This window comes from Mycobacterium paraterrae, from assembly GCF_022430545.2.
In the GTDB taxonomy this organism is placed as follows: domain Bacteria; phylum Actinomycetota; class Actinomycetes; order Mycobacteriales; family Mycobacteriaceae; genus Mycobacterium; species Mycobacterium paraterrae.
In genome coordinates this window covers 571,683-627,646 of record NZ_CP092488.2, presented here as the reverse complement: position 1 = coordinate 627,646, position 55,964 = coordinate 571,683, and the positions used below count along the sequence as shown (strand labels likewise).

Below are 55,964 nucleotides of genomic sequence, written 5' to 3'. Positions count from 1 at the left end.
TGAGCCAGGTGCCCCTCGGTCGACTCACCCGAATACGCCTGCCAGTTGGTGTTGGTCACGAAGCTGACCGCGGTATTCCACGCCAGTGCGGGCGTCATCGGAGTCGCCGGGTTGTGCAGGTGCAGCGGCAGTTTGTCTTGCAGCAACTCGAAGAAGAACAGGAACAGCACGCTGACGGTCGAGAACGCCAACAGGCTACGTCCGTAGGCGTACCAGGGCTGCTGGGCCTTGGGGTTGGCGCCGATCAGGCGATAGATCAGTTTCTCGACCCGCCAGTCTCGCTCCGAGGTGTAGACGTGGAACATGTAATCGCCTAGCGGCACATGGACTGCGATCACGGCCGCGACGAATAATGCGAGGAATCCGATCCCCGCGCCGGTGCTGCTCACCTAGAACCTTTCCGGGAGGTACAGAGCCGCGACTAGATAGATCGCGATCACCGCCGCAAGCGCGAGACCGATGATGTTGTCGATACTCACAGCTTCTCGACCAGCTTCTGCAGGTAGCCGAGGACGGCGAACACGGCCACCGTCAGCACGACGTAGGCAACCACTGCCATCGTTTCTCCGTTCGTGATAAGCCGGTCGGGTCGATCGGCAATCAGGTCTTGGTCCCCGCAAGCAATTTAGTCTTGACCATGAGGCCTGAAAAGAAGCTAGGCGTGTTAGCTGTGAACAGCACCATCGCTAACGATTTCTTTACAATGACCGGCCGGATTGACGTTTGCTAGATATAGCCGTTTTGCCGCTGACGAGCGTCATCCTGGTGAAGGGTGACTTGCTGGTGCCGCTGTGATGCGTACTACGCTGCCAGCGGCAGGCGCACCCGGAAAATTGTTCGGCCTGCGTCGGATTCGGCCGTCACCGAACCATTGTGCGCTTTTACGATCGAATCGACGATCGCCAGCCCGAGTCCGTTGCCCCCGCCCTCGTGTGGAGCGTCTTTTCCGCGCACGAATCGGTCGAAGAGGTGGGGGAGCAGGGTGGGATCGATATCGGGTCCGTCGTCGGCCACCACCAACTCGGCATAGGGCCCGTCGGACACTTGGCGATAGCAGGTGATCGACGTCGTCACGGTGGTGCCTGCGGGGGTGTGGACCCACCCGTTGGTCAACAGGTTGCTGACCAATTGGTGCAGGCGGTCGGAGTCGCCCCGCACCCAGACGGGGTCGTCGGGCAGGTCTTTGACCCATCGGTGGCCGGGCGCCGCCACGGTGGCGTCGTTGAACGCGTTGAGCACGACGTCGGCGAGGTCGACGTCCTCGGTGCGCAGGTCGTCGCCCTCACCCAACCGGGACAGCAGCAGGAGTTCGTCGACGAGCGAGGCCATCCGGGCCGCCTCGGACTCGATACGGGCCAGCGCGTACTCCGTCGTCGGTGGCAGCGCGGCGCTGTCTTGCCGGGTGAGCTCTGAGTAGCCCTGCAGCGCTGCCAGTGGCGTCCGTAGCTCATGACTCGCGTCGGTGATGAATTGCCGCATGCGCCGGTCGGATTCGGCCCGGTGGGCCAACGCGCTGTCGACGTTGTCCAGTAGCCGGTTGAAGGTGTGGCCGACGATTCCTACTTCGTTGTTGGGGTCGGTGTCGTCGAGGCGGACCCTCGCGGTGATGCGGTGATCATCGCCGGTGAGCGGGGTGCCGGCGACCTCGGCGGCGGTGACGGCGACGCGGCGCAGGGGTCGCAGCGCGTACCCGACCACCAGCGCGGTCAGCCCCGACGTCACCAGCAGCGCGGCCACCGAAAGGACTGTCGCACTGACGATTCGGCGGCTGATTGTCTTGTTCACCAGGTTCAGCGAGAGCCCGACCACCAATCGGTCACCGGCACTGGTGGTTTGGCTGCTGACCCGGTAAGGCCCCAGTGATCCGAGTTTCACCGTGCGGATCTCGCCGTCGTGCCACGTCTGGCCCTTGATGGCGGCGACGACGTCTGGCGAACCGGTCCGCGGGTCGTCCTCGTAGAAGACCGCGGTACCGATGACGTCGTCGTGATGGATTACGGCGATGACGTTTCCGGCGTTCTGCTCGGTGAAGCCCAGCAGCGCGGGTCCGATCGGAAGGTGTTGACCGGATTCGCCGGCCAGGTACCTGGAGTACGAATGGTCCAGCGAGTCAAGCGCTGTCGCGACGTCGGCATCGGTCATTGCATAGACGTAGGTCCGCAGGCTCAGCACCGAAATGATGCCGACGACTACGAACACGATCGTCACCACCGCCGAGACGCCAAGGACCAGTTGCTGACGAAGGGTGCGCGGCCGCCACCACCGAGTGGTCGGCGCCTCGGTCATGTCACTGCCACCTCGGTGTTACGCCGGTGGGCGGAGCATGTACCCGACGCCACGCACGGTGTGGATCATCGGCTCTCGGCCGGCATCGATCTTCTTTCGCAAGTACGAAATGTACAGATCGACGATGCTGGTGCGTCCGGCGAAGTCGTAGTTCCACACCCTGTCCAGGATCTCGGTGCGGGTCAGCGCGCGGCGTGGGTTGCGCATCAGGAAGCGCAGCAGCTCGAATTCGGTCGAGGACAACGAGATCAGCGAGCCCGCTCGGTGCACTTCATGGCTCGCGCCGTCAAGGGTGAGATCGCCGATCGTCAGGCTTTCTTCGGCGGGGGGCGCCAGGTGATTGGAGCGCCGCAGCAGACCCCGCAGCCGCGCGACAAGCTCTTCGAGACTGAACGGCTTGGTCATGTAGTCGTCGGCGCCAGCGGTCAGGCCGGTCACTCGATCCATCACCGAGTCCCTCGCCGTCAAGAACAGGGTGGGGGTGTAGGGCCCCTGTTGGCGGACCCTGTGCAGGATTTCCAGACCATCGATATCGGGGAGCATGATGTCGAGAACGAGCACGTCGGGTTCGACCTGGTCGAATTTGCTCACGGCCTCTCGTCCGTTGTGGGCGACCTCGACCGTCCAGCCTTCGTAATGCAGGGCCATCTTGACCAGATTGGTCAGGGCGGGTTCGTCGTCGACGAGCAATACCCGGATCGGTGATCCGTCATCCCGGCTGATCCTGGGGAGCTGACCGAGGATGGCTTGACGCGGCCGCTGCTCGCGCGTGGATCCCGACATGACTGCCATGCTTCCCGATTCTTCCTCCCCCACAGGGCATTGTCACGAAGCTCATACCGATCTCAAATGTATGCGCTATCTGGCTGACCTGCGGCGACGGGCCGGGCGACCCGTCGTTTGCACCGATTATTTGACACCCGTTGTATTGCAAACGCCGTCCGGCGAACAGTGTGGTCATCGGGTAGCGTTCGGAGACAATTGGGGTCTTCAGGAGGGCGTATGTCGGTCGTCGAGCCGATCATTGTCGTCCTCGGTCCATGGTGCGGCGGCACGTCGGCGGTCGCCAAGGTTCTCCATCATCTCGGTGTGCTGATGGGCACACGGTTCGACGTAGCTGTGCGTGAACTCGAGGACACCTGGGAGGACTCGGATTTGAGCATGTTGTGCCGCCGAGCTTTCAGCACGCCCGGTGCGCAGCTGCAAATGGACGCTGCCGTTTTCGAAGCGATGCTGCAGGGCTGGGCCGACAACCATCGCCGTGCAGCCGCCATGGCGGGCCGGCGGCCAGGCGCCAAGCACCCCGTGCTCTGCGTCGGTATCGACCATCTTCGGGCCGGCTGGGGCCCGATTGTGCCGGTTGTCGTGGAACGGCCCGCCGAGAAGGTCGTGGCCTCGCTGAATCGACTGGGGTGGTGGAAGGACGAGCAAGAACGCGTGGAGTCAACGCAGCGCCTGATTGCCGCCCGCGACCAAGCGCTCGTCGATTCACCAACGGTGCGAGTCGATTTCGAAGAGCTTCGCGCCACGCCGGCGGTCGCGATCCGGCGACTCGCCGACGAGCTGAACCTCGACATCACCGAGGAGCAGTTTCAGGATGCGGTCAACAGTGTGGTGGGAAAGCAGAATATGCCGCAGGATGTCGATCCCCACCAGCAATTGATCGATCAGTACCTGCCGCAGGTCCAGAACGATCCCGACAACCCGCTGCCGGTGCATCTGCTGGCTCAGACCTACTTCCTCAAGAAAGATTTCGCCAACGCGCGCAAGTACTCCGAGCGTCTCATCGAGATCGGCGTGGAGGAAGAAGACGAATTCATCGCGAGGCTTCGTATTGCTCAGTCGATGGAGAACCTCGACGTGCCGTGGCTCGAGGTTCAGGACGCCTACCTCAGAGCGTGGGAGTTTCGCCCGCATCGCGCCGAGCCTTTTTTCCGCATCGCTCGAAACCTTCGGGCCCAAGGCCGTCACCGGCTCGCTTATTTGTTTGCGAAGCTGGCCGCCGAGGTGCCGCTGCCGGCCGGCGACATGATCATCAACGATCCGGCCCTCTACGCCTGGCGCGCTCTCGACGAGCAGGCGGTCTGCGCGTCCCAGCTGGGCCAGCACGCTGAGTCGTTCGCGTTGTGCCGGCGGCTGTTAGAGCAAGACGGCATCCCTGACGAACATCGCAACAGGATTGCCGCCAACCGCGACGTGGCCGTCCCCGCCATGCTCGAAGCGTCGAAGCAGTATCCGGAAGCCTTGGTGCGCAGTCTGACCGGGATGCAGCGCGACTTTGTCGAGGTGACAATCAGTACGGTGGCCGGACGGACGCCGGCTGAGACGGAAGCGACGTTGAACTCGGTGCTGAACTGCTGCCGCGACGTAGCCTATGTGGGCCGATTCCTGGTGTTCGACCACGGTGACTCGCCGGACCGCACAGTCCTGCGACATCGATTTCCGTTCCTCGACTTCGTCGAATGTCCGCCCGGTGTCGACCTCCGCGAACACATTCAGGGGCGTTACTGGCTGCACGTGGACCCGGGCTGGCTCTTCTTCGCCCCCGACAACTACATCACTCGGCTCGCGTCCGTTTTCAGCGCGGAGCCCTATGTGTTCCAGGTAGGTGTCAACTTCGCGGACGCGACAACACTCACCGGCGCAAGCGCTTTCGAAAAGGATGTGCGGCGCGCCCAGAACACCGGCCGCTACGTGATGACTGACGTAATGACAGACGGCCCCGCGATGTTCGACACCGAACGGCTCGATCGCGCCGATGAAAACTCGACGATCGCCACGCTCGACGAGGTGCTCTGTCTCTATTCCGCCGATTGAGATTCAGCCGCAACGGTTTTCGCCGTAAACATGACTGTGGCCCGCACACCAGAGTGTGCGGGCCACAGTGCGTGGTACGGGTGTCAGGCCCAGCTGGATCCGACGGCGGAGTCGGTCGACGACATGTTGTTGCCTGCCGTCTGGACCTTCTGGCCGTGGGAGTTGGCTTGTTCGTAGATGACCTGGAAGTTGCGGCCCAACTGGGTGATGAACTCCTGGCAGGCCACCGAACCCGAGCCACCCCAGAAGTCACCGGCGGCCAGCACATCGCGAACGATGCTCTGGTGCTCGGCCTCCAGGGAAGCGGCCTGGGCGCGGATCAGGGCGCCGTGGGCATCCACGTCACCGAACTGGTAGCTGATCGACATGAGTGTTCTCCTAAGTAGTTTCGGTGTCGGTGGATTAGCTGGACAGGATCTGCTGCGAGGCCTGCTCTTGGGTCTCGTAGTTGTTCGCGTCGCGGATCAGGCCGTCGCGCACACCGTGCAGCATGTTCACGATGTTGCGGAACGCGGTGTTCATCTGGCCCATGGTGTCGTAGCTGGTGGCCTGAGCATTACCGCTCCAGCCGGCGCCGGCGATGTTCTGGCTCGACGCCCACATCTTGCGGGCCTCGTCCTCCACGGTCTGCGCGTGGACGTCGAAACGTCCCGCCATCGCCCGCATTTCGTGCGGGTCAGTCATAAAACGAGTAGGCATAACTTCTTCTCCTTATTTGTGGTGGTGGTGGTGGTTGTGTCCGATGAAGGCGACATCGCCTCCGGCGAATGTCTCTAGATGAGCACCTTCGGCATGACCTTGGGCTTGGTGCCGTAGCGAGGCCCGCTCAGGCCCAGACCCGACTTCCCGCCGGCCGAGGCCATTCCGGGCATGATGCCCGGCGCTCCGCCGGTGCCGGTGGCGGCCTCGTCGACGGCGGCAGTCCAGCCGCTGCCGGACAGCACGCTCTCGTTGGCGGCGAGGGTTGCGGGAGTGCTGGGTGCCCAGCTCGCCGGCACCGACATCCCACCGACGGAACCCGCCTCGCCCATCCCGGCCAGCGTTGCGCCGCCGACTCCGGACGTCGAACCCGCCAGCGTCGTGCCGAAGCCCAGGCCGGCGCCCAGCGGCGTTGCATCGCCGATCGTGACACCGAAGGGAGCACCCGCGATGAAGTGGTTCAAGGTTCCCAGCGCGGACGCCATCATCATGATGCACCAGGAGAGCGTCACGTCAGCGGAGTTGAATCCGTTGGAGATCAGCGGAACTCCCCAGAAGTTCTGGATCGCCTGGTACAGGTTGCCCAGCTCGCTGGTCACGTCGGCCGGCTGAGCCGCCGCGCTCGACGCGCCCTGCAGGCTGCTGAGCAGCCCGTTCGCGCCGCTGTTCGCCCCGTTGGTCGCCGCAGAGCTGCCGACGGCAGCGGACTGCGCTGCCGACCCGCCCGGGTTGGTGGACTGGGTCGGCTCGGTCAACGGCGTCACCTGAGCGGTGGTGGCCGCGCTGGCTGCGTAGGTGCTCATCGCCGTGGCGTCCTGCGCCCAGAACTCGGCGTACATCGCCTCGTTGGCGGCGATCGCCGGCGTGTTCTGGCCGAGGATGTTGGTCGCGACCAGAATCGCCAGCTGAGCCCGGTTGGCGTAGACCACCGGAGGCGGAATGGAGGCAGAGAACGCCGCCTCGTAGGCCGCCGCGGAGGCGGTCGCCTTCGAAGCCGCTTCGGCAAGCTGAGCCGACGTGGTTTGCAGCCATTCAACGTTCTGCTGCGCCGACGCGGCCATCGCGGTGGACGACGGGCCCGTCCACACCGAACTCAGCTCGCTGATCACCGATTCGTATGCGGCCGCGTTCGTGCTGAGCTCCGAGCTCAGCGAGCCGAACGTGGCCGCCGCGGCCATCAGCGGTCCCGCGCCGGCGCCCGAGTAGATAAGGGTGGAGTTGACCTCTGGGGGTCGAGCTGCAAAGTCAAAAGCCATTTCTTCGATCCTGTCTATCGAGGGTTATGGGAGTGAATGGGGTTGTGGGCGTGCGACTTCGGGGCCGAGAGCGGCTACGCCATCGTCGGCTTCGGCACCAGCGGCATGACCTTCGGCTTGACGCCGTAGCGCGGGGCACCGAAGCTCGAGCCGCCGCGACCGCCGTTGGCGACCGCCGGCATGCCGGCAACCCCGTTCATGCCACCCGCGGCGGGCGTAGCAGCGCTGAACGTCTGCGACGCGAGCGTGACGGGAGCGCCACCGGCCGCTGGGAGACCGGCGCCGCCGGCCCAGCTCGGCGGCACCGACAGAGAGCCGATCGACGACCCGGCGCCGGCCGAGGCCAGAATGGGAGCGGCGCCCGCCGCCCCTGCGCCGCCCATGCCGACCGGAGTGACATCGGTAGCCAGGGCCGACCCGAGGCCGCCGATGTCGGCACCAGCCGTCGCGGGCCCGGCCAGCGCGGTGAGAAGACCACCACCGCCGAGGCCGATGAGGTCCGAACCGGCCGACGCCCAGTTACCGATGTTGATGTTGACGAGGTTGCCGATGTTGCTGCTCAGCTGGCCGACGAGACCGCTCGTCAGGAACCCGGTGATGCCGGAGATGAGTCCGGTCAGGCTGCTGATGGCGTCCGCGGGCTGCGCGGCAGCCGACGACGCAGACTGTGCGCTGTTCGCCAGCTGGTTCGCCGCGGCGCCCGCCTGGTTGTTGGCCTCTGTCTCCTGGTAGGAGCTCGAGCTCTGGCCTAGCAGCTGGTTGAACTGCTGCTGGATGGCCTCTGCCTGGGCGCTGACCGTCTGGTACATCTGCCCGTAGGTCGTGAACACCCCTGCCTGCAGGATTGATACTTCGTCCGAAGCGGCGGGCACGATATCCGTCGTGGAGGCGGCTGCGCCGGTACTTGCCGCGGTGAAGGAGTTGGTAAGCCCCTCAAGCTGCTGCGCGGCAGCCGCGATCGCCGCAGGCTGGGTATTCACGAAGGCCATGTAAGTCTCCTGGTGTAAAAAGACCGACCCTGACGAGGTCGGCCACGATGATCAATGCGTGGGTTTTGGTCGGGCTTCACTGGCGTCCACGCGACTACCTTCGCGGAGATTTGGGCCCCTTGCCCAGCGGGTTAATGGCTTCTTAACAAGGACGCTTAATTTTTAACAAGACCCAGATGGCGTCCTGCGGCAACGGGCCTAGGGCGGAATCTGGCGTTAACACGCTAAATTCGGCGCTGGCCCCCATAGCCCAATTGGCAGAGGCAGCGGACTTAAAATCCGCCCAGTGTCGGTTCGAGTCCGACTGGGGGCACGGTCGCGCAACCGGCAGCCACTCCCTGCGTCGCGCGGCTCATGTCGTGTTCTGATGTGAGGCTGGAATTCTCACATAATCGGGGCTGGCCTGAGCACGGCGTGCCGATAATCTTGACGATCTCTTAACGCTGCCCGCGTGCCGATCTGTGCCGCACCGCAGATCTGGCGGCTGACCACGGGCCGTCACCGTAAGTCATATAGTTTGCCGATGCTTGACGAAATTCCGGGCTCAGGTCCCGTCGCGGAGCAGAGCCAGGGTTCAAGTACGACCGGTCCGACCGTCTTCATCGCCACGCCCATGTACGGCGGGATGGCGACCGGAACCTACACGTGGTCCCTGGCGCAGACACCGGTGATCTTCATGCGCAGTGGGGTAGGCCTGCTGTACCAATACCGCACCAGCGACGCGTTGGTGGCGAACTCCAGGAACCACCTGGCCAAGCAGTTTCTCGAGACGTCGGCCACGCATTTGATGTGGATCGACGCCGACATCGGTTTCAACGGTTTGGACATCGTCAGCATGCTGGTCGCGGACGAGGACATCGTGTGCGGGCTATATCCGAAAAAAGCCATTGACTGGAACCGCGTCGCACGCGCTGTGAACGACGGCGTGCCACCCCACGAACTGCACCGCCACGTCGGTACTTTCGTCATCAACGTCCTCGAGGGCGACGACGCCGACGTAGACGCCAGCTCGGGTGATGTCGTGGAGATCACCGCTGGGGGAACCGGTTTCATGCTCGTCAAGCGCAGAGTCTTCGAGGCCTTGCAGGACCAGGTGCCGTCCTACGTGGTGGGCGGCCAAACCATCAAGGAGTTCTACAAGGTCGATATCGAGGCTGGTACGAATCGGCTGGTGTCCGAGGACTATTACTTCTGTTTCCTTGCGCGCAGTTGCGGTTTCAAGGTCTTCGCGGCCCCCTGGGTGCATCTGACGCACACCGGTCCGTACGAATACGACAGCGAGCTACAACCGAATTGGCTGGTAAATCCAAGCCTTTGAGCTGACGCCTATTGTGCGCTGCCGTGTCCGAAGATGTACGTGCCCGTGTGGTTTAGCCGCACCCACGAAGCGGCGTAGATCGCGAACCCGCGGTCACGAGCCAGTTTGCAGAAGTGGTAGTCCTCGGAAAGCAGGCTGTTGCCGGAGTCGCGATCGATGCTGACGGCGTAGAACTCTTTGATCTCGATGCCCGGTGTGGAGCCGTCCACGTAGGACGGTGCGTCCGGAGCGAGGACTTCGAACACATTTCGCTTGATCAGCATGAATCCGGTTCCGGCATTGGCGATTTCGATGAGCCCGTCGGCCGTCACCCGATCTTGGGAGTTGTCGACGAGGTTTACGACCAGGGAACGTTCGTGCTCAGGCAGGCGTTCGGGCGGTACGCCGGCGCTCGCTGCGCGCGCCACCGCGTTCCAGTTGATCTCCTTCTTCGGGTAGATCCCGCACACGATGTCTTTATCGGCCTGCACCATCTTGATGATGTCGGTCGGATCGAAGCCGATGTCCGCGTCGATCCACATCAGATGTGTAGCAGTCGAATTGAGGAACTGGTGGGTCAAATAATTCCGGGCACGGGTCACGAGGCTGTCGTTGACGGCGCAGCTGAAGTTCAGCCCGACGCCCGATCGGAAGAATATGCCGGGGGCGTGAGCTAGTGACATCGCATAGGCGGCCGAAGCCATGCCGCCGTACATCGGAGTGGCGATGAAGACGCGAGGCCCGGCGCTGACCGGCCCCATGTCGAGAGTCTGTCCTGCAGACGGTTCGTCAGGTGGCACGTCAGTTCTCCCGCCCCTCGCGGTTGAGCGCCATCGCGACGAAGTCGACCCGCCACAGCGTTTGGAACAGCTGACGTACGAACGACTCCACTTCGGCTGTGGCGTTGCCCGATTCGCCATGTTGAACGAGGGCCGAGCGGATGATCTCGCGGATCGATCGGCGGCCATCGACCAATTGGACGAAGGGAAGCTGTGCTGCGTTCAGGCCGATACGCGAACCCGGCCAATAGATCTCGTTTCCCTCGATGCCGCAGCGATAGCGGAATACCGGGATGTAGTCGAGTGCCGCAGGATCTGAAAAGTCGATGCGATAGCTGTCTGCGGGCCGCTCCGGGTGGCACGCCATGAAGAAATGGCAGCCGTTCATCGTCTGCAGTCGCTCCATCACCGACCAGATCCTGGTTTCGGGCAGACCGTTGACGGCGGGATAGTAAGTGGCGGGCTGCCCGGCCAGATCCTGCGGGTAGTACGGCGTCTTGTGATACCAACCCTGGAACACCAACGCCGCCGATTCGACGAACTCGATGCATTCGTCGACCGTGTAGCTGCGCGCCCGACCGTGCAAGAACGTGTCCACCAGGGCCGCATCATCCTGCAGGTCACCGGCCCGCCGCAGATAGCTGTTGACGGGGTGGTCTTCCGGCAACGTGGCGATGGTGTCTTTGACAATCTGCAGCGAGGCCTCGTCCTGGCCGAGGCCCATGTCGCGGAAGACCGACTCCAGCAGCTCGACCCCGATTCGACCGTGCTTGCCGTACAGCATCAGAGCCATGACCCCGTCCGGCCGCAGGCACCCGGTCAGGGCCTTCAGGCCGACCAGCGGATCGGCCATGTGATGCAAGACGCCGGTCGACACGACGAGGTCGAACTGACGCCCGAGGGTCGAGAGCTCCTCGATCGGAAGCAGGTGTAATCCGAGATTGTGCAGTGCGTGCTTGTCTTTGAGGTAATGCTGGTGATCGAGCGAGGCCTGGCTGATGTCGACCCCGACCACCTGCGCCTCGGGATTGCCGAACGCCAAGACCGCGGCCTGGTTGGTGCCGCAACCGGCGACCAAGATATCAAGATCTGCGCGGTAGTCGCGGTCGGGCCAGAAGATCCGGTGCGCGTGAGCGGGGTCGAACCAATCCCAGTTGCCGACGCTCCAGGCGTCGAGATCGGTTATGGGAGGCGGATACCTCCACCGCTCGTACTGGCGGCTGACCACGTCGTCGCGCGCGTCACCCATCGGGGGATTATCAAACACAGTCGGTAGCCCGGCAAAGTGGCAGCCGACAGCGTGTCGTCGCCTGTGATGTTCGACTCTTCTGCAAGAAACTCTAAGAATGCCGGAATCCGGTGATTTTGTACCGAGTCAAATCGAGCTTTAGTTAAGAGCGGGCACGCTGGCGAAACCGGCGGTTGAATCGTCGTTCCGAAACCGCTTGTGGGACTGGATAAATATTGGTTAAGGATGGGCTGAGTTGCAGGAGTGACGCGGGCGACAGCGGGTGAAAACGCGCTCATTTGCGCTGATTTCAGCCGCTAGACTCGGTCGGCAGCCGCGCTCATCGCGCGAGTGAGTACGGGTCTGAGCAGTGGTCCGCGGAAGCATCGGACTGATCGAGGTGTTGTCAGCTCAGACGCCGAATGTCCGTGGACCGCGGACCAACATGTAGAGGCTGGTGCCATTGTGGGCAAATCAGTTCACGGGCTGAACGAAGCACGACTTTTCACCATCACCGACGAGATCGCGACCGGGCGAGGCGCCGTTACAGGCATCGCTGTCAGCCCAGACGGTCGCGTCGTGTCGGTGACCCACCACGGGGACGGCAGCGTCTCGCTGATCGACACCGCCGCCGGGTTGCCCCGGCTGACGGTGACCGACGTCGACGAGCCGCTTGCGGTGGCGATGTCCGGCCGGCGCGCCTACGTCAGCAGCGTGTCGGACGCATACGACGAGATCCTCGCGTTCGATACCGACTCCGAAACCATCGTCGCGACTTATCCGGTGGCCTTCAGTGTCACCGACCTAGCGGTCAGCGCGGACGGGCGATTTGGCTACGTCGGCCGGACCGGTGCGGACGGCGCAGACGTCGCGATCCTCGACACCGCGACCGGAAACAAGAAAACGGTCACGATCCCGGCGGCGACGGTCGGCCGCGTGCGGGTGAGCCGCGACGGCCGCCGGCTCTTTGTTGCGGCCAACGACACAACGACGGCGCGACTGGTCGTCATCGACACCGGCCGCGCCCGGATCGTCGACACCATCGAAATCGGTTCGCCGATCCGCGATATCGCGTTGAGCCCGGACGGTGCGATCGCCTACGTCGTGAGCTGTGGCCCCGACTTCGGCATCGCGCTGGACGTGATCGAGACCCGGAACGCGGCGATTCACGCCACCTACAAGATCGGCGAGGACGCGTGCACGGTCGCGCAACTGACGCTGAGCCGCGATGGTGAGCGCGCCTATCTGGTCGGCGATCAGCACGTAACCGTGCTGTCCACGGCCACCAAGGACGTGCTCGCCACCATCGTCGTCGGCAACGCGCCCTCCTGCGCGGTCGAGAGCCCAGACGGCGAGCGGCTCTACGTCGCCGACTACGCCGGCACGGTCACCGTCCTGGACGTCGCCGCCGCGGGGTTGCCCGACGGCGCGCTGACGTTGGACGACGAGCTGAGCGCGCCGGGCGCCTGGGGCTACTCCGAGTTGCTGCTGGCAGAGCCGACGCTGGCGGGCACTTCACGCTAGGGGCCGCATCGCCCACATGGTGAGCGGCGGAGCGTGCAATGATCGCCACGAGGGCGGGCCGAATGGCGGGCCGGCCCGGGTCAGAACCTTAGGCGGTCCATCGATGTACAGCACCATGCACAGCTTCCCCTTGACGATCACCGCCATCCTGCGGCACGCCACCCGCGTCCACGGTGCGCGCAAGGTCTACACGGCGACCGGTGACGGCTATCGCGAGTCGACCTATGCCGAACTCGGCCGCCGCGCAGCGCAGTTGGCGAATGCGTTGCGCCGCATCGGTGTCGACGGCGACCAGCGGGTCGCCACCTTCATGTGGAACAACAGCGAGCACCTCACCGCTTACACGGCGGTGCCCGCGATGGGCGCGGTGCTGCACACGCTCAATATCCGGTTGTTCCCCGAGCAGATCGTCTACGTCGCCACCGAGGCCGAAGACCAGGTGGTATTGGTCGACCTGTCGCTGGCCAAGCTGCTGGCACCCATCCTCGGCGAGTTGAAGACCGTGCACACGGTGATCGCCGTGGGCGAGGGCGACCTGTCTGCCCTCGAAGAGTCCGGCAAGACGGTGCTGCGCTTCGACGACATCGTCGCAGCAGAACCGGCGGAATTCGAGTGGCCCGATGTCGACGAAAACTCGGCGGCCGCAATGTGTTACACGAGCGGAACGACCGGCAATCCGAAGGGTGTCGTCTACAGCCACCGCTCCACCTACCTGCACACGATGGCGATCTGCACCAGCAACGGCATCGGCATCGGCTCGTCCGACTCGGTGTTGCCCATCGTCCCGATGTTCCACGCCAACGCGTGGGGTCTGCCGTACGGCGCGCTGATGGCCGGCGCCGATCTCGTGCTGCCGGACTGCCACTTGGACGCCAAATCGCTGGTCGACATGATCGAGACGTTGCGTCCGACCATCGCCGGGGCCGTGCCGACGATCTGGAACGACGTCATGCATTACCTCGAGAAGAATCCCGGCCACGACGTGTCCTCCTTGCGGTTGGTGCCGTGCGGCGGGTCGGCGGTGCCGGTGTCGCTGATGCGTAGCTTCGAGGATCGGCACGGTGTCCAGATTCGCCAGTTGTGGGGCATGACGGAAACGTCCCCGACCGCCAGCATGGCCTGGCCGCCGCCGGGCACCCCCGACGACCAGCACTGGACGTTTCGCGCCACGCAGGGCCAGCCGTTGTGCGGGGTGGAGGTTCGGATCGTCGACGACGAGGGCGCGGTGCTGCCCAACGACAACGAGGCCGTCGGCGAAGTGGAAGTGCGGGGCCCGTGGATCACCAGCTCCTACTACCAGGGCCATGACGAGTCGAAATTCGACCACGGCTGGCTGCGCACGGGCGATGTCGGCCGCCTCGACGAGCACAGCTTCATCACGCTGACCGACCGAGCCAAGGACGTGATCAAGTCTGGTGGCGAATGGATTTCGTCAGTCGACCTGGAGAACGCACTGGTCGGGCACCCGGATGTGATCGAGGCCGCCGTGGTCGCGGTTCCCGACGAACGCTGGCAAGAGCGGCCGCTGGCCGTCGTCGTTCCGCGCGAAGATTCCGGCGTCAATGCCGCCGACCTTCGAAAGTTTCTCAGCGACAAGGTGGTTCGCTGGTGGCTGCCGGAACGCTGGACATTCGTCGACGAGATCCCACGCACGAGTGTCGGCAAGTACGACAAGAAGACGATACGGTCCCGCTACGCCGACGATGTCTACGAGGTCAGCGAAGCACGAGACTGAGGGCAGCGGTAGCGTTCCGGCATGGCACGAACTTTGGCTGTCCAGCAATCGCGGGTCATTCCGGTCTCGGTCGACGAAGCCTTCGCCGGAACGCTGCCGATCCCGTTGACCACGATTTTCAGCCGGTGGTACGGACCCATCCCGCCCGTCGCCGAAGTGCGCGGACAGCAGGGAGCCTGGGGTACCGCGGGCCAGACGCGCGAGATCGTCTTCAGAGGCGTCGGCGGCATGCACGAGGAGTTGACCGGCGTTGACGCCCCGCACTCATTCGGTTACCGGATCGCCGGAATCACCGGTCCACTGGGCGTACTCGTCGACAGCGCCGAGGGCGAATGGACGTTCGCGCCGAGCGGCGCCGGGTCGATGTCGACCACGGTGACCTGGGCCTGGAATATCCACGCCGCGTCGGCACTCACGGCCAGGCTGCTGCCAGTGGTCGGTCTGCTGTGGCGTGGCTACGCACGCCAGTCGCTGGCGACGCTGTCGGACGAGCTGACGCGCTGATGTGCCGGCTCTTCGGTCTGCACGCCGGGACAGATGTTGTGACCGCGACGTTTTGGTTGCTTGAGGCACCGGACAACCTGTCGGAGCAGAGTCGGCGAAACCCGGATGGGACTGGGCTCGGCGTCTTCGACGCCGAGGGCGAGCCGCAGGTGCACAAGCAGCCGATCGCTGCGTGGCAAGACGCCGCGTTCGCCACCGAGGCCCATGATCTGACCGGCACCACCTTCATCGCCCATGTCCGCTATGCGACCACCGGCTCACACCAGGCCGTCAATACCCACCCGTTCCTGCAGGACGGTCGCATCTTCGCGCACAACGGGATTCTGGAAGGCCTCGACGTTCTCGATCAGCGGCTGAGTGAGCTGGGCACCGCCGACTTGGTTGCGGGACAGACGGATTCCGAGCGAGTGTTCGCGTTGATCACCGCATCGATCCGGATCCGCGGCGGCGACGTCACCGGGGGTCTGGTCGACGCGATGACGTGGCTGGCCGACAACGTCCCGATCTATGCGGTCAACATCCTGCTCAGCACGGCCACGGATGTGTGGGCACTGCGCTACCCGGAGTCACACGAGCTGTATGTCTCGGATCGGCGCAGGCCGCCCGCTCAACCTCGATTTCGTCTGCACAGCAATCGCATTCGCGCCGAGTCAGCTACCCTGCACCAGCAACCCTCGGTGGTGTTCGCCACCGAACCCATGGACGACCCGTCCCGCTGGCGACTCCTCGAGCCGGGTGAGCTGGTGCACGTCGACGCCGGCCTGCACGTCAGCCGCAACCTCGTGCTGCCCGATCCGCCCCGACACCTGTTGCGCGAATCGGAACTGAGCCCGCAGGCCCGGGGGTCGCTGCACCCGACCGCGCGATGACCACCCGCGCACTCGTACTCGGCGGCGGTGGTGTCGCCGGAATCGCCTGGGAGACCGGGATTCTCGCGGGCATTGCCGACGAGAATCCAGCCGCCGCGGACGCCTTGCGGAACTCCGACGTGCTGCTCGGCACGTCGGCCGGTTCGACCGTCGCCGCGCAACTCGGCAGCGACTCGAGCCTGGCGGAGCTGTTCGAGCGGCAGGTCAGCCAGGAATCGGCCGAGATCGACCCGGATGTCGAGATCGATGCCATCGCCGAGCTTTTCCTGGCCGCGCTGTCCGATCCGGACGCCACGCTGACCCAGCGTCGCCAGCGCATCGGGGGTGTTGCACTGGCCGCCAACACCGTCACCGAGCCGGTCCGGCGAGCGGTGATCGCGCACCGTTTGCCGTCCCACGCGTGGCCCGACCGGGCGCTGCGCATCACCGCTATCGACGCATGCACCGGCGAACTGGTCGTCTTCGACCGTGACTCCGGTGTGGAGTTGGTGGACGCGGTGGCCGCCAGTTGCGCGGTACCGGGCGCCTGGCCGCCGGTGACGATCGCCAATCGGCATTACATCGACGGTGGTGTCGGTAGCCTGATCAACTTAGATCTCGTCGAAAGCACCGCCGCGGCAGTCGTTTTGGTGCCGTCCGGAAAAGACACCCCGTCGGCGTTCGGCGCGGGAGCGGCAGCCGAAATCGACGGCTTCGGGGGAGCGGCGTTCGCGATCTTCGCCGACGACGAGTCCCTGGCCGCGTTCGGGCCGAACCCGCTGGACCCGCGCTGCCGCGCGCCGAGCGCACGGGCGGGACGGGCGCAGGGGCGCCGGGTCGCTGCCACGGTCGCCCAATTCCTCGAGGGGTAAGTTCCTGGGTCTCAGGTGACCGGGCGCGACAGGTCGGCGGTGTCCAGCGCCGACGATGCCAGCGCGCGACCGACTTCGATCACTTCAGCGGCCCGATGGAATTCCAGGCTCCGACAGGCCGAGCGTGGAACCTCGATCAGCAGATCCGGCGGGTAGGCGGCCAGCGTGTGGCGGGCCAGCGCCGCCTGGGCGATGTCGATCGTCCGGTTCATCACTTCGAAGCTGCCCAACTTCGGCACCTCGGGCGCGTCGGCGGAGTAGTCGGAGGCCGGTTCGTCGGCCGCGTCGCCGTCGTCGGGACTCGAGGCGCCGAATCGGCTCAGCACCGACCTCGCGGTCGGCGAGTCGAATAGGGCCGAGGTGCTGGTCAGCACCCGGTTCAGCCATTCGCCCGAGGACCGCGGCTCGGGCTCGGGCTCATCGCCGGACTCGCTACCCGACAGGCTCACCGCAATGGTCAGGTCGGCGTTCACGGCGGCGATCGGCGCCATCGGCAACGGATCGAGGATCCCGCCGTCGGCCAGCAGCCGCCCGTCGAGGGCATGCGGCGAGATGACCCCTGGAATGGCGATCGAAGCCCGGATCGCCTCGTCGACCGGTCCGCGCTGCAACCACACCGACTTACCGGCCAGCAGGTCCGTGGCTACCGCGGTGTAGGGGATCGGCAGTTCTTCGATGCAGACGTCGCCGAGGATGTCTCGCACCGCGTCCAGGATCTTCTCGGCGCGCAGGACGCCGGCCGCGGTCAGCGTCGGATCCAGCAGCCGCAGGATGGCACGCTGGGTCAACGAGCTCGCCCATTCGGCAAACTCGTCGAGTCGGTCGGCCGCCTGCAAGCCGCCGACCAGTGCGCCCATCGACGAGCCGGCCACTCCGACGATTTGGTAGCCGCGGTCGTGCAGTTCGTCGATCACCCCGATGTGGGCGTAGCCGCGAGCACCGCCGCTACCGAGTGCCAACGCGACGCGGGGCCTTGGCGCGTCGAGAAGTCCAGGTCCCGGCTCGGGCGTGATGTCTGAGTCGGTCATAGCCCTATTGTTCCCGCGCGGCCGCCGGTCGACGGCGGGGGCCGGGTCGATCAGGCTTTGTGTGCGCTGACCAGGAACGACGGCAGTTGCGCGCGACCATCCGATCCGATGGTGACGTTGCGGTACTCGAAACCGTCGGGAAGGGCGGCGGGCACGTTGACCCACGCGCGCGCGGGCCTTACTTCATCGACGACCAGGTGTCTGCCGACGATCTCGCGCAGCTGCGCCTCGCTGAACGGACGGGGTCCGAAGTCGGCGTTCGGCGGGAACGCGTCTGCGGAGAACACCAACGCGAAGAACCTTCCGCCGGATCGCAACGCGCGTGCACACGATGCGACATAGCCGTCCCGTAAGTTCTCTGGCAAGCAGTGAAATACCAGCCCGTCGACAACGGTGTGGAAATGGTCGTCGTACCCGGTAGTCGTGGCTAGGTCTGCGGTGGTGAAGGTGACGTCGAGATTTCGCTCGGCAGCCGCCTTGATGGCTTGTTCGATGGCGCTGCCGGAAATGTCGAGGCCAACCGCCTCGTATCCCTTTTCGGCCAGGGCCAAGGTCGTGGCTCCCACACCGCAGCCGCTGTCGAGGATGGGACTGCGAAAACGTCCCTGACGCTCCAAAGCGGCAAGTTCAGGCTGTAGTTGGCCGATGTTCCAGCCGGGATTCCCGGGCGCGTAGGAGGCGGTCCCGTTGTAGAGCTCATCCCAGTCGACGGTATTGACGTTGAAAGTTGGCATGCCTCGAAGTTAATTGCCGAACTCGTCGGATGTAAATCTCCCAAAGTCATTTTTACGAGTTCCATATGGCTGCGTAATTGTCGTCACAAATGACGCGCAGAATTGTGCGCCTCAATTATGGAAAAAGGCTGCGAATCGGCCGTGATAATGCCGAAACTGAGTCATTTGTCGCCTGAGCATAGGGGCCGTGAAAGAAAATGATGAATACGTGCTGAGTGACGCCGGGACTATGCGAGCGTCCGGTCGCAGAATGCCGTGAATGTCGGAGTCTTTTTAACCAACGTGATTCGATCGGCACCCGTCAGCCGCACTCGTCGGAACTGGCGGCCCGGGCCGCGACGATAACCGCCGCCTGCCGGGCGGCGCTCAGCCGGGACCACTCGACGTTCCAAGTCCCCGGCCCCGCGAACCCGGGAACCTGCAACGCCCCCAGATAACGCTCGACACGGGTCGCAGGATCACCCGATTGATCCTGCATCCACGTTTTCGCAGCGTGACAGGCCTGGAAGTACTCTTCCTCCGTCGACTGGGCCGGCGCGTCGACGCGGGTGGTGACTCCGCTGGACGAGACCCCGGGGCGGTTGGCCGGCGCCGGTCGGGAGGTGGAGTGCGCTGATGTTCCCGGCGCTGGTGTCGGGCCGCCCGTCGAACATCCGGAAATCATCCACGCGGCGGTCAGAACGGCGATCGTGCCGCGCGTCGCGGGAGTGGTTGCTCGACACCCCATCCGGTCAATCTATGCAACACTGGCGGCCGTGACGCAGCGAATCCCCGTTCTGGGGTGTGGTAGGCGCGAGTGTTGTCGGCCCTAACCGGCCGCCCTCTTCCCGCATACGCCCGTCCGCTCTGGAGTTGCTCCACATGGTTTCTGCACATCTCACCGCTGCCCCTGTCCTGACCCGTCCGGCCCGCCCGCGGGCCGTTCCCGGCCCGACCCGGTTGCGGCTGGCCGACCTGCTGCACATCACCGACCGGACCGCCGACGACGTACTCAGCGGCAGCTACGACCACATCGTCCCGCCGGGCGGAGTGCCGACCGACGACCGTTGGTTCGTCCGATTGCACGGCGACGACGAAGTCGATGTCTGGCTGATCAGCTGGGTGCCGGGGCATCGCACCGAGCTGCACGACCACGGCGGATCGCTCGGTGCCGTGACATTGCTATCCGGATCCCTGGACGAATTACGTTGGGACGGCGAGCAATTGCGTTGCCGTCGGCTCTCGGCGGGGGATCAGGCCGCCTTCCCGCTAGGTTGGGTGCACGATGTGGTGTGGGCGCCGACCCGCTCGCCCGTGTCCGCGTCGTCGCTGTCCGTCCCGCCTGAACCGGCGCTGAGCGTGCACGCGTACTCGCCGCCGCTGACGGTGATGTCGTACTACGAGGTGACCGATCAGCATCGGTTGCGCCGCAAGCGAACTGAATTGACCGATCAGCCGGAGAAGTAATGAGCCGAATCGACCGTGTCCTGGAGTCGGCGCGTAAACGCTTGCGCCGCATAGCCCCAGACGAGGTGCCGGCCGCGTTGAATCGCGGCGCGTTGCTCGTCGACATCCGGCCGCAGGCTCAGCGGAAACACGAGGGCGAGGTTCCTGACAGCCTGAATGCGCTGGTCATCGAGCGCAATGTCCTGGAGTGGCGTTGCGATCCGACCAGCGACGCCCGTCTGCCGCAAGCGATCAGCGACGACGTCGAATGGGTGGTGTTGTGCTCGGAGGGTTACACGTCGAGCCTCGCCGCGGCAGCCCTGCAGGACCTCGGCCTGCATCGCGCGACAGACGTCGTCGGCGGCTACCACGCATTGGTGGCCGCCGGGGTGTTCAGTTCGGTTTAACCGCCGCCACCGCCGCCGCCACCGTCGGCGCCGCTGTTGTACCAGTTGTTCCAGTCGTTGTAGTCGTTCGTGCTGTAGTACTCGCCATGGTGGCTCGGCACGTTCGGCGGCGCCGGGTCGGGTGCCGGATCGGCCGGCAGCGGCGCGGGTAGCACGATCGGTGCGTTGCCGGGATTCTCAGCGGCGTAAGCCGGAACGCCTGCCGTGGCGAAAGGCAGTGCAGTAAGTGCTCCGGCCGCCGCGATCTTGGCGAATGTCCAGGCCATGGACCTCTCCCTCCAGGGGGATACGCGAATACTGCGAATAGTGCCACTTGATTGCTGGGCGTACTAGCAGGGCGGCAAACTTACAGCTTCCGTTCACCTGGAGTTAGCTGTCGCTGGCATGTAGCAGCGGGCGCAGCCGGGCGGTCTTCTCCGCTGTCCACCCCGGCGGCTGCAGCACCGCGGCCCAACCGTTAGCAGCGTCGGCGACGTAGACGTGGCCGTGCCCCTGCGGTACGTCGGTGGCGACCGCCATGTCGGCCGAGACCTGAAGGAACGTCACCACCGGGATCCACGTCGTCTCGGGAAGGACGTCGTAACCGCGCTTCTCGCTCAACCAGGCCGGCTTGCTGAATAGCAGTCCGGGATGCCACCAGGCAATGGGATCGGAGGCGTGCTGCAGATACACGACTCGCGGCGTCTTCCATTGCGAGGCAGGGCGATTGAGATCACTCGGCCGGGCCACGAAGCGGACGAAATCGCCGTGGTCGTAGATCGGCAGCCACTCCGGCGAGCCGCGGTCGCGGGTCGCGGTCAGGGCTGTCCAGATGGTGTTCTGAAACGTCGGTCCCGAGAACAGCGCACCGTCGGACCGGGCCAGCACGTTGTTCAGGCTCAGGAACGGCGCTTCGCCGCCGAACGAGCCCAGGCTTTCTCCGAACACCACCAGCTTGGGGCGCTGGCCCTCCGGCAGGGCGCGAACCAGTCGGTCGACGGCCTCGAACAACGCCTGACCCGCGTGGCGCGCGTTTTCCTTGTCCACCAGGAACGACAACCAGCTGGGCAGAAACGAGTACTGCATGCTCACCACTGCGGTGTTGCCGTTGTACATGTATTCCAGCGCGTCGGCTTCGGCCTCGTTGATCCAGCCGGTGCCCGTCGTGGTCCCGACGGCGATGACGGCACGCTGTAATCCGCCCGCGCGCTGCAGGTCTCGTGCGGCCAGTTCGGCGGCCGCGGTGATGCCGTCGGCGGAATCCAGGCCGGCGTAGGCACGAATCGGTTCGACCGCGGGGGCGCCGTTGAATGCGCTGAGCTGCGTGACGCTGGGTCCGCCCCGGACGAAGATGCGCCCTTGGTGTCCCAACGACTGCCACTTGACCAGCGACTGCGGCCCACCGGATCGCAACGGCGTGCGGGGCGCCGCGCTGTCGGGGTCCTCTTTCTCGTTGACCGCCGCGAAGGTGCTGTTCATGGTGCGCATCGCGAACTTCACCACCACGCCGTTGAGCACCGCGGTGGTCAGCACCAGCAGCAGCGTCACCACGATCACGGCCGAAACCCGCGGCGGCGCAAAGCGATCCAGCCGTAAGTCGAGAAAATGCACTAGCCCACGGATCAGCTGCCCGGTTTCCACCACGCCGAACAGCACGATCAACGACAGCGCGGCCGTCAACGGATAGTCCAGCCACGTCAGGTGCTTGACGCCCATCAGGTTGCGCACCCGGTCCTGCCAGACGTGGAACCACACGATCATTCCGATCATGCCGACCGCACCGAGGCCGATCAACAGCAGCCAGGCGGCCCGCGGCGCGGGCGGACTGGAGTCCTCGGATCGCATGAACCGGACCAGCCATACCGCGAAAACCCCAATGCCGTAACCGGACGCGCCGGCGATACCGCTCACCAGACCCTGGAACAGCGGACCGCGCGGCAACAGCGATGGCGTCATCGAAAACCAGACGAACACCAAGCCGGCAGCGGTGCCGGTGAACGTGTAGTGCCGAACCCACCAGGCTTTCCTGCGCGGCGGCGCCGACGCGGTCACCACGACCCTCAGCGGTGGCTGAAGTTCGGCGGTCGCTTCTCGACGAACGCGGCCATGCCCTCGGACTGGTCTTCGGTCGCGAAAGCCGAGTGGAACAGCCGGCGCTCGTAGAGCAGTCCTTCGGCCAGCGTCGATTCGAAGGCGCGGTTGACGGCTTCCTTGGCCATGCGGGACGCCGACCGCGACATCTGCGAAATGGTGGTGGCGACGGCCTTGGCCTCGGTCAGCAAATCCGCGGCGGGAACCACCCGCGACACCAAGCCGCTGCGCTCGGCCTCGTCGGCGTTCATGTTGCGCCCGGTCAAGATCAGGTCCATGGCCTTGGCCTTGCCGACCGCGCGAGTCAGCCGCTGCGAGCCGCCCATACCCGGCAGGACACCCAGCTTGATCTCGGGTTGGCCGAATTTGGCCGTGTCGGCGGCGATCAGCACGTCACACATCATCGCCAGTTCGCAACCGCCGCCGAGTGCATAGCCGGCAACGGCGGCGATCGTCGGTGTGCGCACTGCGGCGAGCTTGGCCCAGGGGGCGAAGAAGTCGGCGTCGAACACCTCAGAAAACGTCAGGCTGGACATCTCCTTGATGTCGGCACCCGCGGCGAACGCCTTCTCCGAGCCGGTGATGATGATCGCGCCGATCCCGGAGTCGTTGTCGAAATCGGCTGCCGCGGTGGTGACCTCGTTCATCACCTGACTGTTGAGTGCGTTCAGCGCCTTTGGCCGGTTCAACGTGATGATGCCGACGCGGTCTTCGCGCTCGACCAGGATTGTCTCGTAGGTGTTGGTCATCGCTGCCTTTCTAGAACGTCAATTCGTCGTCGACGGGGGCGAAATACGCCTCGACATCGGCCGCGCTGACCTCGGTCAGTGATGCCGGCGACCACTTGGGGTTGCGGTCTTTGTCGACCAGTTGGGCGCGGATGCCCTCGACGAGATCGTGTGAGCGCAGCGACGCCGACGACACTCGATAATCCTGCGCGAGAACGTCTTCCAAGGTGTCGAGCTTGGCTGCCCGGCGGACCGCCTCCAGCGTCACCGACAGGGCGATGGGAGATCGCGTCTCGATGACGTCCGCGGCATCGTTGGCGGGTCCGGCGCCGTGGCTGCGCAGGCGGGCCACGATGTCGGCGACGGTGTCACCGGCGTAACATTCGTCGATCCAATCACGTTGCGCAACAAGCTCACTGGGCGGCGGCTCGACCGCGTGGGTGGCGATCGCCTGGCCCACACCGACATCGGCGATCGATTGGCGCAGGGCGTCCAGCTTGTCGTGCGGCACGAAGTGATCGGCGAAACCGAGCACGATCGCGTCGGCGCCGGTGAACGGCGCGCCGGTCAGCGCCGCATGCAGACCCAGCGATCCGGGCGCGCGTGACAGCAGGTAGGCGCCGCCGACGTCGGGAATGAAGCCGATGCCGACCTCGGGCATCGCCACCTTCGACGTGTCTGTCACCACCCGGGTATTGGCGTGGGCGCCGACCCCGACGCCGCCGCCCATCACGATGCCGTCCATCAGCGAGACGTAGGGCTTCGGGAACCGGCCAATGTGGCCGTTCAGCAGATATTCGTCGTACCAGAACGTGCGCGCCTCGGCGCCGTCCGCGCGGGCGCTGTGATAGATCGCCACCACGTCGCCGCCGGCGCACAGGCCGCGCTCGCCGGCACCGGAAAGCACCACCGCCGCGACGTCGGAGCTCTGCTCCCATTCCGTCAACACCCTGCGCAGGTGCGTCACCATGCTCTGGTTGAGCGAGTTGATCGCCTTGGGCCGGTTCAGGGTCAGATAGCCGATGCCATTGTCGACATGGCTGAGGATGTCGTCGGCTTCGTCCGTCACGCGCGCAGTCTCCCGTCGATGAATTTTCTGTGAATCCCTGGTCGAGTGCCGCTCGGGGCCTGGTAGGCAATCTAGAGCGTTGCCGACGCGACCATGCCCGCGGGTAAGGTTTGGTGGTAGTAGTACCGGCCGCATATTTGGTGCCAGAAAGCTTTCGCTGGGAACCCGGCTGGACTACCGTTCGTTGATCAGTTGTCCCACGACTCGAAGTCACAGCTCACGAGAGGAACCGACGGTGCGGGAGACCAGTAACCCGGTATTTCGCTCGCTGCCCAAGCAGCGTGGCGGATACGCGCAGTTCGGTGGTGGCGTCGCGGGCGCCGCTACCCAGTCAGTCCATCAGGCTGACCCCTATGCTCCGTACGTCGACCAGCGGGCCGGTGTTTCTCGTCCGCTGACCATCGACGACGTCGTCACCAAGACCGGAATCACCCTTGCGGTGCTGTCGGCGGTCGCGGTCGTCTCCTACTTCATGGTGGAGGCCAACCAGGCGCTGGCCGGCATGTTCAGCATGGTCGGCGCGTTCGGTGGTCTGGCCGTCGTGATGATCGCGACGTTCGCCCGCAAGCAGGACAGCCCGGCGCTGGTGCTGACCTACGCCGCACTGGAGGGCCTGTTCCTCGGAGCGATCTCGTTCGTGCTGGCCAACTTCACGGTGTCGAACACCAGCGCCGGAGCCATGATCGGCCAGGCCATCATGGGCACGCTCGGTGTGTTCATCGGGATGCTTGTCGTCTACAAGACCGGCGCCATCCGGGTCACGCCCAAGTTCACTCGCATGATGGTGGCCGGCATGTTCGGTGTACTGGCCTTGATGCTGGGCAACCTGGTACTCGGCATGTTCGGGGTCAACCACGGCGCGGGCCTCGGGCTGCGCAGCGGCGGCACGCTGGCCATCATCTTCTCGCTGGTCTGCATCGGTCTGGCGGCGTTCAGCTTCCTGATCGACTTCGACGCGGCCGACCAGATGATCCGCGCCGGTGCGCCGGAGAAGGCGGCCTGGGGCATCGCGCTGGGCCTGACGGTGACGCTGGTCTGGCTGTACATCGAGATTCTGCGTCTGCTGAGCTATCTGCAGAACGATTAGCGCCTGACACCAAGAAGCCGGCATGCGTATCGCGTGCCGGCTTTTTGCTGCGTCGACTCTGCGCACATGGCGACCTCTACTCGCACTTTCCCTGCCTGTGCGCAGAGTGAAACGGCTGCCCGCGAACACTGGCACGATTCGCCGATGAGTTCGGACGCCCAGCCCTTCGTCGGCAGTGAGGCCCTGGCGGCCGGCCGGCTCACTCGGCACGAACTCCGGACGTATTAACCGGCGATTATGCCGAACGTTTACCTCGACAGGCTGGCGCAGCCGTCGCTGCGCCAGCGCATCACCGGGGCTTCGCTGTGGTCCGGTCGGCAGGCGGTAATTGCCGGGTCGGCGGCCTCGGCGATACACGGCAGCAGATGGATCGACGAGGACGCGCCGGTGGAGCTGATCTGGCGGAACGCGCGAGCGCCGCGCGGCGTGATCGCCCGCGACGATTGGCTTGCCGACGGCGAGTTCATCCGCGTTGGCGGCCTCTGCGTCACCACACCAGACCGAACGGCTTTCGATATCGGTCGGCGCGATCGGCTGGGCCAGGCGGTTGTCGGTCTCGATGCCCTGGCCGCCGCCACTCATTTCAAGGTGGACGACGTCCGTGAGTTGGCCGCAGACCACCGACGCGCCCGCGGTTTGCGTCAGCTGGAAACGGCGCTCGATCTGGTCGATGGTGGCGCGTGTCAATGGACAGCTGAAACTGCCCGTGGGCGGACATGAGAACTGCCCGTAGGTGGCCAATAAGAACTGCCCAGTGGCGGACACGAATCTGCCCATTAGGGTGTGTCCGCCACCGGTGGTTGAGGCCGTTGTCAGCTCAAGGGTTTGACTCCCTTCCCGTGCAGGGCTTGGGCCAGCCGCACGGAGTCTCCGCTGGTCTGGCACAGGTGCGCGTGATGCAGCAGCCGGTCCACGGTGGCAGTCGCCAACGTCTTGGGCATCAGCTCATCGAAACCACTGGGGTGCAGGTTCGATGAGATCGCCACCGAGCGCCGTTCATAGGCGGCCTCGACGATGCGGTAGAGCCCTTCAGCGGCATCGGCACCGACGGGCAACAGTCCAACGTCGTCAATCACCACGAGCTCGGCACGCACGATCTTGGCCACGGCCTTGCCCAACGAATCGTCAGCGCGGTGCGCCCGAACCAGGACCCCGATCTGCTCGAGGGTGAACCACGCCACCGGCATCCCGGCTTCGATGACCTTCTGCCCCAACGCTTCGAGGAAGAACGTCTTGCCGGTGCCAGCGGGCCCGCAGACCACCAGGTTCTCCCGACGACCCACCCACTCCAGGGTCTGTAGCGCCTGCTGGGTCGGTAACGGGATCGACGACGCATTGGGGTCCCACACGTCGAATGTCTTCCCGGTCGGGAAGCCGGCGGCTTTGCGGCGGGCGGCCAGCATGGACCGGGCCCGGCCGGCGGACTCCTCGGTCAGCAGCGCTTTGATCACCTCGGTGGGGTCCCAGCGTTGAGCTCGGGCAGTGGCCAGCACGTCGGCGGCGATCGCGCGGGCGTGCGGCAACCGCAGCCCACGCATCAGCGCTTCGACGTCGGCGGGTAGCGACGCGGTGGTCGTGGTGGTAGTCACGCGATGCCTGCCTCGTCAGCGTCGATAACGTTGCGGCCGAATAAGTTCCACCCACTGGTTCCTTGCGCCAGGGAGGTGTCTTCGTCGGCGCCGCGGCGAGTGGTGTCCATGCCCTTGCTGGCGAGGATGGAATCAAGGTCACCGGTGGCGAAGCGACCGTGCACGCCAGCATGCCCGAGCGCCCAGTCGACATCGGCGCGGCCGGTTAACGCCGACAGTTCCACCGCGTGGGCCATCTTCTGCAGGATCCGTTCGGTGCCGACGGCGGCGGCTTCTTTGAGCCACACCGCCGCACCCGGCCCCAGCGCCAGGAAGGTCTGCTCACTGACAGTGCGGGCCCGCACCCGGTAATCACCGGGCACCTTGTCCCGATGCTCAGGGAAGTGGTCATCGTTGATGGCGGGACTACCGGGGGCGGCGCGGCGATGCCGCGCCACCTCCACCGGGCCGCCGCCATCAAGAGCGCAGATCACCACCTCATCGGTGCCGTCGTGGTCACGGATCCACACTGTCTGGCCCAGAAGAGTTGCGGGCAGCGAGTATTGGCAGTGGTCGAAGGTGACCATCGGGGTGTTGTCGGGAACCCGGCGGGTCACCCCCAACGCGGCGGTGTGGGGCAGGTCAGGAACCGCGTGCAGGGCCGGGCGTTCCTGAATGAGCATCTCGGCCGGCCGGCGTCCCGTGATCCGGTGCACGCGGGCGTTGATCTCGGTGGTGAAACCGGCGCATGCGGCTTCGACGTCGGCGAACGAGTCGTACTGCGGCAGGAGGTTGGTCTCAGTAGGCACGATGTCGGCTTTGGCGAGCTTCACCGCGTTCTCCACCCCACCCTTGGTGGCTGGGTCGGCGGGTTCACACGTCAGCACCGAAAGGCCGTAGTAGCGGCCGAAGGTGACCGCGGCCCGGTTGCGGACCGGAACTCCGGCGATGTGTCCAGTGGTGACGGTCTTCTCGTTGTCGGTGAGCAGGTAGGTCGGAGCACCACCGACGATGCGAAAGATGCGGTCCAGGCCGGCGAAGACACTGGGTGCGGTGCGGTCCCGCAAAGCCACCACGACGCGGTAGCGGCTCCACGCCAGCCACGCCACGAGCAGCACGATCTTGCGGCCGGCGACAAGGGGGCCGTCGGCGAAGTCGTACTGTAGCCACAGTCCTGGCTCGGTGATCCAGGGCCGGTGCACGCGTGTATTGCCAAGGCGCCATTGCGCTTTGATCTCCGCCAACGAACGGCGGGTGGTGCGGTCGGTGCCGGTGTAGCCCAACGCCACCAGCTTGTCGTGGGCTTTGTCGCCGCGGATCTTGCCCTTCGAATCAGCGACCCAGGTTTCCAGCAGGTCGCGCCAATCATCGATCATCCGGGCCCGCCGCGTGGCCGGGGGCAGCCCAGCGTTGCGATCCTCGACCGCTTTCTTCACGGTGTGGTGCGAGCACCCACACAGCTCGGCCGCGGCGCGGTAGGACCCGGTCAGGTCGTAGGCATTGAGTATTTCCATGAGTTCTCCGTCAGACTTCAAGTAGGTCTCTCCTGGGGTTGTCGGGTCGACTAGGCATCGACATCGAAACCGCAGGAGAGGCCGCCCCAGCGCAGACGCGCCGAACGACATCAAGTAGGTCTGGGCAGATTCATGGCCGCCTGCGGGCACTTTCGTATCCGCCGGTGGGCAGTTCTTATTGGCCGCGAACGGGCACTTTCATGTCCGCCAGTGGGCAGTTTTTCATGTCCGCCGACAGGCGCGCAGTCGCCGAAGGAAACCTGGTTGCGGCTGCTCTTGATCCGCGCGGGCTTCCCGAAGCCGACAACGCAGATCGTCGTGCCGGGCGTCGACGGACTACCGCGCTACTTCCTCGACATGGGTTGGGAGCATCTCAAATTGGCAGTTGAGTACGACGGCGGCCAGCACTGGACCGATCCGTGGCAGTACGCCAACGACGTGACACGACAGGAATACCTGGCCAGGATCGGCTGGACGGTCGTCAGGGTGGTGTCGCGGCACCGTGCACGCGACGTCATCCACCGGGTTCAGGCTGCCCACGATGCGTTGACTCTGCGCTGAGGGCGGCGGCTACTCTCACTTTCTCGCCGTGAGCGCAGAGTCAACGCAATAGCTAGCTCAGTCGCTCGATCACCATCGCCATGCCCTGACCGCCGCCGACGCACATGGTCTCCAGCCCGAACGTCTTGTCGTGGGTCTGCAGGTTGTTCAGCAGCGTGGTGGCGATGCGGGCGCCGGTCATGCCGAACGGGTGGCCCAGCGCGATCGCGCCACCGGAGACGTTGAGCTTGTCCTCGTCGATGCCGAGCTCGCGAGCCGAGCCCAGCACCTGCACCGCGAAGGCCTCGTTGATTTCGAACAGGTCGACGTCCTTGACCGACAGACCGGCCCGCTGCAGGGCAGCCTTGCTGGCCTCGATCGGTCCCAGGCCCATGATCTCCGGCGACAGGCCGCTCACGCCGGTCGACACGATCCGGGCCAGCGGGGTGAGCCCGAGTTCCTTGGCCTTGGTGTCGCTGGTGATGACTACCGCGGCCGCGCCGTCGTTCAGCGGGCAGGCGTTGCCCGCAGTGACCGTGCCGTTGGGGCGGAAGACCGGCTTGAGCTCGCTGATCTTCTCGTAGGTCGTTCCTGGGCGAGGACCGTCGTCGACGCTGACGGTGGTGCCGTCGGGCAGCTTGACCGGAACGATCTCGCGTTCGAAGAAGCCCGACTTGATCGCTTCCTCGGCCCGGTTCTGGCTGCGCACACCCCAGTGGTCCTGGTCCTCGCGGCTGATCCCGGTGATGATCGCGACGTTCTCCGCGGTCTGACCCATCGCGATGTAGACGTCCGGGATGGCGCCGTCTTTGCGGGGGTCGTGCCAGTCCGTCGCACCCTCGGCGGATTTGGCCGTCCGCTCGTTGGCCTCGTCGAACAGCGGGTTCTTGGTGTCGGGCAAGGAGTCCGAGTTGCCCTTGACGAAGCGGGAGACCGTTTCGACGCCGGCGGAGATGAACGCGTCACCCTCACCGGCCTTGATCGCGTGGAAGGCCATCCGGATGGTCTGCAGCGACGACGAACAGTAGCGGTTGACGGTGGTCCCGGGCAGGAAGTCGTAGCCGAGTTCGACGGCGACGACGCGGGCGATGTTGAAGCCCTGCTCGCCACCGGGAAGGCCGCAGCCCATGATCAGGTCGTCGATCTGGTGTGGGTTGAGCTCCGGCACCTTGTCGAGCGCGGCGCGCACCATCTGGGCGGCGAGGTCGTCGGGCCGCATGCTGACCAGCGACCCTTTCATCGCGCGCCCGATGGGCGAGCGGGCAGTTGAAACGATGACGGCTTCCGGCATGTCGGCTCCATCCGTGAAAGGTCTAGGTTTGGCCTCGAATCTAGCCCTGCGACGACACCGGCCGTTACACGGCCTAGCTGGAGGCCGGGACGACGATGGGCGCGGGCACGCCAGTGGTGGGCCGCCGCCACAGCCGGGAGAGCAGTCGCAGCATCGAATAGCCCGGTCCGGCTTCCGTCGCCGACGATGAAGGAAGGCCGGGCAGCGGCTCGCCGGCCCAGTCGCCGAGCGCGTGACACAGCGCCGGCAACAGCTGACTGGCGGCCAGGGCATAGCCGGCGGCCGACGGGTGGAACTGGTCGTCAGACAGCATCAAATGCGCCGAATGCTTGAACTCGTCGTTGACCAGCGAGGCGAGCGGCACCGGAACACCACCGGCCGCCCGGACGGCACCCGACTGCGCGCGGGCCAGTCGCAGACCCAGCGTGCGCACGGTCCACCGCAGCGGCTGCGGAATCGCTTTGACGACACCGAAATCGGGGCAGGTGGCTACCACGACAACGGCCCCGCTGGCGCACAGTCGTCGCACCGCCGCCCCCAGGCGACGAGCAGACGCGCCGATGCCATTCAGCGCCGTGACGTCGTTGGCGCCGATCAGGATGACTGCGGCGTCAGGTGGCGGACCGGCCACGAACATGGCGTCGACCTGTCCGGACAACCCCTTGGACGTGGCACCGACGATCGCCTTGGTGCTCAACCGAATCCGTTTGCCGGTCTGGTCGGCCAGCCCGCGCGCGATCAGCACGCCGGGGACCTCGTCGGCGGTCCGGCAGCCGTATCCGGTCGCCGTCGAGTCGCCGAAGATCATCAGGTGCAGGTCGAAGTCCATCCCGCGCTGCCAGCGTTCCACCGGGCCACCGCCCGGTGAGTAGACGCCGTCGGCGCGGGGCGGCACGTCCCAGGATTTCGGGATCACAGTGCGTGCCTTCGCGGCCTGCCCGATCAGCAAGTTTCGCGCCCCCACATAGGCGGTGCCGGTCGACGCCAGCGCGCCCGCTGCGGCCAGCGCGACCATCGAACCTCGCGGTGCGCGTCGTACCACGCGACCAGTTTAGTGCGGGTTGTGAGAACCCCGGGTTTAAGCCGTTACAGGTCGGGGCATTATTGGTATCGAATCTGACTCTTTGATTGTTGAAGTTCTTTAAGGTGTCAAGCTGAGTTAACGAAGTTGCTGCGGTCGAGGCTAAAGCCACTTCGTCAACATGTTTATCGCACTACAACGGCGTAGGAGTGTTGACATGACCGCACCAAGCAAAGTCTCGGGTTCTCCCCGGACCCCTCTTCGCGCCCGTGACGTGCTGCGCGCTCGCAGGTTTGCCGCCAGCGACGGCAAGCCGGTCGAGGTCATCGAGAGCGGACCCAGCCTTGCCGGGATGGTGGCCGCGCTGGCCTGCAAGCTGACCATCCGTCCGACACTCGGTGTGGTCAGCTACATCCCGTTCGTGCCGTTTCCGTTCGGCATCATCGACTTCGCCTGCCGGGCCCTTCTTCCGGGCCCGGGAACCGTCCGCACCACCGTCGAGCTGCCGCACTGCACCGCGCAGCTGGTCCGCGCTCCGGGTGTGCTGCCGGCCGACGGCAAGCGCCGGGTTGTGCTGTATCTGCACGGCGGCGCGTTCCTGACCTGTGGGGTCAACTCGCACAGCCGCATCGTCAACGCGCTGTCCAAGTTTGCCGATTCTCCAGTGCTGGTGGTCAACTACCGTCTGATTCCGAAGCACTCGGTGGGCCAGGCGCTCGACGACTGCCACGACGCCTACCAGTGGTTGCGGTTGCGCGGATACCAGCCCGACCAGGTTGTGGTGGCCGGCGACTCGGCCGGTGGATACCTGGCTCTTGCTCTGGCGCAACGGCTTCAGCAGGCGCACGAAGAACTCGCGGCGCTGGTCGCGATCTCGCCGCTGCTGCAGCTGGCGAAGGAACCCAAGCAGTCGCACCCCAACATCAAGACCGATGCGATGTTCCCCGCCAAGGCTTTCGACGCCTTGCTCACCCTGGTCGCCAAGGCTGCGCGCAAGCACATCGTCGACGGCAAGCCCGAGCAGCTCTACGAGCCGCTGGATCACGTCGAGCCCGGCTTGCCCCGGACGCTGATTCACGTGTCCGGGTCCGAGGTGCTGTTGAACGACGCCCGCCTGGCCGCCCGGGCCCTCGCGGAGGCTGGCGTGCCGACCGAAGTGCGGGTGTGGCCCGGACAGATCCACGACTTCCAGCTGGCCGGACCGATGGTGCCCGAGGCGGTCCGCTCGCTGCGCCAGATCGGCGAATACATTCGCGAGGCGACAGGCTAATGACGCGCGGCCTAGCCGCACCTGAGAACATCTACGCATGCGGATCGCGCAGCACATCAGTGAGCTCATCGGCAACACTCCGCTGGTTCAGCTGACTTCGGTCGTGCCGCCGGGCGCGGGCCGGGTGGTGGCCAAGGTCGAGTACCTCAACCCTGGGCTGAGTAGCAAAGACCGGATCGCGGTGAAGATGATCGACGCCGCCGAGGCCAGCGGCGAACTCAAACCGGGCGGCACCATCGTCGAGCCGACGTCTGGCAACACCGGTGTCGGGCTGGCCCTGGTCGCCCAGCACCGGGGATATCGCTGCGTTTTCGTCTGCCCGGACAAAGTCAGCGAGGACAAGCGCAACGCGCTGCGCGCCTATGGTGCCGAGGTCGTGGTGTGCCCGACCGCGGTGCCGCCCGAGCATCCGGACAGCTACTACAACGTTTCCGACCGGCTGGTCACCGAGATCGACGGTGCTTGGAAGCCCGACCAGTACTCCAATCCGCAGGGCCCGGCCAGCCACTACGAGACCACCGGACCGGAGATCTGGGCCGACACCGACGGCCAGGTCACGCACTTCGTCGCGGGCATCGGCACGGGCGGAACCATCACCGGTGCCGGCCGCTACCTCAAGGACGCCTCCGGCGGGAAGGTCCGCGTGATCGGCGCCGACCCAGAGGGTTCGGTGTATTCCGGCGGCACCGGACGGCCGTATCTGGTCGAAGGCGTCGGCGAGGACTTCTGGCCGAAGGCCTACGACCCGACGGTGGCGGACGAGATCATCGCGGTGTCGGACTCTGACTCGTTCAACATGACCCGCAGGCTCGCCCGCGAGGAGGCGCTGCTGGTCGGTGGGTCGTGTGGGATGGCGGTGGTCGCGGCGCTGAAGGTGGCCGAACAAGCCGGCCCGGACGCGCTAGTGGTCGTGCTGCTGCCCGACGGCGGCCGCGGCTACATGTCGAAGATCTTCAACGACGCCTGGATGTCGTCGTACGGCTTCCTTCGTACCCGGCTGGACGGCTCGATCGAGCCCACGGTCGGTGACGTGTTGCGCGGCAAATCCGGTCACCTGCCCGACCTGGTGCACACCCACCCGTCGGAGACTGTGCGCGACGCGATCAGCATCCTGCGCGAGTACGGGGTCTCTCAGATGCCCGTCGTCGGCGCCGAGCCGCCGGTGATGGCGGGCGAGGTGGCGGGCAGCGTCTCGGAGCGTGAACTGCTGTCGGCCGTCTTCGAGGGCCGCGCCCACCTGGCTGACGCGGTCAGCGCGCACATGAGCCCGCCGCTGCCGATCATCGGCGCCGGTGAACAGGTCAGTGCGCTGGCCAAAGCGTTGCGCGACCTGGACGCCGTGATGGTCGTCGAGGAGGGCAAGCCCGTCGGGGTCATCACCCGCTACGACTTGCTGGGCTTCTTGTCCGACGGAGCGTCACGCAAGTAGCCCGACGTCCCCACAGACCACGCACGTCACGCACAGAAAGTCGCTGATGACCGAACAACCGCCACCGTCGTCGTTCCCGCCACCACCTCCGCCAGGTGGCGGCAGCTACCCGCCGCCGCCCCCGCCGTCGGGCGGATACGTGCCGCCGCCGCCCGGGCCGGTGCTGCGAGGGCTGACCCGCGACCAGTACACGCCGTGGGTGATCAGGGTCGCGGCCTACCTCATCGACCACGCCCCGCTCGCGTTGATTTTGGGCGTCGGCTGGTTAGTGCTGGAGAATTCCGTCGACAGCGCATGTCTGACCAACATCACGATGAGCACCGTCGAGCAGATCTGTTCCGTCGGTTATTCGACAATTGGGCTCACCGTGATGTGGATTGCGCTGCTGGTCGCGCTGGGCTACTTCATCTGGAACTTCGGCTACCGCCAGGGCACTACCGGATCCAGCATTGGCAAGTCGATGCTGAGGTTCCAGGTGGTCAGCGAAAACACCGGCAAGCCAATCGGTTTCGCCATGTCGACGCTGCGCGCGATCACTCACGTGGTCGACGCGGTCGTCTTCTTCGTCGGGTATCTGTTTCCGCTGTGGGACGCCAAGCGCCAAACGCTGGCCGACAAGATGATGGCCACGGTTTGCCTGGCGACTAAAGCTCCACCGGCCGAGGGGGCCACGCCCTAGGTTATGGGTGCCACGTCTCGATACGACAGTTCGTGAACGTCCCGGGGTCACAGACCAGCCCTGTCTGCGGCGGTGGTGGCGGTGGCGGCTCGTCTCCCTCCCAGATGGTCCGGGCGACGTTGCCCCCGCCCCCGACGTACCAATAGGTGTGGCAGATGCTCGCGTCCCAGCGGACGGGGTCCACCCTGAGGTTCCCGGTCTGCACCGGAGGGTCGCCCGGGCACCAGCGGCACGGCCCTCCCGGGCTGTCCGGCGGACAGCCCGGCCAGCTGGCGGCAGCCGGGCCGGCCGCCGCGGTCAGGCCGCTCCACACCAACACCGCCGACGCCAGCATCGTGAGTATTCGTCTCATAACTGATCATTGTGACCGCGGGGGACCGCCCAGCACATGGGTCGATTTCCCTATTTCCAGCGTCCGCCCGTCGCTGTGCCGTGACTAGGCTGATCGTCGATGAGCGGACACGAGCATTTCGCCAAGGCAGGCCTGTCCACCAAGGCCATTCATGCCGGCTACCGGCCCGACCCGGCGACCGGCGCGGTCAACGTCCCGATCTACGCCAGCAGCACGTTCGCCCAGGACGGGGTGGGCGGTCTGCGCGGCGGGTTCGAGTACGCGCGCACCGGCAACCCGACCAGGGCCGCGTTGGAGGCCACGCTGGCGGCTGTCGAGGACGGCCGCTTTGGCCGAGCGTTCAGCTCGGGCATGGCGGCTACGGATTGCGCGTTGCGCACCCTGCTGCGTCCCGGCGATCACCTGGTGATCCCCGACGACGCCTACGGCGGCACGTTCCGGCTCATCGATAAGGTGTTTGCGCATTGGGGCGTCGTCCACACCCCGGTCGCACTAGCCGACCTCGACGCGGTGCGCGCGGCCGTCACGCCACAGACCCGGCTGATCTGGGTCGAGACACCGACCAACCCGCTGCTGTCGATCGCCGACATCGCCGGTATCGCCGCGATCGGCACCGAGTGCGGCGCGAAGGTGTTGGTGGACAACACGTTTGCCTCGCCGGCGCTGCAGCAGCCGCTGACCCTTGGCGCCGACATCGTGCTGCATTCGACGACGAAATACATTGGCGGGCATTCCGACGTGGTGGGCGGTGCGCTGATCACCAATGACGAGGAATTGGACACCGCCTTCGCGTTTCTGCAGAACGGCGCCGGCGCGGTGCCGGGACCATTCGACGCGTACCTGACCATGCGCGGCTTGAAGACGCTGGTGGTCCGGATGCAGCGGCACAGCGAAAACGCTTCGGCAGTAGCACATTTCCTCGCCGAGCACCCCGCGGTCGAGTCGGTGCTCTACCCCGGATTGGCGAGCCATCCAGGACATCAGGTCGCTGCCCGGCAGATGCACGGTTTCGGCGGCATGGTCTCGGCGCGGATGAAGGGCGGACGCGCCGCGGCGCAGGCGCTGTGCGCCGCCACTCAGGTGTTCATCCTGGCCGAGTCGCTGGGTGGGGTCGAGTCGCTGATCGAGCACCCCGGCGCGATGACGCATGCGTCGACAGCCGGATCTCAACTTGAAGTTCCCGACGACCTGGTTCGGTTGTCGGTCGGTATCGAGGACCAGGCCGACCTCATCGCCGACCTCGAGCAGGCGTTGGGTTAGTTGGGTTTGCAATCGCCGCTCATTGGCGGAATTTTCCACCCCCATTTCCCCCGATAGTTGGGGACGTCCAGTTGCAGGCACGCAGCATCCTTGGGGGCGCTGACGACGACAGAACTGAAGGTGTGGGTGCCGGGGGATATCGGCTTGGAGATCCCGTCCGTACCGGGACTGCACTGCGCGTGCAGGTAGAGGCTTCCCGTCAAATTCCCGTGACTGTCCCGGACGCTCCAGTGCGGAAGAGTGAGCGCGTATGGAGCGAATTGGTTGGCGAATTGATCGACGTCCGACCACATTTCGATATTGAACCGCAAGTACTGCTGGTTTTCGATGGGAGCCCTAGGCGATTCGTGGCACTGAGCATTCGGCTGGATGTCGGTTATCAGGAAAGACACTTGGTCGGTAAGCCAGCCTCGCGCACCGTCGTCGTTATCGCCGGGCTTAGCCGGATGCGGTGTTGTAGGTGCTACCTCCCGTTTCCAGGTGGTGAACTCATTGTTGTGCTGCCACTCCCAGGCTGGGAGCGCAAAGAAAAGGCAGGCGGACAACGTCGCCACCGTCGCGAACGAAACCCTTGTCGCAACACTTCGACAACCAGGCCCTTTGTCATGGCGTTCGCGATAGCGAGAAGCCAGTTCTATCCCGGCAAGTATCATCAGCGCGGAAGCAATGACGGCAATCGCAACGCTGACGTTGATAGCCAGTTCGCTTTCGGACCGCTGTCTCGCGGCTTGAATTGCGGCCGCGATTGCGACCAGGGCTACCGCAGGAATTAGCAGGAGTCGCACCAACAGGTCGAGTTCGGTGGCATAGACGGGTAGCGCCTGAACGGCGTCGTACCCGCTCGCCTCGACCTCCGACATCTCCTTCAACTTGCGGCGAACAAGGTAGAACGCCGGAAGTAACGGCAGGATTGCCAAGATGGCTGACCAAATCACGATCAGTGCCGCACCGGCGAAGTAATAGGCTTCGAGCGGGTATTGGAGTGCTGCCAGTCGGTGGGCGTTGGCGAATGCCGTGACCACGGCGGCGCGATTCACCGTGATCGCGGCTGTCGCCAAGTCGCCGAACAGGTTTCGGTAGCCGGCGTGAAGCAACAATGTCAGCAGATAGGAAAAGGCTAGTACTGCCAGTGGTATGACCGGCAAAATCAGCGTCAGCCTCAACCTGGGCGGCAGCGACCGTTCAAAATTCTCCAGCATGTCCAGGTCATCGGTGTTTTCGTCTGAGGTGCCGCGCACAGCGCACTTCATGACGCCGGCTTTGAGCGCGTCGGCGCTTCGATATAGATAGCGCACCAAAAGGGCGGACACGAAATACCGCAGCGCTGGAAACGTGCGCAATTTGCGCGGTACCCAGCCGCTGTCAAAAGAGACTCCGGTAAACAGGCGCCCTTTGTTTATCTGGTCCAGCGCGTCGCTGTAAGCAGAGAGCAGACTGCGCAATTCGGGCGTGACACCGGCCGATTCGCCTGTGCCAGCCGTGTAATTCATCGGTCGCGTCGCGGGCGCTTCGACGCCGTTGGTGGTCGTGGTCATGGCGGGTCCCAGGTTGTGCGATTCGTTCGCGCAGCCTAAGCCGACATCTCAGAGGCCCACCTGAGTAGCGCACTACTTAATTTGGTAGCGCCGGCCGCCGTCGTACCCGGCCAAATCTGGAGCCGCGGCCGTTGCCCGCCGATCCGTTAGGAGTGGTAGGGCTCCGCGCTGACCAGCGTCACCTTGACGGTGCTGCCGTTGGGCACCGTGTAACTGCGCGTCTCGCCTTCTTTGGCGTCGATCAGCGCGCCGCCGAGCGGCGAGTTCGGTGAGTAGACCTCGAGCTTGCCGTCGTTGACGGCCTGCTCGCGGGTGCCGATCAGGAACGTCTCGGTGTCCGACTCGTCGTCGTTGTAGTACACCTTCACCACCGAGCCGGGCAGCGCGACGCCGGACTGCTTGGGCACCTCACCGACCTTCGCGTTGTTCAGCAGGTCCTGCAGTTGCCGGATGCGGGCCTCTTGCTGGCCCTGCTCCTCGCGGGCGGCGTGGTAGCCGCCGTTCTCGCGCAGATCGCCTTCTTCGCGCCGGTCGTTGATTTCGGCGGCGATGACAGGACGATTCGCGATCAACTGATCGAGCTCGGACTTGAGTCGATCGTGTGACTCCTGGGTCAACCAGGTCACCTGGGTGTCCGTCATCTCGTCGTGCTCCTTGTGGTGTCGGTTGGGCGGTATACCGCCGCGGCAGGCTGTCGGTCGTGCTGCCGGGCGGTTCCACCTCGGGTACTGCCGACCTCAGTAGTCGGGCGAACCCCCTGTGCGGCACATGGCCGCTAATGCAGCAATACACGGTCCCAGCCGGAACCGTGCATCCGTGCAGCCTACCACCGCCGCCGCGATGTCCGAGGCCATTTCCGCAGTTCGCAGTTTGCTCGGCGACGACGAGGATCAGGGCGCGCGAAGGTAGCTGGGCACATCGGTACCGCAGCCGTAGATGTCGCCGACGGCTGCGGGCTTGCTGGCCTTCAGTACCGTCGTCACCTGCACGGTCGCCCGGTTCGACGGGGGAACCAACACCTCGCGCCGGCCCGCTTCACTGCCGTCTTTCGCACGGACCCGAACGATGCAATCGACGGCTCGCGATGGGTCTTTTCGGGTCACGCTGATCGTTACTGAGACGGTCTGGCCGTCGACGAGTGAATAACCAGCCAGCGTCCCTTCGACGTCGCCGCGGCCCATCCGGTGATAGGCGAGCAGGGCCAGCGCGAGGCAGGCGGCGACGACCACCGCTGACAGCGCGAGGAATACGCGGCGGGACGGGAGCGATGGGCGGCCGCGCCCGTAGCGGGATTGCGGCGGCGCAGGGGAGCGTTCAGTCATGGCGTCGGGGTCGGTGCCGGGGGTTTGGCGGACCCGACATCGGAAGGTGGAACTATTAGACCTGGAACTATAAGCGCGGAAGACAGTAGATGGTCAGGGAGCACGTGAGCGAACTGCGGTTGATGGCGGTACACGCCCACCCGGACGACGAGTCCAGCAAGGGTGCTGCCACCCTTGCCCGCTACGCGGACGAGGGACACCGCGTGCTAGTGGTGACGTTGACCGGGGGCGAGCGCGGCGACATCCTCAACCCGGCCATGGACCTGCCGGAAATCCACGGGCGCATCGCCGAGGTCCGTCGCGACGAGATGGCCAAGGCCGCCGAGATCCTCGGCGTCGAACACACCTGGCTGGGCTTCGTCGACTCCGGGCTGCCTCAGGGAGATCCACCGCCGCCGTTGCCGGAGGACTGTTTCGCGCTGGTACCGCTGGAGACGCCTACGGAGGCGCTGGTGCGCGTCATCCGCGAATTCCGGCCGCACGTGATGACCACCTACGACGAGAACGGCGGCTATCCGCACCCGGATCACATTCGCTGTCACCAGGTTTCGGTGGCCGCTTACGAGGCGGCCGGCGACTACCGGCGCTTCCCGGGTGCGGGGCCGGTGTGGTCGGTCTCCAAGCTCTACTACAACCACGGATTCCTGCGTCAACGAATGCAGAAGCTGCAGGACGAATTCGCCAGGCGAGGGCAGACCGGCCCGTTCGAAAAATGGCTCAAGCACTGGGATCCCGCGCACGATGTGCATGCCGAGCGCGTGACGACGCGGGTGGAGTGCTCGGCGTATTTTAGTCAGCGCGATGACGCGCTGCGCGCACACGCCACCCAGATCGACCCCAAGGGTGATTTCTTCGCCGCGCCGATCTCCTGGCAGCAAGAGCTCTGGCCCACTGAGGAATTCGAGCTGGCCCGCTCGCGTGTTCCGGTGCGACTGCCCGAGACCGACCTGTTCGCCGGAATCGAGGATGCATCGTGACCCAGTTGCACGTGGCCGCATGGGCGCTGCTGGCCGAGAACGGACCCCGCAACAGTGGACCGGATTTCGGCAAGGCCAGCCCATTCGGGTTGCTCGTCGTGGTCCTGCTGCTGATCGCCGTGGTGTTCCTGGTGCGCTCGATGAACCGGCACCTCAAGAAGCTTCCGGACTCGTTCGACCCCCAACATCCCGAGCCGGATCAGGCCGTCGACGACGGCACGATCGACCAGCCGCGGCATGAGTCCGGCTGAGTCCGGCGGGCAGAATCAGCTCGCACTGGCCGCCAGCCCGTATTTGCGTCAGCACGCCGATAATCCGGTGCATTGGCGACAGTGGTCGTCGGCCGCGCTGGCTGAGGCCGCCCAACGTGATGTGCCGGTGCTGCTTTCGATCGGATATGCCGCCTGCCACTGGTGTCACGTGATGGCTCACGAGTCGTTCGAGGACGACGAGGTGGCCGCGGTGATGAACGCCGGCTTCGTCTGCGTCAAGGTCGACCGCGAGGAGCGGCCAGACATCGACGCGGTCTACATGAACGCCACCATCGCGCTCACCGGTCAGGGTGGCTGGCCCATGACGTGCTTTCTGACGCCGGACGGACGACCGTTCTTCTGCGGCACGTACTACCCCAAAGAAGGTTTCCTGCAACTACTTTCGGCGGTCTCCGAGACCTGGCGCGACCGCCGCGACGAGGTTGAGCAGACATCCGATCAGATCGCGGCGGAGCTGCGGTCGAGGGCTGAGGGCGTTCCCGGCGGTGGACCGCAGGTCGACCCGGCGCTGTGTGACCATGCGGTGGCACTGGTGCTGCGCGACGAGGACACCGCGCACGGCGGCTTCGGTGGCGCACCGAAATTCCCGCCGTCGGCGCTGCTGGAAGCGCTGCTGCGGCACTGGGAACGGAACGGCTCCCCGGCCGCCCTGGCTGCGGTCCAGCGTGCCGGGACGGCGATGGCTCGCGGCGGTATGTACGACCAGCTCGCCGGTGGATTTGCCCGTTACAGTGTCGACGACGCCTGGGTGGTCCCGCATTTCGAGAAGATGCTGTACGACAACGCGTTGTTGCTGCGGTTCTACGCGCACTGGGCGCGTCGCACCGGTGACCCGCTGGCGCGTCGCGTGACCGCCGAGACCGCGCGATTCCTGCTCGGCGAACTGCGCGACGACGCAACCGGCATGTTCATCTCGTCGCTGGACGCCGATGCCGCCGGCCGCGAGGGCTCCACCTACGTGTGGACGCCCGACCAGCTCGTCGAAGTACTCGGTGACGACGACGGACGTTGGGCCGCATCGGTTTTCGAGGTAACGGAGGCTGGAACCTTCGAAGACGGGGCATCGGTGTTGCAGCGGCCCGTCGAGGCCGACGACCGCGACCGCTTCGAGCGCGTCAGGGCCGCCCTGCTGTCGGCTCGGCTGACGCGGCCGCAGCCGCCGCGCGACGACAAGGTAGTCACCGCCTGGAACGGACTGGCGATCACCGCATTGGCCGAAGCCAGTGTGGTGCTGGCCGCACCCCAATTGGCCAGCGCCGCAGCGGATTGCGCGAAGGCGCTGCTGCGTCTGCACCTGGTCGATGGCCGGTTGCGCCGGGCCAGCCTCGGCGGCCGCGTCGGTGAGAGCGCCGCGATTCTGGAGGACCACGCGATGCTGGCCACCGGCCTGCTCGCGCTCTGTCAGCTGGTGCCGCACCCCGCCTGGCTGACCGCCGCCCGTGGCCTGCTCGACATCGCGATGGCACACTTCGCCGATCGGGAACGGCCGGGTCGCTGGTTCGACAGCGCCGACGACGCCGAGCAGCTGGTGCTGCGGCCGGCCGACTCCTACGACAGTGCGACGCCTTCAGGTGCGTCGGCGATCGCCGAAGCCCTACTTACCGCGGCGCATCTGGCCGGTGACGAACGCTACCTGCGCGCGGCCGGCCCCACGCTGCAGGCGCACAGCGTGCTGCTGGCTCGCGCTCCGCGTTCGGCCGGTCACTGGTTGGCCGTCGCCGAAGCCGCCGTGCGCGGGCCGCTGCAGATCGCGGTGTCCTGCGCCGCCCCGGACTCGCCGTTGCTGGCCGACGCGCGCCGTCTCGCACCCGGCGGGGCGATCGTGATGGGCGGCCCGATGGATTCCTCGCCGCTGCTGACCGGCCGCGACCGGGTCGGCGGTGCCGATGCGGCGTACGTATGCCGCGGCCGGGTATGCGATCTACCGGTCACGCGCGTCGAGGATCTCGCCCGCAACCTGTCGCGGTAGCCTGCGACCCATGCCGAGCGCCGAAGAGATCACCGCCGTCGTCAACCGCTACATCAGCCTTGTCAACAACGGCAGTGCGGACGACCTCGTCGAGTTGTACGCCGACGATGCCACCGTCGAAGACCCGGTGGGCGGCGAGGTACACATCGGCCGCCAGGCGATCCATGGCTTCTACTCCGCAATGGAATCCGTTCAGCGCCAATGCGAATTGGTCACGCTGCGGGTGGCCGGTCATGAGGCGGCGTTCCACTTCAAACTGACGATCAACGGCGCGATGGTCATCGAGCCTATCGACGTGATGGTCTTCGACGGCGAGGGCAAGATCAGCGCGATGAAGGCCTACTGGTCGCCCGACAGCGTCACCCAGCTGTAACGAAAGGCCGCTTAGAACACCGCGAACCAGATCGCGATGTAGTGACAGATCGCGGCGATCGCGGTGCAGGCGTGGAAAAACTCGTGATAGCCGAACGTGCTCGGCCACGGGTCGGGCCAGCGCAGCGCATACATGATGCCGCCGATGCTGTACAGCGTGCCGCCGACCGCCAGCAGCACCATCGCCGTCACGCCGGCGTTGTGCAGGATCACCGCGATGTAGAACGCCGAGACCCAGCCCATCACCAGATAGAGCGGCACACCCACCCAGCGCGGCGCGGTCGGCCAGCACATCTTGAGCAGCACCCCGGCCAGCGCGCCACCCCACACCATCCAGAGCACCAGCACGCCCGAGTCGTGCGGCATGGCCAGCACCGCGAAAGGCGTATAAGTGCCGGCGATCAGCACGAAGATCATCGAGTGGTCGAGGCGCTTCATCCAAGTCCGAGCCTTGACCGATTTCCAGGTGACCCGGTGGTAGACCGCGCTGGTGGTGAACATGCCCACTACCGCGATCGTGTAGACGAACGTCGACAGGCCCGCGGCGAGTCCGGCCAGCGGCCACGAGACCGAGATCAGTGACGCGCCGGCGAAGACGGCAAGGACGGCGAACACCAGATGGATCCAGCCCCGCGCCCGGGGCTTGACCAGTGCCTGGGCGGTGTCCTTGACGCCCTCGACGATGTGCTCGGCGACCTCGCTGACAGTGCTGGACGACTCCGTCGTCTCGGCCGGGCTCGCCACCTTGGTCTCCTGACTCAATTTGCCCCCCAAGAGTTGCCGATGTGCGGTAGTGCCCACAGTAATCTGGTTCGCTGTGGAGATCATTCCGCCGCGCGTCAAGGAGCCGTTATATCGGCTTTACGAGTTGCGGCTGCGGCAGGGACTGGCCGCATCGAAATCGGCGTTGCCGCGCCACATTGCGGTGCTGTGTGACGGCAACCGCCGTTGGGCGCGTGACGCCGGGTACGAGGACGTCAGCTACGGCTACCGAATGGGCGCCGCCAAAATCGCCGAGATGCTGCGCTGGTGTCAGGAAGCCGGCATCGAACTGGCCACCGTCTATCTGCTTTCCACCGAGAACCTGCGCCGCGACCCGGCCGAGCTCGCCGCGCTGATCGAGATCATCACCGACGTCGTCGAGGAGATCTGCGCGCCGGCCAACGGCTGGAGCGTGCGCACTGTCGGTGACCTCGAGCTTATCGGCGAAGAGCCCGCGCGTCGGCTCCGGGACGCCGTGACCGGGACAGCCGGCACCGCGTCCACCGGGAATGGCAGCTTCCACGTCAACGTCGCGGTCGGATACGGCGGACGCCAAGAGATCGTCGACGCCGTGCGCGGGCTGCTGGGTAAGGCGATCGCCAACGGTGCCAGCGGCGAGGAGCTGGTCGAAGCCGTCACTGTCGACGCCATCTCGGAGAACCTCTACACCTCCGGTCAGCCCGACCCCGATCTAGTGATCCGGACGTCGGGAGAGCAGCGGCTGTCGGGGTTCCTGCTCTGGCAGAGCGCCTACTCGGAGATGTGGTTCACCGAAGCGCATTGGCCGGCCTTCCGTCGGGTCGACTTCCTGCGTGCGCTACGCGATTACAGCCAGCGGCACCGCCGTTACGGTGCGTGACGTCATGTCACACTGAAGATATGGCTGCGCTGTCGGCGTTGGTGTTCTGCGTCAGCTGGTGGCTGGGTTTGTACCTTTTGGGGCGCGATCCCCGCAAGCCGGTCCTGGTGTTGGCTGCGCTGGGGTTGTGCACCTTCGCGACGGCGGTCGCGCTGGACGCGGTCCGACTCGTCACGCACTCCGCGGTGCTCGGCCATGTCGAGATCTATGTGGTTGCGATTCCGGGCGTGGCATGGTTTGCGGTGCTGCTCGAGATCGCCCGCGCCGACGACAACGGCAGAGGCCGCACCGTCGAGGCACTGCTCGTCGGCGTCGTCGCGGCCCTGACGCTGGCCGGTGCCGCGATGGCCGGCACCGTCGAAGGACCGTTGCGGCTCGGCCATGTGGTGATGAGCATCGTGATCTCGGTGTCCACGCTCTACGCGATGGTCGCCGCGCTGGCGCGCCGGACGCAGAAGATCCCGGTGGTGGGTTTGGTGATCACCGCGACGCTGTTCTTTGCGCTCGCGAACGCGATTCTGGTCATTCCCCTTGGCTTAGTGCCGAGTTGGCTGGCATTGGCATCGACAGGATGCGACGTGCTCGGGCTCGGCGTGGCGGTGGCGCTGTGGGACGCTTTCGACGAGGGTCAGGCGTTGCGTGGTGACATGCTGCGCTCATTTACCGGTACCGGCGCAATCGCGACGCTGCTCGGCGGTCAGATGCTGATCGGCTTGGCGTTGACCCCGCGCCAGACCACGGCGCAGATCGCGCTCACCATCCTGCTGTTCACCAGCCTGGCAATCGCCCTACCGGTGCAGGTGCTGGCCGACCCGCTGGCCGGGCTGCTCGACCGGATGGTGTTCTCGCGGGCGCCGTTGCTGCGAGCGCATCGAGAGACGTTGCGGCGCACCCAATCCGCGTTGCCGCTGCGGCTTGCCGACCCACTCGACGAGGTCGACGACGAATCGTTCGCCCGGCTGACACGCCGCGCGTTGGGCCACTACGGCGACCTGTCCAAGTTGGTCGCCAGCCCGCTGACCGCGCTGCCCTGCATCGACGAGCGGCTGGCCGCGCGTGGGGCACCAGACCAGCCGTTGGAGCGGGCCATCGAACTCAAGGCGCTGCTCGCCGACCGGATCAATGCGCTCAAACCGCGCGACGGCGGTGATTTCGGCACCACCGAGGAGTGGCGCCACTACAACTCGCTGTATTTCCCGTACGTGGTCGGTGTGCGCGCCTACGCCCAGAACGCCACCGCGGCTGGGCTGGATCCGACGGCGCGGCAGGCCTGGCAGTGGTTCGTCACCGAGGTGCCGCAGCGCTCGCTGCACAACTGGCAGAACGCCGCGGCCAAGCTGATCGCCGCCGATCTGCGCGGACGGGTTCCAGTACCCAGCGAATGAGTTCGCCCATTTTGGGGCGCAGGTCTAGTTCGTCGGCAACGATTGTCCGGGTCGCTTCACAGCCAACCCGAGACGAGGGAAAGTCATGGCATCAGGAGTTCCGCCCGCCAGGGTGGTGCGGGCGGTAGAGCTGGCCAGACATCATCTCGCTCGGCTGCAACGACGCACGGTACCGCCTCCCATCGCAATGATGGAGATGGTCTTGGGGGCGTGGGTGGCTCAGGCGATCACCGCTGCGGCGAACCTCGGCATTGCTGACGCGCTCGCTGACGGGCCACTGACGGCAGATCAACTCGCGAGCGCGGTCGGCGCAGACGCGGACGCAATCAGCCGATTACTTCGGGCGTTGGAGACTCGAGGCATCTTCCGTCAACGGCGCGACGGCCGCTACGAGCTCACCCCAATGGCGGACACCCTGCGTAGCGACGCCGACGTGTCGTTGAGTGCGTGGGCGCAATTCATGGGATCGCCTCAGCACCGCGAGCATTGGAGCCATCTTCCAGACGCCATCCGGACCGGCCGGGCAGTGATCCCCGATCTACGCGGCAAACCCTTCTTCGAGTACATGCTCGACGAACCGGAGTTCGCGGATTTGTTCAACGGCGCCATGACTAGCGTGTCAGAACTCGCGATCTCATCGGTCATCGCCGGCTACGACTTCAGCCCATATGCCACCATCGTCGATGTCGGCGGCGGGCACGGTCGCCTCCTGTCGGCAATCCTTGAAGCCGCTCCGAATTCGCGCGGCATCTTGTTTGACCTTCCTAATGTGGTGGCGGGGGCCCCGGTGATCCTCGGCAAGCACGGCGTCGCGGACCGAGTTCGTATTGCTGAGGGCTCGTTTTTCAACGACGTGCCGAGTGGAGGCGATGCGTACGTCCTCAAAAGCATCATTCACGACTGGGCCGACGACGACGCCGTGCGCATCCTTCGCAACGTGCGGAGGGCGGCCGCCCCCGGCGCGAACGTATTGCTCGTTGAGACGGTAATTCCACGGCACCATCGGGAGTTTCCGGGCAAGTGGGTGGATTTGGAGATGCTGCTGGTGGCGGCCTCGCGAGAGCGCACCGCGGCAGAGCACGCTGACCTGATGAAGCTCGCTGGTTTTCGCTTGACACGAGTTGTGGAAACGGCGTCGCCCTTCGGTGTTGTGGAAGCCGTAGCGATCTAGTTCGGCCTCGCTTTGCGGCCGGACGGAAGACTTAGACGACCTAGACACGGAATAGTGGCGTGGATCACCCCGTTGACCTGCGCATGGCAGTGCCTGGCAGTGCCATGCGTCGACCTGGCAGTCCACAACCGGCAGGCTCAGACGTGATCGACCCCTCACCGCAAGGAGTTTCGACCATGACCGCTGTTACTCCACTGGCCGCCCGGCCCTTTGACGACTCGACCGACTCGCTATTGCGATTCGCCATGCGGCTCGACGCAACGCTGAGCGGTGCGGTCGGCCTGTTCATTGCGTTGATGGCGGACCCGCTGTCGGCGCTGACCGGCCTGAGTTCGGTCGCCGAATTCAGTGGCGGCGCGATGCTGGTTCTCGCCGGCCTGGCGGTGTATGCCCTTGCCGCAGCGCCGAACCTGCGTCGCGTCGGCATCGCCCTGATCGTCGGCAACATCATCCTGACGGTGGCGGTGCTGGCCGTCCTTGCCGCGGATGTGCTGCCGCTGACCGCGGCCGGGGTCGCGGCGACGCTGGCCACCGGCGGCTACTTCGCGCTGATGGCCTACCTGCAGTACCTCGGAGTGCGCCGGTTGCCGGCGTAACTCCCGTCCCGCCGGTGCGGGGCGCCGCTGTCAGAGGTTGCGGCGAGCGGCCCCGCATCGGCCTTTTGCCGGCCGAACGTCGACTTGTTGGGCCGAAACTTGGCTTTTGGCCCAACAACTCGATGTTCGCGTGAATCGCATGTCTAGAGCTTGCGCAGCCGCAACCGGTTGATGGAGTGGTCGGCGTCTTTGCGCAGCACCACGGTGGCGCGCGGGCGGGTCGGCAGGATGTTCTCGATCAGGTTTGGCCGGTTGATCGAGCGCCAGATGTCGCGGGCAGCGATCTCGGCCTGCTGATCGGTCAGCCCGGCGTAATGGTGAAAGTGCGACGCGGGGTTGGCGAAGGCGGTCGAGCGCATCGCAAGGAACCGCGAGATGTACCAGCCCTCGATGTCCTCGATCCGGGCGTCGACGTACAGCGAGAAGTCGAAGAGGTCCGAGACCATGAGTGTCGGTCCGGTCTGCAGAACGTTGAGGCCCTCGAGGATCAGGATGTCGGGGTGGCGGACCACCTGTTTGGCATCCGGCACGCGGTCGTAGTGCAAATGCGAGTACACCGGCGCGCAGACGTAATCCGACCCAGACTTCACCGACGTGACGAATCGCATCAGCGCCCGGCGGTCGTAGCTCTCCGGGAAACCTTTGCGATGCATCAGGTTTCGACGGCTCAGCTCGGCGTTGGGATAGAGGAATCCGTCGGTGGTGACTAAGTCGACACGGGGATGGTGATCCCAGCGAGCCAGCAGCGCCTGCAGCACACGGGCCGTCGTCGATTTACCGACCGCGACGCTGCCGGCCACGCCGATGATGAACGGCACCGGCCGGTTCGGGTTCTGCTGCGGTTCGCCGAGGAACTCCGCAGTCGCCTGGAACAGTCGCTGCCGGGCCGCGACCTGAAGATGCAGAAGCCGCGCCAGTGGCAGGTATACCTCTTCGACCTCGCGCAGGTTGACCTGTTCGCCGATACCGCGCAGACCGACGATTTCCTCTTCGGTCAGTGGCTGCGGCGTCGACATGCGGAGCGCGCGCCACTGACGTCGATCGAACTCCACGTAGGGGCTCGGCTCGCTGGGCCGCGGCATGACGATCAGTCTTGCAGTATCGGCGCCGCGATGAGTGACCGGATAGCGTTGACGGCGTGGAATCCGACGCACTGATCCGCGAGTACCTGCTCCTCGGACTGCGGTTCGACCGGATCGAGCAGGGCTACGTCGACGCCTTCACCGGCGATCCGGCCCTGCGCCAAGCGGTCGCGGCCGAGCCCGCGCCCGACCCCGCCAACCTGGCCCGGCAGGCCGCAAGGCTGCTGGCCGCACTGTCGGATGTGGCGCGTCGCAACGGATTCGACTCTCAGCGCGCCGACTATGTGGCCGCTCACCTGCGCGCGTTGGAATGCGCCGGCCGCAAATTCGCCGGCGAGGACATCGGGTTCGTCGACGAGGTTCACGCGTATTTCGACGTGCAGATCAGCAAGGGTGACCCGGAGACCTACCGCCAGGCCCATGCCCGGCTCGACGAGACATTGGGCGGCACCGGGCCGCTGGCCGACCGGATGGAAGCACACCGAGTGGGCGAGGAAATCCCGCCCGATCGGCTCGCGGAGTGCATCGACGCGTTCTCCAGCGCACTGCGCGACCGGGTGCGCGCCGAATACCCGCTGCCGGACACCGAAACCGTCGACTACCAGGTGGTGACCGACAAGCCGTGGTCGGGATTCAACTACTACCTGGGCGACTACCGCTCGACGGTGGCGGTGAACGCAGACCTCAAACAGCTGATGTCCAACTTGCCGCGGCTGGTTGCGCATGAGTCTTATCCCGGTCACCACACCGAGCACTGCCGCAAAGAGGCTGGGCTGGTCAACCGCAAGGGCCAGGCAGAGCAGACCATCTTTCTGGTGAACACCCCGCAGTGCCTGATGGCCGAGGGCCTCGCCGACCTGGCGCTGTACGCGGCGATCGGCGCGGGCTGGGGAAGCTGGGCCAGCGAGATCTACGCCGACCTCGGGCTGCGTTTCGACGGTGAGCGGGCCGAGGCGGTGTCCGAGGCCTCGGCGGCGCTGGCCGGGGTGCGACAGGACGCGGCGCTGATGTTGCACGACGAGCACCGCGACGCCGACGAGGTCGTGGAGTTCTTGCGCCGCTGGTTGCTGGTAAACGACACCCGCGCCCGCCAGATGCTGCGGTTTCTGTCTTCGCCGCTGTGGCGCGCCTACACCAGCACCTACGTCGAGGGGTATCGGCTGTTGCGGGGCTGGCTGGACGACCGCCCAGCGGGGGTCAGCCTGGTGGAACGGTTCGGCCGGTTGCTTGACGAGCCGTTCGTCCCGTCGTCGATGCAGCGCGCGTAGCGCGCTTAGTGCTCGCCGAGTGTGAAACTGTTGCGAACTTCGGCCCCAATTTTCGCAGTGGTTTCACGCTCGGCGCCAAGGCTTGCCGCCGATCGGTCCGGGTATAAGTGCTGGCCGATAGACTGGTCGGCGTGACTGCCGCACCCGACGCCCGTACCGCTTCCTCTGTCATGTCCGCGCCGCTGGCCGATGTCGACCCGGACATCGCCGAGCTGCTCGGCAAAGAGCTCGGCCGCCAGCGCGACACGCTGGAAATGATCGCCTCGGAGAACTTCGTGCCGCGCGCTGTGCTGCAGGCCCAGGGCAGCGTGCTGACCAACAAGTACGCCGAGGGTCTGCCCGGCCGTCGCTATTACGGTGGCTGCGAGTACGTCGACGAGGTGGAGAACATCGCCCGCGACCGAGTCAAGGCGCTGTTCGGCGCCGACTTCGCCAACGTCCAGCCGCACTCGGGCGCGCAGGCCAATGCGGCGGTGCTGCACGCGCTGATGTCGCCGGGGGAGAAGCTGCTGGGCCTCGACCTCGCCAACGGCGGTCACCTCACCCACGGCATGAAGCTCAACTTCTCCGGCAAGCTCTACGAGAATGCCTTCTACGGCGTCGACGCCACCAGCCACCTGATCGACATGGACGCGGTGCGCGCGCAGGCGCTGGAATTCCGACCGAAGGTAATCGTCGCCGGCTGGTCGGCCTACCCGAGGACTTTGGACTTCGCGGCGTTCAAGTCGATCGCCGACGAGGTCGGGGCGCACCTCTGGGTCGACATGGCGCACTTCGCCGGTTTGGTCGCGGCAGGGCTGCACCCGTCACCAGTGCCGTACGCCGACATCGTGTCGACGACGGTGCACAAGACGCTCGGCGGCCCGCGGTCGGGTCTGATCATGGGCAAGCAGGACTTCGCCAAGAAGGTCAACTCTGCGGTCTTCCCTGGCCAACAGGGTGGCCCGCTGATGCATGTGATCGCCGCGAAGGCGGTGGCGCTGAAGATCGCCGGCACGCCGGAGTTCGTCGAACGCCAGCAGCGCACGCTGTCGGGCGCCCGGACCATCGCCGACCGCCTGCTGGCAGCCGATGTCGCCAAGGCCGGTGTCTCGGTGGTCAGCGGTGGCACCGACGTCCACCTGGTGTTGGTCGACCTGCGTGACTCGCCGTTGGACGGTCAGGCCGCCGAGGACCTGCTGCACGAGGTCGGGATTACGGTCAACCGCAACGCGGTGCCCAACGACCCGCGGCCGCCGATGGTCACCTCCGGCCTGCGGATCGGCACACCCGCCCTGGCCACCCGTGGCTTCGGCGACGCCGAGTTCACCGAGGTCGCCGACATCATCGCGACGGCGCTGGCGGCCGGCACCGCCGCCGACATGCCCGCGCTGCGCGATCGCGTGACCCGTCTGGCCAGGGAATTCCCGCTGTACGACGGTTTGGAGGACTGGTCGCTCGTCTAGCGCGCGGCCGCCCGCGGGTCAGATTTCGGATAACTGTGTCCGCGGGTTATAGTTACTTTCATGGCGATCAAACCCGTTGCTAACGCATTGATGCTCGAACTCGAGCCGGTGGTCGGTGCCAACATCGATCGCCACATCGAGACCGAGAAGATCTGGTTCGCTCACGACTTCGTGCCTTTCGACCAGGGCGAGAACTTCGCGTTCCTGGGCGGCCGCGACTGGGAACCATCCGATGTGTCGTTGCCCAAGGTCATCACCGACGCCTGCGAGATCTTGCTGATCTCGAAGGACAACTTGGCTGGCTACCATCGCGAATTCGTCGAGCACTTCATCCTCGAGGACAACTGGGGCCAGTGGATCGGCCGCTGGACCGCCGAGGAGCATCTGCACGCGATCGCATTGCGGGAGTACTTCGTGGTGACCCGCGAGATCGATCCCACCGCCAACGAGCACGTGCGCTTCCAGCACGTGGCGGAGAAGGGCTACCGCGCCGATCACTACTCGCAGATCGAGACGCTGGTCTTCATGTCGCTCTTCGAGGCCTCCAACGCGGTCTACTGCAACAACTTGGCCGCACAGATCGAGGAGCCGGTGCTGGCCGGCCTGATCGCGCACATCGCCCGCGATGAAGAGCGGCACGAGGAGTTCTTCGCCAACTTGGTCGCGCATTTGCTCACCTACAGCCGCGACGAGACGATCGCCGCGATCGCCGCTCGCGCCGCTGAGATCGAGGTCCTCGGCGCCGACATCGACGCCTACGCCGACAAAGTGCAAGTCGTTGCCGACGCAGGCATTTTCGGGCCCGAGCAGCTAAAGCAGGTCGTCTCCGACCGCATCACCGCCTGGGGTGTGGCCGACGAGCCGGCCCTGCGGCAGTACGTCATCAGCTAATAACAGCGCGCGCTGCATCGTCGTCGGCGCGCCTGCGCGGCGCGAATGCGTCGACGCGGGTACCGTCGCACTCGATGGCTAGCGACATGCTCTGCTATCCGGGCGGCGCCTCTCGACTCGACCTCGAAAGGACCGCCGGCCCCGGTCCTTGCGCCGCGGCCCCCGCCGATTCGTCCGTGCGGGCCGCACGGGCATCCAGCCCGGTGAGAACGCCTCGCGCGCATGGGTGGGGGTGGGGCCACCACCCGCACGCGGCGGCGATCCGGGCGATGAGCTCGAGGAGCGCTCGTGTCTGATTCCCCAGCGGTTTCACAGGACACCACCAGGACCTACGTGCTGGACACGTCGGTGTTGCTGTCCGATCCGTGGGCCTGCTCCCGCTTCGCCGAACACGAAGTGGTGGTTCCGCTAGTGGTGATCAGTGAGTTGGAGGCCAAACGCCACCACCATGAGCTCGGCTGGTTCGCCCGCCAGGCGCTGCGCCTGTTCGACGACCTCCGCATCGAGCACGGCCGGCTCGACCAGCCGATTCCGGTTGGAGCACAAGGCGGTACGCTGCGCGTCGAGCTCAACCACACCGACCCGTCGGTGTTGCCGGCCGGCTTCCGGACCGACACCAATGACTCCCGCATTCTGTGCTGCGCGGCCAACCTCGCCGCCGAAGGCAAGCGAGTCACGTTGGTCAGCAAGGACATTCCGCTGCGCGTCAAGGCGGGCGCAGTGGGCCTGGCCGCCGACGAGTATCACGCTCAAGACGTCGTGGTCTCCGGCTGGACCGGCATGACGGAGCTGGAAACCAGTGCCGAAGACATCGACGCGCTCTTCGCCGACGGCGAGGTCGACCTCGAAGGTGCACGAGACCTGCCCTGCCACACCGGGATTCGATTGCTGGCCGGCAGCTCCCACGCGCTCGGGCGGGTGAACGCGCACAAGAAGGTCCAGCTGGTCCGCGGCGACCGCGAAGTGTTCGGGCTGCGTGGCCGCTCCGCCGAACAGCGGGTGGCGCTCGATCTGCTGCTCGACGAGTCGGTGGGCATTGTGTCGCTAGGGGGCAAGGCCGGCACCGGCAAGTCGGCGCTGGCGCTGTGCGCCGGCTTGGAAGCGGTCCTGGAACGACGCACACAACGCAAGGTGGTCGTGTTCCGCCCGCTCTACGCCGTCGGCGGCCAGGAGCTGGGTTACCTGCCCGGCAGCGAGGCCGACAAGATGGGCCCCTGGGCGCAGGCCGTCTTCGACACGCTCGAAGGCCTGGCGAGCCCCGCGGTGTTGGAGGAAGTGCTGTCCCGCGGCATGCTCGAGGTGCTGCCGCTGACCCACATCCGCGGCCGCTCGCTGCACGACTCGTTCGTGATCGTCGACGAGGCACAGTCGCTGGAACGCAACGTGCTGCTGACCGTGCTGTCGCGGCTGGGTGCGGGCTCGCGGGTGGTGCTGACCCACGACGTCGCCCAGCGCGACAACCTGCGCGTGGGTCGCCACGACGGTGTCGCGGCCGTCGTCGAGAAGCTCAAGGGACACCCGCTGTTTGCCCACATCACGCTGCTGCGCAGCGAGCGGTCGCCGATCGCGGCGCTGGTCACCGAGATGCTCGAGGAGATCAGCGGCGCTCCGATCTAAGTCGAGGCTTCTGTAGGCTTCTGCAGTGCCGCGACGACCCGACAGCCAGAAGTGGCGATACCTGCGTACCGTCGCCGGTGCCGCCGCTGCCGCCGCTATCGTCGCGGTCGGGGCATTCACCGGGCACGTCCGGTTCGCTCACGCCAACGACGTGGTCGACTGCGCTCAGGTCAAGTGTGTGGCGCTCACCTTCGATGACGGGCCCACGCCGTACACCGACCGGCTGCTGGGCATCCTGAAGGCCAACAACGCCAAGGCGACGTTCTTCGAGATCGGCAACAAGGTCGCGGCGAACCCCGCGGGCGCCAAGCGGGTCGTCGAGGCGGGCATGGAGCTGGGCAGCCACACCTGGGAACACCCGAACATGACGACGCTGCCGCCGGCTGACGTGCCGAGCCAGTTCTCCCGCGCGACCGACGCCATCGTCTCGGCAACTGGCACGACGCCGAAGCTGTGGCGACCGCCGGGCGGGTTGACCAACCCGGCCGTCAACGAGCAGGCCGCGAAGGCGGGCTTGGCCGGAATCCTTTGGGACGTCATCCCTTTCGACTGGATCAACGACTCCAACACCGCGGCCAGCCGTCAGGTGCTGATGGCACAGATCAAACCTGGCTCGGTGGTGCTCATGCACGACACCTACTCGAGCACCGTCGACCTCGTCGAGCAGTTCATTCCTGTGCTCAAGGCCAACAACTACCACCTGGTCACGGTCAGCCAACTGCTCGGTCCGCGGGCCCCGGGCAGTGTCTACGGGTCACGGGAGAACGGGCCGGCGGCCAACGTCCTGCATGACATCCCGCCGTCGGAGATTCCGTCGCTGCCACATACCCCGTCGCCGCCGCCGATGCCTAACTTCCCGATCACCGATGTGGCGGGCCAGAATTCGGGCGGACCGAACAACGGGAGCTGAGGTCATCTACCACTTCGAACTGGCCGACGGCGCGGTCCTGACCTACACCGACACCGGTCAGGGACGGACCGTTGTGCTGCTCCACGGAGTATGCATGTCCCGGATGTTCTTCGAGCGCAATGTTATTCCGCTGTCCGGTCGCTATCGAGTGATCGCGGTCGACTTCCGGTCGCACGGCGATTCACCTAGAAGCGAGGGCGGACACACGGTGGCCCAGTATGCGCGCGACGTTTACGCGCTGTTGGAGCGCTTGCAGTTGACGGACGTCACCATGGTCGGATGGTCGATGGGAAACTTCGTAATCTGGGACTATCTTTGCCAATTCGGCCAACAGCGGCTCGCCAGCGTTGTCAACATCTCCCAAGGTCCGTCGGATCTCACACAGACCGACTGGCCCTATGGGATCGGCGATGTCCCAGAATTACACGGTCTCATTGCGGACCTGCAGGACGACTTCCGGAAGTTCTTCGTCCGATACGTGCCAACCATGTTCAAGAACGAGCTCCCGCCAGGCCAGCTGAGCCGATTCATCGACTCGATCTGCAAGGTCGGCGCGAACGCCGGGACGTTGATTCTTCTCGATCAGACGCTGCGGGACTATCGGTCGCAGATCCGTGAGTTCACCATTCCGCACCTGTTGGTGTGGGGCCGCGACGAGAAGGCGATGAAGTTCGGTGCCAAGGATTTTCTGGTCGAGCATTTGCCCCATCACGAACTAGTTGTGTTTGACGACAGCGGTCATTGCCCGATGTGGGAAGAGCCCGAGCGCTTCCACGATGTCGTCGTTGAATGGATAAGCCGACATTAGGTACGGCGTTCGTTGTGCCCGCCTCGTAGCGACAAAATGCAAGGCGGCGGGCATTGTCGCTACGAGGCGGGCACGACCAACACCCCGGCGCCACGAGGCTGAAGTGACTGACGGGATTACTGCCCGGGCAGATCCCCCGACGCGGCCAGCGCCAGCAGCTCTCCGCGGCCGATCTGGGTGACCAGGCTGGCACTGTCGAAGTAAATGCGCTCGTTGGTGATTCGCTCGCCGTCGAAGAAGAACACCGCGATGATCGGCACCCGAAACGCCTTGCCGGTGGGCGGCATCCCGTAGAACTCGCCGAGATTCGTTCCCAGCAGGTCGAATTCGGTGATCACCGCATCATCGGTGACGTGGAAGCGCGCATTCTCGTGTCGCTGGTCGGGAAATGCGGTCCGGGTGGTGAGGTAGTAGTTC

At 65.6% G+C, this 55,964-nt stretch carries 56 protein-coding genes, 1 tRNA gene and 2 pseudogenes (2 of these 59 cut by a window edge); 31 read left to right on the top strand and 28 right to left on the bottom strand.

What is annotated here, in order from left to right:
* The 4 genes from kdpA to MKK62_RS02845 form a co-directional block, all read right to left on the bottom strand.
* A protein-coding gene (gene kdpA, locus MKK62_RS02860) for a potassium-transporting ATPase subunit KdpA (RefSeq protein ID WP_240262501.1) crosses the window boundary here: on the bottom strand, positions 1-389 show its 5' portion. Its footprint begins 1,282 nt before the window's first position; the window shows 389 of its 1,671 coding nt (coding positions 1-389); its start codon is at positions 387-389; the stop codon falls past the left edge of the window.
* The gene (locus MKK62_RS02855; protein ID WP_240262502.1) at positions 390-479 is read right to left on the bottom strand and encodes a potassium-transporting ATPase subunit F; all 90 of its coding nucleotides are present in this window, start codon (positions 477-479) and stop codon (positions 390-392) included.
* Between the two features lie 322 nt (positions 480-801).
* On the bottom strand, positions 802-2,286 hold the full coding sequence (locus MKK62_RS02850) for a sensor histidine kinase (protein ID WP_240262503.1): 1,485 nt from the start codon (positions 2,284-2,286) through the stop codon (positions 802-804).
* Between the two features lie 18 nt (positions 2,287-2,304).
* Positions 2,305-3,078, bottom strand: coding sequence for a response regulator transcription factor (locus tag MKK62_RS02845; protein WP_240262504.1), 774 nt, complete (start codon positions 3,076-3,078; stop codon positions 2,305-2,307).
* Positions 3,079-3,288: 210 nt separating this feature from the next.
* Between MKK62_RS02845 and MKK62_RS02840 the strand changes: the two genes are divergently transcribed.
* Positions 3,289-5,103: a tetratricopeptide repeat protein gene (locus tag MKK62_RS02840; protein WP_240262505.1), complete on the top strand. Its 1,815-nt coding sequence runs from the start codon at positions 3,289-3,291 to the stop codon at positions 5,101-5,103.
* An 83-nt stretch (positions 5,104-5,186) separates the two neighbouring features.
* On the opposite strand, the gene MKK62_RS02835 is transcribed toward MKK62_RS02840, so the two are convergent.
* From MKK62_RS02835 to MKK62_RS26415, 4 genes are all read right to left on the bottom strand, one after another.
* The gene (locus tag MKK62_RS02835) at positions 5,187-5,471 is read right to left on the bottom strand and encodes a WXG100 family type VII secretion target (RefSeq protein WP_067336045.1); all 285 of its coding nucleotides are present in this window, start codon (positions 5,469-5,471) and stop codon (positions 5,187-5,189) included.
* A gap of 34 nt (positions 5,472-5,505) precedes the next feature.
* On the bottom strand, positions 5,506-5,802 hold the full coding sequence (locus tag MKK62_RS02830; protein WP_240262506.1) for a WXG100 family type VII secretion target: 297 nt from the start codon (positions 5,800-5,802) through the stop codon (positions 5,506-5,508).
* Positions 5,803-5,876: 74 nt separating this feature from the next.
* Complete coding sequence (locus tag MKK62_RS02825) at positions 5,877-7,058, bottom strand: PPE family protein (RefSeq protein WP_240262507.1); 1,182 nt, start codon at positions 7,056-7,058, stop codon at positions 5,877-5,879.
* 74 nt (positions 7,059-7,132) lie between these two features.
* Positions 7,133-8,047, bottom strand: coding sequence for a PPE family protein, SVP subgroup (locus MKK62_RS26415; RefSeq protein ID WP_286670884.1), 915 nt, complete (start codon positions 8,045-8,047; stop codon positions 7,133-7,135).
* Positions 8,048-8,286: 239 nt separating this feature from the next.
* Here MKK62_RS26415 and MKK62_RS02810 point away from each other — a divergent pair.
* Positions 8,287-8,360, top strand: a tRNA-Leu gene (locus tag MKK62_RS02810).
* A 210-nt stretch (positions 8,361-8,570) separates the two neighbouring features.
* Entirely contained in the window at positions 8,571-9,365 is a 795-nt protein-coding gene (locus MKK62_RS02805; RefSeq protein WP_240262508.1) for a hypothetical protein, read from the top strand.
* 8 nt (positions 9,366-9,373) lie between these two features.
* Here MKK62_RS02805 and MKK62_RS02800 read toward each other — a convergent pair whose 3' ends face one another.
* Both MKK62_RS02800 and MKK62_RS02795 read right to left on the bottom strand, forming a co-directional pair.
* Positions 9,374-10,105, bottom strand: a complete 732-nt coding sequence (locus MKK62_RS02800) for an ANP1/MMN9/VAN1 family protein (RefSeq protein WP_240262509.1) — start codon at positions 10,103-10,105, stop codon at positions 9,374-9,376.
* Positions 10,106-10,145: 40 nt separating this feature from the next.
* Positions 10,146-11,372: a class I SAM-dependent methyltransferase gene (locus tag MKK62_RS02795; protein WP_240262510.1), complete on the bottom strand. Its 1,227-nt coding sequence runs from the start codon at positions 11,370-11,372 to the stop codon at positions 10,146-10,148.
* A gap of 444 nt (positions 11,373-11,816) precedes the next feature.
* Between MKK62_RS02795 and MKK62_RS02790 the strand changes: the two genes are divergently transcribed.
* The 5 genes from MKK62_RS02790 (at position 11,817) to MKK62_RS02770 (ending at position 16,834) form a co-directional block, all read left to right on the top strand.
* Positions 11,817-12,875, top strand: coding sequence for a WD40 repeat domain-containing protein (locus tag MKK62_RS02790; protein WP_240262511.1), 1,059 nt, complete (start codon positions 11,817-11,819; stop codon positions 12,873-12,875).
* Positions 12,876-12,978: 103 nt separating this feature from the next.
* Positions 12,979-14,610 (top strand): long-chain fatty acid--CoA ligase, encoded by a 1,632-nt coding sequence (locus tag MKK62_RS02785; protein WP_240262512.1) that lies wholly within the window; start codon positions 12,979-12,981, stop codon positions 14,608-14,610.
* A 21-nt stretch (positions 14,611-14,631) separates the two neighbouring features.
* Positions 14,632-15,114 (top strand): SRPBCC family protein, encoded by a 483-nt coding sequence (locus MKK62_RS02780; protein ID WP_240262513.1) that lies wholly within the window; start codon positions 14,632-14,634, stop codon positions 15,112-15,114.
* Positions 15,114-15,983, top strand: a complete 870-nt coding sequence (locus tag MKK62_RS02775) for a class II glutamine amidotransferase (protein WP_240262514.1) — start codon at positions 15,114-15,116, stop codon at positions 15,981-15,983. Before MKK62_RS02780 ends, MKK62_RS02775 begins: the two co-directional genes overlap by 1 nt.
* Positions 15,980-16,834, top strand: coding sequence for a patatin-like phospholipase family protein (locus MKK62_RS02770; RefSeq protein WP_240262515.1), 855 nt, complete (start codon positions 15,980-15,982; stop codon positions 16,832-16,834). The genes MKK62_RS02775 and MKK62_RS02770 overlap by 4 nt, the downstream gene beginning before the upstream one ends.
* Positions 16,835-16,845: 11 nt before the next feature.
* On the opposite strand, the gene MKK62_RS02765 is transcribed toward MKK62_RS02770, so the two are convergent.
* From MKK62_RS02765 to lpqV, 3 genes are all read right to left on the bottom strand, one after another.
* Complete coding sequence (locus MKK62_RS02765) at positions 16,846-17,862, bottom strand: patatin-like phospholipase family protein (RefSeq protein WP_240262516.1); 1,017 nt, start codon at positions 17,860-17,862, stop codon at positions 16,846-16,848.
* A gap of 50 nt (positions 17,863-17,912) precedes the next feature.
* Positions 17,913-18,596: a class I SAM-dependent methyltransferase gene (locus MKK62_RS02760; protein ID WP_240262517.1), complete on the bottom strand. Its 684-nt coding sequence runs from the start codon at positions 18,594-18,596 to the stop codon at positions 17,913-17,915.
* A gap of 301 nt (positions 18,597-18,897) precedes the next feature.
* The gene (gene lpqV, locus MKK62_RS02755; RefSeq protein WP_240262518.1) at positions 18,898-19,323 is read right to left on the bottom strand and encodes a lipoprotein LpqV; all 426 of its coding nucleotides are present in this window, start codon (positions 19,321-19,323) and stop codon (positions 18,898-18,900) included.
* A gap of 134 nt (positions 19,324-19,457) precedes the next feature.
* On the opposite strand from lpqV, the gene MKK62_RS02750 reads away from it, so the two are divergent.
* Positions 19,458-20,042 carry a cysteine dioxygenase gene (locus MKK62_RS02750; RefSeq protein WP_240262519.1) on the top strand — a complete coding sequence of 195 codons (585 nt, stop codon included), beginning with the start codon at positions 19,458-19,460 and terminating at the stop codon, positions 20,040-20,042.
* Complete coding sequence (locus MKK62_RS02745; RefSeq protein ID WP_240262520.1) at positions 20,042-20,428, top strand: rhodanese-like domain-containing protein; 387 nt, start codon at positions 20,042-20,044, stop codon at positions 20,426-20,428. Before MKK62_RS02750 ends, MKK62_RS02745 begins: the two co-directional genes overlap by 1 nt.
* Here MKK62_RS02745 and MKK62_RS02740 read toward each other — a convergent pair.
* The 4 genes from MKK62_RS02740 to MKK62_RS02725 all read right to left on the bottom strand — a co-directional run bounded on the left by MKK62_RS02740 (position 20,425) and on the right by MKK62_RS02725 (position 24,295).
* Positions 20,425-20,694, bottom strand: coding sequence for a hypothetical protein (locus MKK62_RS02740; RefSeq protein WP_240262521.1), 270 nt, complete (start codon positions 20,692-20,694; stop codon positions 20,425-20,427). The genes MKK62_RS02745 and MKK62_RS02740 overlap by 4 nt on opposite strands.
* A 103-nt stretch (positions 20,695-20,797) precedes the next feature.
* The gene (locus MKK62_RS02735) at positions 20,798-22,471 is read right to left on the bottom strand and encodes an alpha/beta hydrolase (RefSeq protein ID WP_434085068.1); all 1,674 of its coding nucleotides are present in this window, start codon (positions 22,469-22,471) and stop codon (positions 20,798-20,800) included.
* On the bottom strand, positions 22,468-23,247 hold the full coding sequence (locus MKK62_RS02730; protein ID WP_240262523.1) for an enoyl-CoA hydratase: 780 nt from the start codon (positions 23,245-23,247) through the stop codon (positions 22,468-22,470). The genes MKK62_RS02735 and MKK62_RS02730 overlap by 4 nt, the downstream gene beginning before the upstream one ends.
* A 10-nt stretch (positions 23,248-23,257) precedes the next feature.
* On the bottom strand, positions 23,258-24,295 hold the full coding sequence (locus tag MKK62_RS02725) for an enoyl-CoA hydratase/isomerase family protein (protein WP_240262524.1): 1,038 nt from the start codon (positions 24,293-24,295) through the stop codon (positions 23,258-23,260).
* Between the two features lie 235 nt (positions 24,296-24,530).
* Here MKK62_RS02725 and MKK62_RS02720 point away from each other — a divergent pair, with 235 nt between their 5' ends.
* Entirely contained in the window at positions 24,531-25,382 is an 852-nt protein-coding gene (locus MKK62_RS02720; protein ID WP_240262525.1) for a Bax inhibitor-1/YccA family protein, read from the top strand.
* 144 nt (positions 25,383-25,526) lie between these two features.
* A pseudogene (locus MKK62_RS02715) lies at positions 25,527-26,063 on the top strand (hypothetical protein); the annotation flags it as partial.
* A 131-nt stretch (positions 26,064-26,194) separates the two neighbouring features.
* Here MKK62_RS02715 and MKK62_RS02710 read toward each other — a convergent pair.
* Positions 26,195-26,920: an ATP-binding protein gene (locus tag MKK62_RS02710; protein WP_240263800.1), complete on the bottom strand. Its 726-nt coding sequence runs from the start codon at positions 26,918-26,920 to the stop codon at positions 26,195-26,197.
* Positions 26,921-26,967: 47 nt separating this feature from the next.
* A complete protein-coding gene (gene istA / locus MKK62_RS02705) occupies positions 26,968-28,485 on the bottom strand; it encodes an IS21 family transposase (RefSeq protein WP_240258325.1) in 1,518 nt (505 codons plus the stop codon).
* A gap of 216 nt (positions 28,486-28,701) precedes the next feature.
* Between istA and MKK62_RS02700 the strand changes: the two are divergent.
* Positions 28,702-29,025 (top strand): annotated as a pseudogene (locus MKK62_RS02700) (endonuclease domain-containing protein); the annotation flags it as partial.
* A gap of 52 nt (positions 29,026-29,077) precedes the next feature.
* Here the strand turns inward: MKK62_RS02700 and MKK62_RS02695 are convergent.
* Entirely contained in the window at positions 29,078-30,295 is a 1,218-nt protein-coding gene (locus tag MKK62_RS02695) for an acetyl-CoA C-acetyltransferase (RefSeq protein ID WP_240262526.1), read from the bottom strand.
* 73 nt (positions 30,296-30,368) lie between these two features.
* The gene (locus tag MKK62_RS02690; RefSeq protein WP_434085067.1) at positions 30,369-31,310 is read right to left on the bottom strand and encodes an SGNH/GDSL hydrolase family protein; all 942 of its coding nucleotides are present in this window, start codon (positions 31,308-31,310) and stop codon (positions 30,369-30,371) included.
* Between the two features lie 223 nt (positions 31,311-31,533).
* Here MKK62_RS02690 and MKK62_RS02685 point away from each other — a divergent pair, with 223 nt between their 5' ends.
* The 3 genes from MKK62_RS02685 to MKK62_RS02675 are packed head-to-tail and all read left to right on the top strand — an operon-like array spanning position 31,534 to position 34,694.
* On the top strand, positions 31,534-32,586 hold the full coding sequence (locus tag MKK62_RS02685) for an alpha/beta hydrolase fold domain-containing protein (protein ID WP_240262528.1): 1,053 nt from the start codon (positions 31,534-31,536) through the stop codon (positions 32,584-32,586).
* Between the two features lie 37 nt (positions 32,587-32,623).
* Positions 32,624-34,015 carry a cystathionine beta-synthase gene (locus MKK62_RS02680; protein WP_240262529.1) on the top strand — a complete coding sequence of 464 codons (1,392 nt, stop codon included), beginning with the start codon at positions 32,624-32,626 and terminating at the stop codon, positions 34,013-34,015.
* Positions 34,016-34,061: 46 nt separating this feature from the next.
* On the top strand, positions 34,062-34,694 hold the full coding sequence (locus MKK62_RS02675; protein ID WP_240262530.1) for an RDD family protein: 633 nt from the start codon (positions 34,062-34,064) through the stop codon (positions 34,692-34,694).
* A 1-nt stretch (position 34,695) separates the two neighbouring features.
* Here MKK62_RS02675 and MKK62_RS02670 read toward each other — a convergent pair whose 3' ends face one another.
* A complete protein-coding gene (locus tag MKK62_RS02670) occupies positions 34,696-35,046 on the bottom strand; it encodes a hypothetical protein (RefSeq protein ID WP_240262531.1) in 351 nt (116 codons plus the stop codon).
* Between the two features lie 99 nt (positions 35,047-35,145).
* Here MKK62_RS02670 and MKK62_RS02665 point away from each other — a divergent pair, with 99 nt between their 5' ends.
* On the top strand, positions 35,146-36,306 hold the full coding sequence (locus MKK62_RS02665; RefSeq protein ID WP_240262532.1) for a cystathionine gamma-synthase: 1,161 nt from the start codon (positions 35,146-35,148) through the stop codon (positions 36,304-36,306).
* Here the strand turns inward: MKK62_RS02665 and MKK62_RS02660 are convergent.
* The 3 genes from MKK62_RS02660 to MKK62_RS02650 form a co-directional block, all read right to left on the bottom strand.
* Positions 36,303-37,841 (bottom strand): hypothetical protein, encoded by a 1,539-nt coding sequence (locus tag MKK62_RS02660; RefSeq protein ID WP_240262533.1) that lies wholly within the window; start codon positions 37,839-37,841, stop codon positions 36,303-36,305. The two genes, MKK62_RS02665 and MKK62_RS02660, sit on opposite strands and share 4 nt — an antisense overlap.
* A gap of 146 nt (positions 37,842-37,987) precedes the next feature.
* Positions 37,988-38,482, bottom strand: coding sequence for a transcription elongation factor GreA (gene greA, locus MKK62_RS02655; protein WP_240262534.1), 495 nt, complete (start codon positions 38,480-38,482; stop codon positions 37,988-37,990).
* Between the two features lie 249 nt (positions 38,483-38,731).
* Positions 38,732-39,163: a DUF4307 domain-containing protein gene (locus tag MKK62_RS02650; protein WP_240262535.1), complete on the bottom strand. Its 432-nt coding sequence runs from the start codon at positions 39,161-39,163 to the stop codon at positions 38,732-38,734.
* A 104-nt stretch (positions 39,164-39,267) separates the two neighbouring features.
* Between MKK62_RS02650 and mca the strand changes: the two genes are divergently transcribed.
* Genes mca through MKK62_RS02630 form a run of 4 tightly spaced genes read left to right on the top strand, consistent with a single transcriptional unit; the run spans position 39,268 to position 42,754 of the window.
* The gene (mca, locus tag MKK62_RS02645; protein WP_240263855.1) at positions 39,268-40,140 is read left to right on the top strand and encodes a mycothiol conjugate amidase Mca; all 873 of its coding nucleotides are present in this window, start codon (positions 39,268-39,270) and stop codon (positions 40,138-40,140) included.
* A gap of 5 nt (positions 40,141-40,145) precedes the next feature.
* Complete coding sequence (locus MKK62_RS02640) at positions 40,146-40,391, top strand: hypothetical protein (RefSeq protein ID WP_240263856.1); 246 nt, start codon at positions 40,146-40,148, stop codon at positions 40,389-40,391.
* Positions 40,378-42,381 carry a thioredoxin domain-containing protein gene (locus tag MKK62_RS02635; protein ID WP_240262536.1) on the top strand — a complete coding sequence of 668 codons (2,004 nt, stop codon included), beginning with the start codon at positions 40,378-40,380 and terminating at the stop codon, positions 42,379-42,381. The genes MKK62_RS02640 and MKK62_RS02635 overlap by 14 nt, the downstream gene beginning before the upstream one ends.
* Positions 42,382-42,391: 10 nt before the next feature.
* The gene (locus MKK62_RS02630; RefSeq protein WP_240262537.1) at positions 42,392-42,754 is read left to right on the top strand and encodes a nuclear transport factor 2 family protein; all 363 of its coding nucleotides are present in this window, start codon (positions 42,392-42,394) and stop codon (positions 42,752-42,754) included.
* 11 nt (positions 42,755-42,765) lie between these two features.
* Here MKK62_RS02630 and trhA read toward each other — a convergent pair whose 3' ends face one another.
* The gene (gene trhA / locus MKK62_RS02625) at positions 42,766-43,515 is read right to left on the bottom strand and encodes a PAQR family membrane homeostasis protein TrhA (protein WP_434085018.1); all 750 of its coding nucleotides are present in this window, start codon (positions 43,513-43,515) and stop codon (positions 42,766-42,768) included.
* 55 nt (positions 43,516-43,570) lie between these two features.
* On the opposite strand from trhA, the gene MKK62_RS02620 reads away from it, so the two are divergent.
* From MKK62_RS02620 to MKK62_RS02605, 4 genes are all read left to right on the top strand, one after another.
* Positions 43,571-44,374 (top strand): (2Z,6E)-farnesyl diphosphate synthase, encoded by an 804-nt coding sequence (locus MKK62_RS02620; RefSeq protein WP_240263857.1) that lies wholly within the window; start codon positions 43,571-43,573, stop codon positions 44,372-44,374.
* Positions 44,375-44,394: 20 nt separating this feature from the next.
* Positions 44,395-45,759, top strand: a complete 1,365-nt coding sequence (locus MKK62_RS02615) for a hypothetical protein (protein ID WP_240262539.1) — start codon at positions 44,395-44,397, stop codon at positions 45,757-45,759.
* Between the two features lie 85 nt (positions 45,760-45,844).
* On the top strand, positions 45,845-46,930 hold the full coding sequence (locus MKK62_RS02610; RefSeq protein ID WP_240262540.1) for a methyltransferase: 1,086 nt from the start codon (positions 45,845-45,847) through the stop codon (positions 46,928-46,930).
* A gap of 176 nt (positions 46,931-47,106) precedes the next feature.
* Positions 47,107-47,526: a hypothetical protein gene (locus MKK62_RS02605; protein ID WP_240262541.1), complete on the top strand. Its 420-nt coding sequence runs from the start codon at positions 47,107-47,109 to the stop codon at positions 47,524-47,526.
* Between the two features lie 143 nt (positions 47,527-47,669).
* Here the strand turns inward: MKK62_RS02605 and coaA are convergent, their stop codons facing one another.
* Positions 47,670-48,608, bottom strand: coding sequence for a type I pantothenate kinase (gene coaA, locus MKK62_RS02600; protein ID WP_240262542.1), 939 nt, complete (start codon positions 48,606-48,608; stop codon positions 47,670-47,672).
* A gap of 56 nt (positions 48,609-48,664) precedes the next feature.
* On the opposite strand from coaA, the gene MKK62_RS02595 reads away from it, so the two are divergent.
* The 6 genes from MKK62_RS02595 to MKK62_RS02570 all read left to right on the top strand — a co-directional run bounded on the left by MKK62_RS02595 (position 48,665) and on the right by MKK62_RS02570 (position 55,547).
* A complete protein-coding gene (locus tag MKK62_RS02595) occupies positions 48,665-49,876 on the top strand; it encodes a DUF885 domain-containing protein (protein WP_240262543.1) in 1,212 nt (403 codons plus the stop codon).
* A gap of 170 nt (positions 49,877-50,046) precedes the next feature.
* Positions 50,047-51,321 (top strand): serine hydroxymethyltransferase, encoded by a 1,275-nt coding sequence (gene glyA / locus MKK62_RS02590; RefSeq protein ID WP_240263858.1) that lies wholly within the window; start codon positions 50,047-50,049, stop codon positions 51,319-51,321.
* A gap of 60 nt (positions 51,322-51,381) precedes the next feature.
* Entirely contained in the window at positions 51,382-52,212 is an 831-nt protein-coding gene (locus MKK62_RS02585; RefSeq protein WP_240262544.1) for an acyl-ACP desaturase, read from the top strand.
* A gap of 288 nt (positions 52,213-52,500) precedes the next feature.
* Positions 52,501-53,829 carry an RNA 5'-3' helicase PhoH2 gene (gene phoH2 / locus MKK62_RS02580; RefSeq protein ID WP_240262545.1) on the top strand — a complete coding sequence of 443 codons (1,329 nt, stop codon included), beginning with the start codon at positions 52,501-52,503 and terminating at the stop codon, positions 53,827-53,829.
* Positions 53,830-53,854: 25 nt separating this feature from the next.
* Positions 53,855-54,739: a polysaccharide deacetylase family protein gene (locus MKK62_RS02575; protein WP_240262546.1), complete on the top strand. Its 885-nt coding sequence runs from the start codon at positions 53,855-53,857 to the stop codon at positions 54,737-54,739.
* Positions 54,696-55,547: an alpha/beta fold hydrolase gene (locus MKK62_RS02570; protein WP_240262547.1), complete on the top strand. Its 852-nt coding sequence runs from the start codon at positions 54,696-54,698 to the stop codon at positions 55,545-55,547. Before MKK62_RS02575 ends, MKK62_RS02570 begins: the two co-directional genes overlap by 44 nt.
* Before the next feature lie 116 nt (positions 55,548-55,663).
* Here the strand turns inward: MKK62_RS02570 and MKK62_RS02565 are convergent, their stop codons facing one another.
* Positions 55,664-55,964: the 3' portion of an ester cyclase gene (locus MKK62_RS02565; RefSeq protein WP_240262548.1), read on the bottom strand. 164 nt of this gene lie beyond the right edge of the window; only the last 301 of its 465 coding nucleotides appear in the window; its start codon lies beyond the right edge, outside the window; its stop codon occupies positions 55,664-55,666.

Coding starts and splice junctions, on each gene's coding strand:
- MKK62_RS02850 (WP_240262503.1), bottom strand. CDS start 2,286: ATGACCGAGGCGCCGACCACTCGGTGGTGGCGGCCGCGCACCCTTCGT.
- MKK62_RS02845 (WP_240262504.1), bottom strand. CDS start 3,078: ATGGCAGTCATGTCGGGATCCACGCGCGAGCAGCGGCCGCGTCAAGCC.
- MKK62_RS02840 (WP_240262505.1), top strand. CDS start 3,289: ATGTCGGTCGTCGAGCCGATCATTGTCGTCCTCGGTCCATGGTGCGGC.
- MKK62_RS02835 (WP_067336045.1), bottom strand. CDS start 5,471: ATGTCGATCAGCTACCAGTTCGGTGACGTGGATGCCCACGGCGCCCTG.
- MKK62_RS02830 (WP_240262506.1), bottom strand. CDS start 5,802: ATGCCTACTCGTTTTATGACTGACCCGCACGAAATGCGGGCGATGGCG.
- MKK62_RS02825 (WP_240262507.1), bottom strand. CDS start 7,058: ATGGCTTTTGACTTTGCAGCTCGACCCCCAGAGGTCAACTCCACCCTT.
- MKK62_RS26415 (WP_286670884.1), bottom strand. CDS start 8,047: ATGGCCTTCGTGAATACCCAGCCTGCGGCGATCGCGGCTGCCGCGCAG.
- MKK62_RS02805 (WP_240262508.1), top strand. CDS start 8,571: ATGCTTGACGAAATTCCGGGCTCAGGTCCCGTCGCGGAGCAGAGCCAG.
- MKK62_RS02800 (WP_240262509.1), bottom strand. CDS start 10,105: ATGGGGCCGGTCAGCGCCGGGCCTCGCGTCTTCATCGCCACTCCGATG.
- MKK62_RS02795 (WP_240262510.1), bottom strand. CDS start 11,372: ATGGGTGACGCGCGCGACGACGTGGTCAGCCGCCAGTACGAGCGGTGG.
- MKK62_RS02785 (WP_240262512.1), top strand. CDS start 12,979: ATGTACAGCACCATGCACAGCTTCCCCTTGACGATCACCGCCATCCTG.
- MKK62_RS02780 (WP_240262513.1), top strand. CDS start 14,632: ATGGCACGAACTTTGGCTGTCCAGCAATCGCGGGTCATTCCGGTCTCG.
- MKK62_RS02775 (WP_240262514.1), top strand. CDS start 15,114: ATGTGCCGGCTCTTCGGTCTGCACGCCGGGACAGATGTTGTGACCGCG.
- MKK62_RS02770 (WP_240262515.1), top strand. CDS start 15,980: ATGACCACCCGCGCACTCGTACTCGGCGGCGGTGGTGTCGCCGGAATC.
- MKK62_RS02765 (WP_240262516.1), bottom strand. CDS start 17,862: ATGACCGACTCAGACATCACGCCCGAGCCGGGACCTGGACTTCTCGAC.
- MKK62_RS02760 (WP_240262517.1), bottom strand. CDS start 18,596: ATGCCAACTTTCAACGTCAATACCGTCGACTGGGATGAGCTCTACAAC.
- lpqV (WP_240262518.1), bottom strand. CDS start 19,323: ATGGGGTGTCGAGCAACCACTCCCGCGACGCGCGGCACGATCGCCGTT.
- MKK62_RS02750 (WP_240262519.1), top strand. CDS start 19,458: ATGGTTTCTGCACATCTCACCGCTGCCCCTGTCCTGACCCGTCCGGCC.
- MKK62_RS02745 (WP_240262520.1), top strand. CDS start 20,042: ATGAGCCGAATCGACCGTGTCCTGGAGTCGGCGCGTAAACGCTTGCGC.
- MKK62_RS02740 (WP_240262521.1), bottom strand. CDS start 20,694: ATGGCCTGGACATTCGCCAAGATCGCGGCGGCCGGAGCACTTACTGCA.
- MKK62_RS02730 (WP_240262523.1), bottom strand. CDS start 23,247: ATGACCAACACCTACGAGACAATCCTGGTCGAGCGCGAAGACCGCGTC.
- MKK62_RS02710 (WP_240263800.1), bottom strand. CDS start 26,920: ATGCGTGGGCTGCGGTTGCCGCACGCCCGCGCGATCGCCGCCGACGTG.
- MKK62_RS02695 (WP_240262526.1), bottom strand. CDS start 30,295: ATGCCGGAAGCCGTCATCGTTTCAACTGCCCGCTCGCCCATCGGGCGC.
- MKK62_RS02690 (WP_434085067.1), bottom strand. CDS start 31,310: ATGGTCGCGCTGGCCGCAGCGGGCGCGCTGGCGTCGACCGGCACCGCC.
- MKK62_RS02685 (WP_240262528.1), top strand. CDS start 31,534: ATGACCGCACCAAGCAAAGTCTCGGGTTCTCCCCGGACCCCTCTTCGC.
- MKK62_RS02680 (WP_240262529.1), top strand. CDS start 32,624: ATGCGGATCGCGCAGCACATCAGTGAGCTCATCGGCAACACTCCGCTG.
- MKK62_RS02675 (WP_240262530.1), top strand. CDS start 34,062: ATGACCGAACAACCGCCACCGTCGTCGTTCCCGCCACCACCTCCGCCA.
- MKK62_RS02670 (WP_240262531.1), bottom strand. CDS start 35,046: ATGAGACGAATACTCACGATGCTGGCGTCGGCGGTGTTGGTGTGGAGC.
- MKK62_RS02665 (WP_240262532.1), top strand. CDS start 35,146: ATGAGCGGACACGAGCATTTCGCCAAGGCAGGCCTGTCCACCAAGGCC.
- MKK62_RS02660 (WP_240262533.1), bottom strand. CDS start 37,841: ATGACCACGACCACCAACGGCGTCGAAGCGCCCGCGACGCGACCGATG.
- greA (WP_240262534.1), bottom strand. CDS start 38,482: ATGACGGACACCCAGGTGACCTGGTTGACCCAGGAGTCACACGATCGA.
- MKK62_RS02650 (WP_240262535.1), bottom strand. CDS start 39,163: ATGACTGAACGCTCCCCTGCGCCGCCGCAATCCCGCTACGGGCGCGGC.
- MKK62_RS02635 (WP_240262536.1), top strand. CDS start 40,378: ATGAGTCCGGCTGAGTCCGGCGGGCAGAATCAGCTCGCACTGGCCGCC.
- MKK62_RS02630 (WP_240262537.1), top strand. CDS start 42,392: ATGCCGAGCGCCGAAGAGATCACCGCCGTCGTCAACCGCTACATCAGC.
- MKK62_RS02615 (WP_240262539.1), top strand. CDS start 44,395: ATGGCTGCGCTGTCGGCGTTGGTGTTCTGCGTCAGCTGGTGGCTGGGT.
- MKK62_RS02610 (WP_240262540.1), top strand. CDS start 45,845: ATGGCATCAGGAGTTCCGCCCGCCAGGGTGGTGCGGGCGGTAGAGCTG.
- MKK62_RS02605 (WP_240262541.1), top strand. CDS start 47,107: ATGACCGCTGTTACTCCACTGGCCGCCCGGCCCTTTGACGACTCGACC.
- coaA (WP_240262542.1), bottom strand. CDS start 48,608: ATGCCGCGGCCCAGCGAGCCGAGCCCCTACGTGGAGTTCGATCGACGT.
- glyA (WP_240263858.1), top strand. CDS start 50,047: ATGTCCGCGCCGCTGGCCGATGTCGACCCGGACATCGCCGAGCTGCTC.
- MKK62_RS02585 (WP_240262544.1), top strand. CDS start 51,382: ATGGCGATCAAACCCGTTGCTAACGCATTGATGCTCGAACTCGAGCCG.
- MKK62_RS02570 (WP_240262547.1), top strand. CDS start 54,696: ATGTGGCGGGCCAGAATTCGGGCGGACCGAACAACGGGAGCTGAGGTC.